56 protein-coding genes and 1 pseudogene are annotated in these 56556 nt (G+C 71.4%); 33 read left to right on the top strand and 24 right to left on the bottom strand.

Annotation, left to right across the window (positions count from 1 at the left end; translation table 11 throughout):
• Positions 1 to 41: 41 nt before the first annotated feature.
• Together ABZ532_RS24500 and ABZ532_RS24495 are read right to left on the bottom strand one after the other, a co-directional pair.
• Entirely contained in the window at positions 42 to 437 is a 396-nt protein-coding gene (locus ABZ532_RS24500) for a peptidase inhibitor family I36 protein (protein WP_361287590.1), read from the bottom strand.
• A gap of 186 nt (positions 438 to 623) precedes the next feature.
• Positions 624 to 2231, bottom strand: coding sequence for an MFS transporter (locus ABZ532_RS24495; protein WP_361287587.1), 1608 nt, complete (start codon positions 2229 to 2231; stop codon positions 624 to 626).
• A 214-nt stretch (positions 2232 to 2445) separates the two neighbouring features.
• Here ABZ532_RS24495 and ABZ532_RS24490 point away from each other — a divergent pair, with 214 nt between their 5' ends.
• The 6 genes from ABZ532_RS24490 (at position 2446) to ABZ532_RS24465 (ending at position 8423) form a co-directional block, all read left to right on the top strand.
• On the top strand, positions 2446 to 3147 hold the full coding sequence (locus tag ABZ532_RS24490) for a TetR family transcriptional regulator (protein WP_361287769.1): 702 nt from the start codon (positions 2446 to 2448) through the stop codon (positions 3145 to 3147).
• A 77-nt stretch (positions 3148 to 3224) separates the two neighbouring features.
• Positions 3225 to 4436: an alpha/beta hydrolase gene (locus tag ABZ532_RS24485; protein ID WP_361287584.1), complete on the top strand. Its 1212-nt coding sequence runs from the start codon at positions 3225 to 3227 to the stop codon at positions 4434 to 4436.
• Between the two features lie 71 nt (positions 4437 to 4507).
• Positions 4508 to 5386, top strand: coding sequence for a DUF4429 domain-containing protein (locus ABZ532_RS24480; protein ID WP_361287580.1), 879 nt, complete (start codon positions 4508 to 4510; stop codon positions 5384 to 5386).
• 100 nt (positions 5387 to 5486) lie between these two features.
• Complete coding sequence (locus ABZ532_RS24475) at positions 5487 to 6845, top strand: sensor histidine kinase (protein WP_361287577.1); 1359 nt, start codon at positions 5487 to 5489, stop codon at positions 6843 to 6845.
• A complete protein-coding gene (locus ABZ532_RS24470; protein WP_361287575.1) occupies positions 6842 to 7522 on the top strand; it encodes a response regulator transcription factor in 681 nt (226 codons plus the stop codon). The genes ABZ532_RS24475 and ABZ532_RS24470 overlap by 4 nt, the downstream gene beginning before the upstream one ends.
• A gap of 82 nt (positions 7523 to 7604) precedes the next feature.
• Complete coding sequence (locus tag ABZ532_RS24465) at positions 7605 to 8423, top strand: serine hydrolase domain-containing protein (protein ID WP_361287572.1); 819 nt, start codon at positions 7605 to 7607, stop codon at positions 8421 to 8423.
• A gap of 20 nt (positions 8424 to 8443) precedes the next feature.
• Here the strand turns inward: ABZ532_RS24465 and ABZ532_RS24460 are convergent, their stop codons facing one another.
• From ABZ532_RS24460 to ABZ532_RS24440, 5 genes are all read right to left on the bottom strand, one after another.
• Complete coding sequence (locus tag ABZ532_RS24460; protein WP_361287569.1) at positions 8444 to 9106, bottom strand: hypothetical protein; 663 nt, start codon at positions 9104 to 9106, stop codon at positions 8444 to 8446.
• A complete protein-coding gene (locus ABZ532_RS24455) occupies positions 9103 to 10572 on the bottom strand; it encodes a HAMP domain-containing sensor histidine kinase (protein WP_361287566.1) in 1470 nt (489 codons plus the stop codon). Before ABZ532_RS24455 ends, ABZ532_RS24460 begins: the two co-directional genes overlap by 4 nt.
• Positions 10569 to 11267: a response regulator transcription factor gene (locus ABZ532_RS24450; protein ID WP_361287564.1), complete on the bottom strand. Its 699-nt coding sequence runs from the start codon at positions 11265 to 11267 to the stop codon at positions 10569 to 10571. Before ABZ532_RS24450 ends, ABZ532_RS24455 begins: the two co-directional genes overlap by 4 nt.
• A 30-nt stretch (positions 11268 to 11297) precedes the next feature.
• Entirely contained in the window at positions 11298 to 12869 is a 1572-nt protein-coding gene (gene murJ, locus ABZ532_RS24445; RefSeq protein ID WP_361287766.1) for a murein biosynthesis integral membrane protein MurJ, read from the bottom strand.
• Positions 12870 to 13108: 239 nt separating this feature from the next.
• The gene (locus ABZ532_RS24440; protein ID WP_361287561.1) at positions 13109 to 14305 is read right to left on the bottom strand and encodes a peptidoglycan bridge formation glycyltransferase FemA/FemB family protein; all 1197 of its coding nucleotides are present in this window, start codon (positions 14303 to 14305) and stop codon (positions 13109 to 13111) included.
• A gap of 199 nt (positions 14306 to 14504) precedes the next feature.
• Between ABZ532_RS24440 and ABZ532_RS24435 the strand changes: the two genes are divergently transcribed.
• Positions 14505 to 15710, top strand: a complete 1206-nt coding sequence (locus ABZ532_RS24435; RefSeq protein WP_361287558.1) for an Ig-like domain-containing protein — start codon at positions 14505 to 14507, stop codon at positions 15708 to 15710.
• Positions 15711 to 15783: 73 nt separating this feature from the next.
• On the opposite strand, the gene ABZ532_RS24430 is transcribed toward ABZ532_RS24435, so the two are convergent.
• The gene (locus ABZ532_RS24430) at positions 15784 to 16440 is read right to left on the bottom strand and encodes a pirin family protein (RefSeq protein WP_361287555.1); all 657 of its coding nucleotides are present in this window, start codon (positions 16438 to 16440) and stop codon (positions 15784 to 15786) included.
• A gap of 149 nt (positions 16441 to 16589) precedes the next feature.
• Between ABZ532_RS24430 and ABZ532_RS24425 the strand changes: the two genes are divergently transcribed.
• From ABZ532_RS24425 to fabF, 5 genes are all read left to right on the top strand, one after another.
• Entirely contained in the window at positions 16590 to 17795 is a 1206-nt protein-coding gene (locus ABZ532_RS24425) for a helix-turn-helix domain-containing protein (protein WP_361287552.1), read from the top strand.
• An 89-nt stretch (positions 17796 to 17884) separates the two neighbouring features.
• Positions 17885 to 18883, top strand: a complete 999-nt coding sequence (locus tag ABZ532_RS24420) for an ACP S-malonyltransferase (RefSeq protein ID WP_361287549.1) — start codon at positions 17885 to 17887, stop codon at positions 18881 to 18883.
• Between the two features lie 19 nt (positions 18884 to 18902).
• A complete protein-coding gene (locus ABZ532_RS24415) occupies positions 18903 to 19904 on the top strand; it encodes a ketoacyl-ACP synthase III (RefSeq protein ID WP_361287546.1) in 1002 nt (333 codons plus the stop codon).
• Positions 19905 to 20015: 111 nt separating this feature from the next.
• Entirely contained in the window at positions 20016 to 20264 is a 249-nt protein-coding gene (locus ABZ532_RS24410; RefSeq protein ID WP_361287543.1) for an acyl carrier protein, read from the top strand.
• 88 nt (positions 20265 to 20352) lie between these two features.
• Positions 20353 to 21627, top strand: a complete 1275-nt coding sequence (gene fabF / locus ABZ532_RS24405; protein ID WP_361287540.1) for a beta-ketoacyl-ACP synthase II — start codon at positions 20353 to 20355, stop codon at positions 21625 to 21627.
• A 96-nt stretch (positions 21628 to 21723) separates the two neighbouring features.
• Here the strand turns inward: fabF and ABZ532_RS24400 are convergent, their stop codons facing one another.
• On the bottom strand, positions 21724 to 22218 hold the full coding sequence (locus tag ABZ532_RS24400; protein WP_361287537.1) for a DUF3145 domain-containing protein: 495 nt from the start codon (positions 22216 to 22218) through the stop codon (positions 21724 to 21726).
• 216 nt (positions 22219 to 22434) lie between these two features.
• Between ABZ532_RS24400 and ABZ532_RS24395 the strand changes: the two genes are divergently transcribed.
• Complete coding sequence (locus tag ABZ532_RS24395; protein WP_361287534.1) at positions 22435 to 23358, top strand: SGNH/GDSL hydrolase family protein; 924 nt, start codon at positions 22435 to 22437, stop codon at positions 23356 to 23358.
• Positions 23359 to 23532: 174 nt separating this feature from the next.
• Here the strand turns inward: ABZ532_RS24395 and ABZ532_RS24390 are convergent, their stop codons facing one another.
• Both ABZ532_RS24390 and ABZ532_RS24385 read right to left on the bottom strand, forming a co-directional pair.
• Positions 23533 to 24351, bottom strand: coding sequence for an EI24 domain-containing protein (locus ABZ532_RS24390; protein WP_361287531.1), 819 nt, complete (start codon positions 24349 to 24351; stop codon positions 23533 to 23535).
• A gap of 110 nt (positions 24352 to 24461) precedes the next feature.
• Positions 24462 to 25481, bottom strand: a complete 1020-nt coding sequence (locus ABZ532_RS24385; protein WP_361287528.1) for an NADP-dependent oxidoreductase — start codon at positions 25479 to 25481, stop codon at positions 24462 to 24464.
• A gap of 106 nt (positions 25482 to 25587) precedes the next feature.
• Between ABZ532_RS24385 and ABZ532_RS24380 the strand changes: the two genes are divergently transcribed.
• Positions 25588 to 26016, top strand: coding sequence for a MarR family transcriptional regulator (locus ABZ532_RS24380; protein ID WP_361287525.1), 429 nt, complete (start codon positions 25588 to 25590; stop codon positions 26014 to 26016).
• Between the two features lie 36 nt (positions 26017 to 26052).
• Here ABZ532_RS24380 and ABZ532_RS24375 read toward each other — a convergent pair whose 3' ends face one another.
• On the bottom strand, positions 26053 to 26874 hold the full coding sequence (locus tag ABZ532_RS24375; protein WP_361287522.1) for a hypothetical protein: 822 nt from the start codon (positions 26872 to 26874) through the stop codon (positions 26053 to 26055).
• Positions 26875 to 26993: 119 nt separating this feature from the next.
• Between ABZ532_RS24375 and ABZ532_RS24370 the strand changes: the two genes are divergently transcribed.
• Both ABZ532_RS24370 and ABZ532_RS24365 read left to right on the top strand, forming a co-directional pair.
• Positions 26994 to 27542, top strand: a complete 549-nt coding sequence (locus ABZ532_RS24370; RefSeq protein ID WP_361287519.1) for a hypothetical protein — start codon at positions 26994 to 26996, stop codon at positions 27540 to 27542.
• Positions 27543 to 27660: 118 nt separating this feature from the next.
• Positions 27661 to 28698 carry a rod shape-determining protein gene (locus ABZ532_RS24365; RefSeq protein ID WP_361287516.1) on the top strand — a complete coding sequence of 346 codons (1038 nt, stop codon included), beginning with the start codon at positions 27661 to 27663 and terminating at the stop codon, positions 28696 to 28698.
• An 83-nt stretch (positions 28699 to 28781) separates the two neighbouring features.
• Here the strand turns inward: ABZ532_RS24365 and ABZ532_RS24360 are convergent, their stop codons facing one another.
• A complete protein-coding gene (locus ABZ532_RS24360) occupies positions 28782 to 29210 on the bottom strand; it encodes an Lrp/AsnC family transcriptional regulator (RefSeq protein ID WP_361287513.1) in 429 nt (142 codons plus the stop codon).
• Between the two features lie 70 nt (positions 29211 to 29280).
• Here ABZ532_RS24360 and ABZ532_RS24355 point away from each other — a divergent pair, with 70 nt between their 5' ends.
• The 6 genes from ABZ532_RS24355 to ABZ532_RS24330 all read left to right on the top strand — a co-directional run bounded on the left by ABZ532_RS24355 (position 29281) and on the right by ABZ532_RS24330 (position 35123).
• Complete coding sequence (locus tag ABZ532_RS24355) at positions 29281 to 29934, top strand: LysE family transporter (protein WP_361287510.1); 654 nt, start codon at positions 29281 to 29283, stop codon at positions 29932 to 29934.
• Between the two features lie 143 nt (positions 29935 to 30077).
• Positions 30078 to 31523, top strand: coding sequence for an acyl-CoA synthetase (locus ABZ532_RS24350; protein WP_361287763.1), 1446 nt, complete (start codon positions 30078 to 30080; stop codon positions 31521 to 31523).
• Positions 31516 to 32919 carry a carboxyl transferase domain-containing protein gene (locus ABZ532_RS24345; protein ID WP_361287507.1) on the top strand — a complete coding sequence of 468 codons (1404 nt, stop codon included), beginning with the start codon at positions 31516 to 31518 and terminating at the stop codon, positions 32917 to 32919. The genes ABZ532_RS24350 and ABZ532_RS24345 overlap by 8 nt, the downstream gene beginning before the upstream one ends.
• Positions 32920 to 33141: 222 nt before the next feature.
• Entirely contained in the window at positions 33142 to 33423 is a 282-nt protein-coding gene (locus ABZ532_RS24340; RefSeq protein WP_361287504.1) for a DUF6400 family protein, read from the top strand.
• A complete protein-coding gene (locus tag ABZ532_RS24335; RefSeq protein ID WP_361287501.1) occupies positions 33407 to 33637 on the top strand; it encodes a hypothetical protein in 231 nt (76 codons plus the stop codon). Before ABZ532_RS24340 ends, ABZ532_RS24335 begins: the two co-directional genes overlap by 17 nt.
• Positions 33638 to 33827: 190 nt before the next feature.
• A complete protein-coding gene (locus ABZ532_RS24330) occupies positions 33828 to 35123 on the top strand; it encodes a S8 family serine peptidase (protein WP_361287498.1) in 1296 nt (431 codons plus the stop codon).
• 110 nt (positions 35124 to 35233) lie between these two features.
• Here the strand turns inward: ABZ532_RS24330 and ABZ532_RS24325 are convergent, their stop codons facing one another.
• The gene (locus tag ABZ532_RS24325) at positions 35234 to 35899 is read right to left on the bottom strand and encodes a hypothetical protein (protein ID WP_361287495.1); all 666 of its coding nucleotides are present in this window, start codon (positions 35897 to 35899) and stop codon (positions 35234 to 35236) included.
• A gap of 323 nt (positions 35900 to 36222) precedes the next feature.
• On the opposite strand from ABZ532_RS24325, the gene ABZ532_RS24320 reads away from it, so the two are divergent.
• Positions 36223 to 36375 carry a hypothetical protein gene (locus ABZ532_RS24320; protein ID WP_361287492.1) on the top strand — a complete coding sequence of 51 codons (153 nt, stop codon included), beginning with the start codon at positions 36223 to 36225 and terminating at the stop codon, positions 36373 to 36375.
• Positions 36372 to 36551, top strand: a complete 180-nt coding sequence (locus tag ABZ532_RS24315; protein ID WP_361287489.1) for a hypothetical protein — start codon at positions 36372 to 36374, stop codon at positions 36549 to 36551. Before ABZ532_RS24320 ends, ABZ532_RS24315 begins: the two co-directional genes overlap by 4 nt.
• 69 nt (positions 36552 to 36620) lie before the next feature.
• Here ABZ532_RS24315 and ABZ532_RS24310 read toward each other — a convergent pair whose 3' ends face one another.
• Positions 36621 to 37919, bottom strand: a complete 1299-nt coding sequence (locus ABZ532_RS24310; protein WP_361287486.1) for an MFS transporter — start codon at positions 37917 to 37919, stop codon at positions 36621 to 36623.
• A 152-nt stretch (positions 37920 to 38071) separates the two neighbouring features.
• Between ABZ532_RS24310 and ABZ532_RS24305 the strand changes: the two genes are divergently transcribed.
• The gene (locus ABZ532_RS24305; RefSeq protein WP_361287483.1) at positions 38072 to 38431 is read left to right on the top strand and encodes a UBP-type zinc finger domain-containing protein; all 360 of its coding nucleotides are present in this window, start codon (positions 38072 to 38074) and stop codon (positions 38429 to 38431) included.
• 15 nt (positions 38432 to 38446) lie between these two features.
• On the opposite strand, the gene ABZ532_RS24300 is transcribed toward ABZ532_RS24305, so the two are convergent.
• Complete coding sequence (locus tag ABZ532_RS24300; RefSeq protein WP_361287480.1) at positions 38447 to 39415, bottom strand: bile acid:sodium symporter; 969 nt, start codon at positions 39413 to 39415, stop codon at positions 38447 to 38449.
• Positions 39416 to 39601: 186 nt separating this feature from the next.
• Between ABZ532_RS24300 and ABZ532_RS24295 the strand changes: the two genes are divergently transcribed.
• Positions 39602 to 40354 (top strand): TSUP family transporter, encoded by a 753-nt coding sequence (locus tag ABZ532_RS24295; protein ID WP_361287476.1) that lies wholly within the window; start codon positions 39602 to 39604, stop codon positions 40352 to 40354.
• 58 nt (positions 40355 to 40412) lie between these two features.
• On the opposite strand, the gene ABZ532_RS24290 is transcribed toward ABZ532_RS24295, so the two are convergent.
• The 3 genes from ABZ532_RS24290 to ABZ532_RS24280 form a co-directional block, all read right to left on the bottom strand.
• Positions 40413 to 40925, bottom strand: coding sequence for a DUF4396 domain-containing protein (locus ABZ532_RS24290; protein WP_361287473.1), 513 nt, complete (start codon positions 40923 to 40925; stop codon positions 40413 to 40415).
• Between the two features lie 171 nt (positions 40926 to 41096).
• On the bottom strand, positions 41097 to 41750 hold the full coding sequence (locus tag ABZ532_RS24285; RefSeq protein WP_361287470.1) for a DUF305 domain-containing protein: 654 nt from the start codon (positions 41748 to 41750) through the stop codon (positions 41097 to 41099).
• Between the two features lie 101 nt (positions 41751 to 41851).
• Positions 41852 to 42262 (bottom strand): DUF6153 family protein, encoded by a 411-nt coding sequence (locus ABZ532_RS24280; RefSeq protein WP_361287467.1) that lies wholly within the window; start codon positions 42260 to 42262, stop codon positions 41852 to 41854.
• 163 nt (positions 42263 to 42425) lie between these two features.
• On the opposite strand from ABZ532_RS24280, the gene ABZ532_RS24275 reads away from it, so the two are divergent.
• The 4 genes from ABZ532_RS24275 to ABZ532_RS24260 all read left to right on the top strand — a co-directional run bounded on the left by ABZ532_RS24275 (position 42426) and on the right by ABZ532_RS24260 (position 46211).
• Positions 42426 to 42782: a hypothetical protein gene (locus ABZ532_RS24275; RefSeq protein WP_361287464.1), complete on the top strand. Its 357-nt coding sequence runs from the start codon at positions 42426 to 42428 to the stop codon at positions 42780 to 42782.
• Positions 42783 to 42932: 150 nt separating this feature from the next.
• Positions 42933 to 44171 carry a CHAT domain-containing protein gene (locus ABZ532_RS24270; RefSeq protein WP_361287461.1) on the top strand — a complete coding sequence of 413 codons (1239 nt, stop codon included), beginning with the start codon at positions 42933 to 42935 and terminating at the stop codon, positions 44169 to 44171.
• Between the two features lie 27 nt (positions 44172 to 44198).
• Complete coding sequence (locus tag ABZ532_RS24265) at positions 44199 to 44708, top strand: hypothetical protein (protein ID WP_361287458.1); 510 nt, start codon at positions 44199 to 44201, stop codon at positions 44706 to 44708.
• A 9-nt stretch (positions 44709 to 44717) separates the two neighbouring features.
• Positions 44718 to 46211 (top strand): hypothetical protein, encoded by a 1494-nt coding sequence (locus tag ABZ532_RS24260; protein ID WP_361287455.1) that lies wholly within the window; start codon positions 44718 to 44720, stop codon positions 46209 to 46211.
• Here ABZ532_RS24260 and ABZ532_RS24255 read toward each other — a convergent pair.
• The gene (locus ABZ532_RS24255; protein ID WP_361287452.1) at positions 46161 to 47831 is read right to left on the bottom strand and encodes a hypothetical protein; all 1671 of its coding nucleotides are present in this window, start codon (positions 47829 to 47831) and stop codon (positions 46161 to 46163) included. The two genes, ABZ532_RS24260 and ABZ532_RS24255, sit on opposite strands and share 51 nt — an antisense overlap.
• A gap of 136 nt (positions 47832 to 47967) precedes the next feature.
• Between ABZ532_RS24255 and ABZ532_RS24250 the strand changes: the two genes are divergently transcribed.
• The 3 genes from ABZ532_RS24250 to ABZ532_RS24240 all read left to right on the top strand — a co-directional run bounded on the left by ABZ532_RS24250 (position 47968) and on the right by ABZ532_RS24240 (position 52712).
• A complete protein-coding gene (locus tag ABZ532_RS24250) occupies positions 47968 to 49905 on the top strand; it encodes a hypothetical protein (RefSeq protein ID WP_361287449.1) in 1938 nt (645 codons plus the stop codon).
• Positions 49906 to 49990: 85 nt separating this feature from the next.
• Complete coding sequence (locus tag ABZ532_RS24245; protein ID WP_361287446.1) at positions 49991 to 50617, top strand: hypothetical protein; 627 nt, start codon at positions 49991 to 49993, stop codon at positions 50615 to 50617.
• Positions 50604 to 52712, top strand: coding sequence for a M48 family metalloprotease (locus ABZ532_RS24240; RefSeq protein WP_361287443.1), 2109 nt, complete (start codon positions 50604 to 50606; stop codon positions 52710 to 52712). The genes ABZ532_RS24245 and ABZ532_RS24240 overlap by 14 nt, the downstream gene beginning before the upstream one ends.
• A 28-nt stretch (positions 52713 to 52740) precedes the next feature.
• On the opposite strand, the gene ABZ532_RS24235 is transcribed toward ABZ532_RS24240, so the two are convergent.
• The 4 genes and pseudogenes from ABZ532_RS24235 to ABZ532_RS24220 all read right to left on the bottom strand — a co-directional run.
• The gene (locus ABZ532_RS24235) at positions 52741 to 53682 is read right to left on the bottom strand and encodes an ABC transporter permease (RefSeq protein WP_361287440.1); all 942 of its coding nucleotides are present in this window, start codon (positions 53680 to 53682) and stop codon (positions 52741 to 52743) included.
• On the bottom strand, positions 53669 to 54463 hold the full coding sequence (locus ABZ532_RS24230; RefSeq protein ID WP_361287437.1) for an ABC transporter ATP-binding protein: 795 nt from the start codon (positions 54461 to 54463) through the stop codon (positions 53669 to 53671). Before ABZ532_RS24230 ends, ABZ532_RS24235 begins: the two co-directional genes overlap by 14 nt.
• A gap of 80 nt (positions 54464 to 54543) precedes the next feature.
• Complete coding sequence (locus ABZ532_RS24225; protein ID WP_361287434.1) at positions 54544 to 55653, bottom strand: aliphatic sulfonate ABC transporter substrate-binding protein; 1110 nt, start codon at positions 55651 to 55653, stop codon at positions 54544 to 54546.
• Positions 55654 to 55770: 117 nt separating this feature from the next.
• Positions 55771 to 56556 (bottom strand): annotated as a pseudogene (locus tag ABZ532_RS24220) (hypothetical protein); the annotation flags it as partial.

The raw sequence follows: 56556 nt of genomic DNA, 5'->3' as shown, positions 1-56556 counted from the left end.
CCCGGCTGTCCGGGCGATCCCTGAGGACCGCCAAACACGGTCTAGGTTTCCCAGACCTTGAATGCCCGCACCCGATAGGGGGATTGCGGCACCCAGGTGCCACCGCCCGGATACGTCTCGAACTCGCCAGTCTCGGCGCATTCCGCCGACTGATAGGTGGTGACGGGCCGTCCGGTGCGGTTGGCGAGGGCCGCAGCGGTGCTGCCGGCGGGCAGGGGGACACAGGACTCGATGTCGAGTCCGGACAGCTCATGGACCTGTCGGACGCCGGTGAAGTCCGGTCTCTCCCAGAGACAGAGCTCGCCCGCCGCGCAGGGACCCAGAGCCGCTCCGGGCGGCACCTCGGCCGAGGCCGCGGGAGCGGCGGGAGCCACGGGCGCGAGCACGATGAGTGCGCTGAACAGGGCCAGGACGGCAGCGGGAAGAGTCGTACGCATAAGGATCAACCCCCGTGTGGGCACGTGCGTGCGATGACGCACCATGTCGTATACGCAGAGTGACCGTTCGCCACGGCGTGGCGGAAGACCCGCAGGACGAGTTCATCCGGATGGGTGACAGCCCCGCCGGACGTGTCCGGCGGGGCTGTCACAACTGACGCGGTTGACGCAGCGGGCGTCGGACCGTCAGATGTGGGCCGCTCCCGCGCCCGCCTCCGCGTTCGCCCCACGCTTGGTGAACAGGGAGACCGCGGCCGCCGCGACCGCCACGATCCCCGCGACGGTGAAGGCCAGCACCATTCCCGACATGAAGGTGTCGTGGGCGACCTCGGCGATCTTGGCCGCGACCGGGGGCGGGGTTCCGGCGCCGACCGGTGCGACGCCGACCTCCACCGACTCCTTCGCCTGGTCGAGGTGCTGGGGCGGAAGCTGCGGGAGCCCCGCGTCCGTCCAGTTGCCCGCCAGGTCGGCGTTGACCTTGGCCGACATGACCGCGCCCAGCACCGCCGTACCGAGGCTGCCGCCGACCTGCATGGCGGCCTGCTGCAGGCCACCGGCCACACCGGACAGCTCCAGCGGGGCGTTGCCCACGATGACCTCGGTGGCACCGACCATGACCGGTGCCAGACCGAACCCGAGGAGGGCGAACCACAGGGACATCTGGAGGGTGCCGGTGTCCGTGGTCAGCGTGGTCATCCCGAACATCGCGACCGCCGTGGACACCATGCCGCCGACCAGCGGGACACGCGGGCCGAAGCGGGTGATCAGCGCTCCCGCCAGGGGCGACGAGACGATCATCATTCCGGTGAGCGGCAGGAGGTGCAGACCGCTGTCGATGGCGCTCATCCCGTGCACGTTCGCCAGGTAGAACGTGACGAAGAAGAGGCCGCCCATGAAGGCGAAAGCCATCAGGACCATCAGCACCGTGCCTGCCGACACCGGCACGGAGCGGAACAGCCGCAGCGGGATGAGTGGTTCCGCGACCCTGGTCTCCCACCAGGCGAACAGCGCGAAGAGCGCCATGGACCCGGCCAGCCAGCCCAGGGTGCCCGGGGAGCCCCAGCCCCATTCACCGGCCTTGATCAGCGGCCAGACCAGGGCGAACATCGCGCCGGACAGCAGCAGGATGCCCGGGATGTCGAACGACCTGGGCGCGTTCTCCGCGCGGTGGTCCCTGAGGATGAACAGTCCGAGCAGCAGCGCGATCGCGCCGACCGGCACATTGATGAAGAACACCGACTGCCAGTTGACGTGCTCGACGAGCACACCGCCCAGGATCGGGCCGCCGGCCGTGGAGGCGCCGATGACCATGCCCCAGATACCGATGGCCATGTTGAGCTTCTCGGCGGGGAAGGTGGCGCGCAGCAGGCCGAGGGCGGCGGGCATCAGCAGGGCGCCGAATAGGCCCTGGAGCACCCGGAAGCCGATCACGGGCGCGATGGCGTCCGAGAGGCCGATGGCACCGGAGGCCAGCGCGAAGCCCGTGACACCGATCAGGAAGGTCTGGCGGTGGCCGAAGCGGTCACCGAGCTTGCCCGCCGTGATCAGTGTGACGGCGAGGGCCAGCAGATAGCCGTTGGTGATCCACTGCACGTCGGCGAGCGAGGCGCCGAGGTCCTTGAGGATGGCCGGGTTGGCGATGGCGACGATGGTGCCGTCCAGCGCGACCATCATCACGCCGATGGCCACGGCGAAGAGCGTCAGCCAGGGGTGCCCGCGCAGCCCCTTGGCCGGTGCCGTTTCGGCGGGACGTACGCCCTCGGGCACCTTGTCGACGGTGGTCTGACTAGTCATGGCGGCAGATTAGTGACAGCGACTGACAGTTGACAAAGGATTTCATGAGTCGGTAACTGTCATGTCGCTCACAGGTACGCTCAACCGGAAAAAAGCAGCACAAGGACGGCAAGGGGCAGGCCAGCAGGTGACGGAGACCGGACCGCGCGAGCCGCAGAACGAGGCGCGGGACGACTCGCGCGGGGAGCGTGACGACTCGCGCGACGGCGAGGAGCTGAGAAAGACCGGACTGCGCGAGCTCAAGAAGCAGCGCACCCGGAACGCCCTGCTGCGCGCCGCGCTCGAACTGTTCACGACCCAGGGGTTCGAGCAGACGACCGTCGACGAGATCGCTGACTCCGTCGAGGTGTCCCAGCGCACCTTCTTCCGCTACTTCGCGAACAAGGAGGAAGCGGCCTTCGCGGTCCAGGACGTGGTCGAGTCCCATTTCCTCCAGGCCCTGCGCGAACGGCCGCCCGGCGAGAGTCCGTTCGAGGCCATGCGGGCCGCCGTGCGCTCCGCCTGGGACACCGTGGGCGAGGCCATCGAGGAGGTCGTCCCGGTCGAACTCCACATGCGGACCTATCAGATGATCGAGTCCACCGCCTCTCTGCTGGCCGTGCACCTGCGCCGCTCCGCCGAGCTGGACGAGCAGGTCGCCCGGCTGATCGCGGACCGCGAGGGCCTCGACGTCGAGACCGACCCCCGGCCGCGTGTCGCCGTGGCCGCGTTCACCGGGGTGATGCGGGTCACCGGCAGGCTCTGGGGGCAGGGCGGGGACGCGAGCATGGACGCGATCCGGGATCTGACCGAGAGTTACCTGGATCACCTCGTACCGGCCTTGGCCACCGAGTGGCGCACGCAGGCGGGTACGGAACAGGGCACACCGAGCGCCGGTCGCGCACCGGAACGTACGCGCGGGAACCACGCACCGTAATCACACACCTGTCGGACGCGTGATCTCCCTCACGGTCTTCGTGGGCGTCGTGAGAGGCCCCCTAGGCTGTCCCCTCAGTGACTCCCCTCGACTCATCACCCCCGCTCAACGTCTGGCGCGCCCTGCTCGCTCTCGCCGTCGTGTTCGTGCTGCTCACCACCACCGGCTGGACCGCAGTGCGAGATCAGCGCGCTCCCGCCGAGGCCGGCGAAGCCGCACTCGCCGCCTGGACGAAGGACCGGATCGGGTCCCGCGCGCTGCCCGACCCCGGTGCCCCGTCCGGACGACTCGCCCGGTTCTTCGCCTCCATAGGCACACAGGACGCGGTGAGACTGGCCGACCGGCACCCCCTGATCGTGGGGAATCTCAACGGCGCCCCGCTCACGCTGCGCTACCGCGCCAACCGCCTCGCGCTCACCGAGGCGCTCCGCGTCGAGGAGTCCCGCACGCGCGACGCCCGGCTCTCCGCGGAGGGCCGGGGCGAAGCGGTGCGGCGGATGCACCGGTTCGCCTCACTGCTGCAACCCGGCCGCCAGATCCTGGCCTTCGACCCCTCGGGCAAGGGCCGTGCGGCCGAGGTCCTCGGTGACCTCGACCGCGCGCAGCGGGTCTCGGTGGTCGTACCCGGTGTCGACACCAATCTGCTGACCTTCGAGAAGAGCACGCGGAAGTACACGGCCCCGGTGGGCATGGCGCAGTCGCTGTACGAGGCCGAGCGGACCGCCTCCCCCACCACCCGGACCGCCGTCATCGCCTGGGCCGACTACACCGCACCGGCCGGCGTGGGCCTGGACGCCTCCACCGGCAGGCTGGCAGCGACCGGCGCCGACCGGCTGGTGGCGATGACCGAGTCACTGCCCGGGTCCGCCAGGGTGTCCCTGTTCTGCCACAGCTACGGCTCGGTGGTCTGCGGGGTCGCCGCCCGCGAACTGCCGCGGCGAGTCGGTGACCTTGCGGTCGCCGGCAGCCCCGGGATGCGGGCGGAGAGCGCGGCCCAGCTCGGGACCGGCGCCCGGGTGTGGTCGATGCGCGACAGCGACGACTGGATCCAGGACGTGCCGTATCTGGAGGTCGGCGGGCTGGGTCATGGCGCGGATCCGGTCACGCCCGAGTTCGGGGCGCGGGTGCTTTCGGCGGCGCGCGCGGTGGGGCACGCCGGGTACTTCGAGCCCGGCACCGAGAGCCTCGCCAACTTCGCCGAGATAGGCGTCGGTGCGTATGGCGCGGTGAGCTGCGCGGACGGGGTCGGTGCCTGCCGAGCCGGACTCCAGGGGCAGAACACGGCTTGAGCATGTCCTCAAGCGCGTCAAGGACCCATCGAGGGGCGACGCGCGGGCGCACGCCGCCTACGATGAGGCACATGGGTGATGTTCTGGCCGGAAGTCATGCCGCCTGGGAGTTCGAACCTGACTCCGTACTCATCCGCTTCGCACGGGGGAATCGCGGCACGCCGAAGCTGTTCCAGGTGCTGGGTGAACGGCGTATCCCTCTCGAAGCGCTGGAGTCGGTGACCCTCTCCCCCGGCAAACGCGGCACGGTGGTACTGCACGCGGTGCCCAGACCAGGGGCGGATCCGCTGATGGACGCCGCCGACGGCCAGCTTCCGGAGAACTGCGACCCCTACCGCCTGGTGCTGCCCGCCGATCGCGAACTGGTCGCCGAGTACTACGCGGACGAGCTCCGCGCAGCGCTGCCCGGCGAGGACGCGGGGCCTTCGGCCTCGTACCTGGTGCCGTCGGTCGAGGCACCGCTGCAGTTCAAGGCGTACGACGGCAAGGCCGCGTTCGATGGCGAGAAAGTGACGTTCCGCTGGTCCTGGACGGGCGCCTCGTCCGCCAAGTGGAAGGCCGGTGACCAGACCGTCGCGGTCTCCGAACTGACCGGTGTGGAATGGCGCTCCCCCGATGTCTTCGACGGGTATCTGCGGCTGCTGCGCCGCCCCGGCGACCCGGCCCTGGACGGCATCCCGCCCGGCGCCGTGCCCCCGCAGGCCGACAAGGACCCGGCCGCGGTGGTGTTCGGCCTCGGATACGGACCCGTCCACGAGTCCCTGCCCTTCGCCGCAGCCGTGCTCGAGGCGATACGCGACGCCTCTACGGCGTCGGCACCCGTGCCGTCCGCCCACGACCCGGCGGGGGTCGCGGAGCGGATACGGCACCTCGGGGAGCTGCACAGCGCGGGTCTGGTGACGGACGAGGAGTTCCGGGCGAAGAAGGCAGAACTGCTGGCGGAGTTGTAGGCGCCGCTGCGCGGTGCGGTGTCATACCCCGGTATGACACCGCACCCGGTTCCGCGGTATGACGACCCGGACGGACCGGCCACCTAGGCTTGACCGCGCCATGTCCCAGAGAACCCCCTCCCTTTACCGCTACGCCATAGAGGCGCTACGCGGCCTGGCACACCCCTCGGACCCGCCGACCGCGCCGCCCGCCGGCTCTCCGAAGCGGTGGTGGCGCAGGATCCCCCAGGTCTTCGCGTTCGCGCTCACCGCGATCCTGGTGCCCACGACGACGTTCAACTTCATCGACATGTACGGGGCCAATCGCGGGCTCGCCGAAGTGCTCGCCGTCGGCAGCGCGGGCCCGCTGATGATGATCGTGCGCCGGCCGCTCCAGGCCTGGTGGATCATCTTCCCCTTCGACATCGTCTGCGCCCTCAACCTCGCGGGCACCGCGGACAACACCATCTGGCCCTGGCCGCCGCCCGTCATCATCGGCTACCTCTTCCTGATGCTGGCCCTGGCCCTGCGCGAGCCGCGCCGCACCCTGGTCACGGTCTGGCTGCTGACCGGCGTGGTGGGATTCTTCCTGGGGCAGCTCGCGACACCGGTCCCGGCAGGACGCGGCGGCAGCGGCGATGTGCTGCTGTTCGTGCTGAGCGGTGTGGTGCTGTTCATCGGCGCGGCCATACGCGAGCGCCGTGACGCCCAGCGCAGGCTGGCGGAACAGGAGACCATCAGCGAGGCCGAGCGGTCCCGGCGCACCCTGCTCGAGGAACGCACCAGGATCGCGAGGGAGTTGCACGACGTGGTGGCCCACCACATGTCCGTGATCACCGTGCAGGCCGACTCGGCGCCGTACCGGATCGACGGACTGCCCGACATGGCCCGCGAGGAGTTCGCCACGATCGCCTCCAGCGCCAGGGAATCCCTCGCCGAGATGCGCCGGCTGCTGGCCGTGCTGCGCAGCGACGGCTCCGAGGGCGAGCGGGCACCGCAGCCCGGACTCGACCGGATCCAGCAGCTCGTCGAGGCGACGGTACGGGCGGGAGTGCCGGCCGAACTGTCGCTCCAGGCGGCACTGGTGGGACCGGCCAGGCCGGACGACATACCGCAGTCAGTGGACCTGTCGGCGTACCGCATCGTGCAGGAGGCACTCGCGAACGTCATTCGGCACGCCCCGGGTGCGGCGACCCGTGTGTCGGTGACGGCCGACGACACGCATCTGACCGTCCTCGTGGTCAACGGAGCGACGGCCGAGCCCGTGTCGGCCCTGGAGAGCACGGGGACGGGGCACGGTCTGGTCGGTATGCGGGAACGCGTACGGCTGACCGGCGGCACCCTGGACACGGGGCCGCTGCCGGACGGCGGCTTCCGGGTGGCCGCGCGCATGCCGCTGGCGCCGGTGGGACCGATGGGAACCGAGGTGTCCGGGACACCTGTGGCATCCGTGATACCGAGTACGAGGGACGCTCTGTGACGATCCGCGTGATCATCGTCGACGATCAGGCCATGGTGCGCGCGGGGTTCGCCGCGCTGCTGTCCGCGCAGACCGACATCGACGTCGTGGGCGAGGCACCGGACGGCCGGGTGGGCGTCCAGGTCGCACGCTCCACGCACCCGGACGTGGTGCTGATGGACGTGAGGATGCCGGAGCTCGACGGACTCGCGGCGGCGAGGCAGATCCTGTCGCCCCCGCCGGGCGTGGTCCATGTGCCGAAGGTGCTGATGCTCACCACGTTCGACGTGGACGACTATGTGTACGAGGCACTGCGCGCAGGCGCCTCGGGGTTCCTGCTCAAGGACGCGCCACCGGCCGACCTGATCTCGGCGGTGCGTGTGGTCGCGGCGGGCGAGGCACTGCTGGCGCCCTCGGTCACCCGTCGCCTGATCGCCGACTTCGCGGCACAGCGGCCCGCGCCGCGCGGGGATCGCGCGGCTCTCCGGCTCGGTGGGCTCACCCCGCGTGAGACGGAGGTGCTGGAGCTGATCGCACGGGGGCTGTCCAACCTGGAGATAGCGGGGCAGCTCATCGTCGCGGAGCAGACGGTGAAAACGCATGTGGGGCGGGTGCTGTCGAAGCTGGGGTTGCGGGACAGGGCGCAGGCGGTGATCTTCGCGTACGAGTCGGGGCTGGTGCGCCCTGGGGGCGCGTGAGCCGGGGTGACCGAGGGCGCCCCGCTGCCATGGGGGCCTCGCGACCACGGGGTGGGGCCGGGCGTACTTTAGGGTCGTAGGCATGGAAAGCCTCGCGTTGATCGGGAACTGGCCCGTACCGGCCGCCGCCGCCGCTGTCGTCCGTGCCGATGGCACCGTCGCCGGGACGTACGGTCGGACGGCACACCGGTTCCCGCTCGCCTCGGTCACCAAGCCGCTCACCGCGTACGCCGCGCTGGTCGCGTACGAGGAGGGGGCCGTGGAGCTGGATGAGCCGGCCGGGCCCGAGGGGGCCACCGTGCGCCATCTGCTCGCGCACACCAGCGGGCTGGCGTTCGACGAGCACCGGGTCGTGGCCGCGCCAGGGACGCGGAGGCTGTATTCGAATGCCGGATTCGAGGTGCTCGGCGACCACATCGCGAAGGCGACCGACATCCCGTTCGCCGAGTATCTGCGGCAGGCCGTGCTGGAACCGCTGGGCATGACGTCCACGACGCTGGACGGCTCGCCCGCGAAGGACGGCGTGTCCACGGTGGACGACCTGGTGCGGTTCGCGGCGGAGGTCCAGGCTCCGCGGCTGCTCGATCCGCGTACCGTGCTCGAGGCGATGTCCGTGGTGCACCCCGGTCTGTCCGGGGTGCTGCCGGGCTACGGGCACCAGAAGCCCAACGACTGGGGCCTCGGCTTCGAGATCCGGGACTCCAAGGCCCCGCACTGGACGGGTGCTTCGTCATCCCCGCGGGCCTTCGGGCACTTCGGCCAGTCCGGCACGTTCCTGTGGGTCGATCCGGATGCCCGCGCGGCCTGTGTTGCGCTGACCGACCGGGCTTTCGGCCCGTGGGCGGTCGAGGCGTGGCCGCCGTTCACCGACGCGGTACTCGCCGAGCTGCGCGGGCGCTAAGGCGTGTTTCGCAACACGCCCTAGGGCTGTTCGGTCCCGTTGCTCGCGGCGGGCGGCGCCTTCGCCTGGTCCGTTTCGCCGGCGGAGGGCGTCGGTGCGGTGCCGGCGTGCACGTCGATGCCGCAGGTGGCGGGCGCCATCGAGATGTCCTGGCCGGTCAGCCGGACCTTGACACCGCCCTCGGCGTCCTCCGCATACGCGATCGTGCAGATCAGCTGACGCACCGCGGTCTCGTCGAGTCCGCCCAGGGCGATCGGCAACCCGGCCGAGACGCCGCCCTGCTCGGGCGCGAGGCGCAGAAACCCGCCGGGCTTCACCCGGGGCAGACCGGTGCCAAGCCCGGCCGCCAGATCCTCCTTGCCCGGGCCGGCGAGCAGTGCCTGGACCGCCTTCCCCGTCGTCGCGGGTGACGCCTCTCCGTCCGGCGATGCGCTTCCCGGGGGGAATCCGGCCGTGGAGCCCGTTGATTCCGAGTAGGCGGTCCGTATCACGGGGCTCAGCTCCCCGTCCGGCGCACGGAAGAAGAGCAGCATGTCGTCGCCGTGGGTCACAAAGGTCTGGATGGTCGCCGGACCGCCCGCCTCGACGACGTCCGTCTCCTGGATGCCGCACCCGGCGAGCAGCACGGCGACCGGCAGCGCGGCCGCGGCGGCGTACCGGTATCGCAGGCGGGCACGCCTCATCCGCTGGCCTCCTCCTCCGCGCGGAGCGGTATCTCCACGGTGAAGACGGCCCCGCCACCCGCCTGGTTCCCGGCGCGCACCGTGCCTCCGTGCAGCCGTACGTTCTCCAACGTGATGGCCAGTCCGAGCCCGCTGCCCGCCGACCGCGTACGGGCCGCGTCCGCCTTGTAGAAGCGGTCGAAGATATGCGGCAGCACATCGGGACTGATACCGGAGCCGCTGTCCGTGACCTCGGTGACCAGCACCGGGGCACTGTCGGAACGCGTCTCGGTGCGCAGCCGTACGGTGACGGGCGTGCCGCCGTGCCGCAGGGCGTTGCCGACGAGGTTGGCGACGACGATGTCGAAGCGGCGCAGATCGAGCCGGGCGCGGACGCCGTCGGGCAGCTCGGTGCGGACACCCCGCTCGTCGGTCCAGTGCCGGTTCTCCAGGGTCTTGCGGATGGCCTCCGCCGCGTCGACCTCGTCGGTGTTCAGCTCGGCCGCGCGGGCGTCGAAGCGGGAGATCTCCATCAGGTCCTCGACCAGCACGGCCAGCTTTCCGGTCTCGGTGCTGATCAGCCGGACCGCCTTGGCGGTGTCGGGGTCCAGATCGTCCGCGTCCTCGTCGAGTACCTCGGTGACGGCGAGCATTCCGGCCAGCGGGGTGCGCAGTTCGTGCGAGACGTCGGATGCGAAGCGGCGGGCGCGTTCCTCGGCCAGCCGGAGTTCGTGCACGGAGCGTTCGAGTTCGCCCGCCGACTCGTTGAAGGTGTGGGCCAGTTCGGCGAGTTCGTCGCTGCCCCTGACCTGGATGCGGGTGTCCAGCCTGCCGCTGCCCATGCTCTGCGCGGCCTGGCGCAGCTCGCGCACCGGGCGCAGCACACTGCGCGCCGCGAGCAGCGCGGGCACCAGGGCGATGGCGAGTCCGGGCAGGGCACCGTCGCGGGCCGCCGTGACGAGCGCGTCGACGTTGACCTGCTCGTCGGTCATCCGCATGACGGCGTAGAGGGTGAGCCGGCTGGGGATCACCCCGCTCGGGCCGACCTTGAAGACGGTGGGCATGCCGATGGTGAGATACGGGACGCCGTCCTTGACGACCCGCTGGAACGCCCCGTTGGGGTTGGCCGCGGCCGCCCGCCGCAGCTCGGGTGTGATCACGGTGGACACGGGGCTGGTTCCGGACGACGCGCGGATAGAGCCGTATTCGGCGAACACCACCCAGGGGTGGGGTTTGCCCTTGCGTGCGATCTCCCGGAGGACGTCTTCGAACCCCTCGGCCTGGATGGGCAGACCGAGGCCCATCAGCTGGACCTGGTCGCGGAACGACGAGACGGCGGTGTCCTGGGCCGTCTCCAGCAGGGCGTTGCGGGCCTCGCGGTAGGTCAGCGCGGCCGTGGTGCCCGCGCTGACCGCGGCGACCAGCAGGAAGGCGAGTACGAGCCGGATGCGCAGCCCGAATGCAGCGGTCCGCGCGCGGCGGATCACAGTGGTCCGAAGCGGTAGCCGAAGCCCCGCAGGGTCTGGATGTAGCGGGGGGTCCCCGCCTCGTCCTCGATCTTGTTGCGCAGGCGCCGTACGCAGGCGTCCACCAGCCGGGCGTCGGCGTGGTAGCTGTGCTCCCAGACGTGTTCGAGGAGTTGCTGTCTGCTGAACACCTGCTCGGGCGCGGCGGACAGATGGAGCAGCAGTTTCAGTTCGGAGGGCGCCAGCGCGAGCTGCCGTCCCGACTTGGTCACGGTCAGTCCCGCCCGGTCGATGGTGAGCTCGCCGTGTGTGTCCACGGCCGGGCGGCCCTGGCCGCCCGGGCCCTGGCCGAGGTCCTCGATACGGCGCAGCACCGCGCGGATCCTGGCCTCGATCACCTCGGTGCGGGCGGGCTTGACGATGTAGTCGTCGGCACCGGCCTCAAGGCCCACGACCACGTCGAAGTCGTCTCCGCGTGCGGTGAGCATGATGATCGGCAACTGGCTGTTCTCACGTACCCGCCGGCACACCTGGACGCCGTTCATCCCGGGCAGCATCAGGTCCAGCAGCAGCAGGTCGGGCCGGAACTCCTCCAGCGCGGCGAGCCCGGCCTCGCCGGTGGCGGCGGACCGTACGTCGTGGCCTCGGCGGCGCAGACCGAGCTCGACCCCTTCGCGTACGGAAGGGTCGTCCTCGATGAGGAGCACGCGGGGCATCGGGGTCTCCCTCGGTGATGTGCGATGTGGTCAGCGCCGGGCCAGTCTGCGGCGCAGGCCGGTGAGCAGCGCGTCGAGTTCGGTGAGCCGCAGCGGGCGGGCGAGCAGGGCGAAGGTGAGCACGATGGCGCCCGCGCCCGCCGCCGCGGCGGCCAGTGCTCCGGCCGGTGCGCTGCCGGCCGCCGCCAGATACCCCAGCGCGGTCGCGGGCACGGCGGCGAGCAGCAGTCGTCCATGGGAGCCGACGGCGGTGGACCGCAGCGGCGCGGAGACGGCCAGTCGGCGGCTGAGCACCATCCCCGTCGCCAGCCAGCCCGCGCACAGCGCCAGCGAGTACGCCGCCGCCATTCCCGTGACCACCCAGCGCGCGGGCAGCAGGTACGCGGCGGCCAGCGAGAGTCCCGCGTTGAGGCCGGCGATCACGAGGTTGAGCAGGAAGGGCGTACGGGTGTCGGAGAGCGCGTAGAACGTACGGGACAGGACGTACTGGCCGGACATCGCGACAAGCCCGGGCGCGAACGCCATCAGGATCGCGGCCATGGCGGCCGTGTCGCTCTCGCTGGTCACGCCGTACCCGAAGACCAGGGCCATCACGGGCTGGGCGAGGGCGAACAGCATGCAGGCGGCCGGGACCACGGCGGCGCCGGACGTGCGCAGGGCGTAGGAGACGTCGCGCCGGACCGCCGCGGTGTCCGCGTCGGCCGCCGCCGCGCTCATCCGCGGCACCAGCGCGGTCACCAGTGAGACGGTGATGATCCCGTGCGGTACGACCCAGAGCGCGTAGGCGTTGTTGTACGCGCTGTAGCCCGGGCCGCCGTCGAGTCCGGCCGAGGTCGCCAGCCGGGTCGTGACCCAGTACGCCGCCTGGTTGGCGAGCACCAGCAGCACCAGCCACCCGGCAGAACGCAGCGGGCGGGTCAGCCCGCTGCCGCGCCAGTCGAAGCGCGGTCGCCAGCGGAAACGCGCGGCGCGCAGGGCGGGGACGAGGGCGAGCGCCTGCACGGCGATGCCCGCGGTCGTGCCCCAGCCGAGCAGCGCGGTCTCGGTAGGCGTGAGCGTGCCGCCGCCGCCCAGCGCGAGGGCAAGATAGAGGCCGAAGACGGTGATGACGACGACGTTGTTGAGGACCGGGGCCCACATCATCGCGCCGAACCGGCCGCGCGCGTTGAGCACCTGCCCGAGCAGCGTGAACAGCCCGAGGAAGAAGATCTGCGGCAGGCAGTAGCGCGCGAACGCGACCGCCATCGCGGCATGGTCGCCGGTGTAGCCGGTGTACGCGTCGATGATCGCGGGCGCGGCCCAGACGGCGGTGGCCGTGATGACGAGCAGGGCGACGGTGCAGACGGTGAGCAACCGGTCGGTGTAGGCGGCGCCGCCGTCCTTGTGCTCCTTGGCCGCCTTGACCAGCTCGGGGACGAAGACGGCGTTCAGCGCACCGCCCATGAGCAGCATGTAGACGATGGTGGGGAGGGCGTTGCCGACCGCATAGCTGTCGGCGACCGGCCCGATGGTGCCGATCGCCGCGGCCACGACCGCGGACCGGGCGAAGCCGGTGGCACGGGACACGATGGACCCGGCGGCCATGACGGCACCGCTGCGCAGGGCGGAGGGCTGCTTCGCCCCGCGGCCCGGCTCATCGGCCCCGTCGCTCGCACCGTCGCCGTGCGGAACCTGCCGGGGCAGCGTGACCACCGCCTCCGCGGGCGCGGCAGGACCGTCGCCAGGGCCACCCGCCGCAAGCGGCGGCCCGGCCTCGCCGCGGGCGGAGACACCCCCCACCCCCGTGCCGGGGGTGCCTCCGCCGTTTTCCGCACCCGGGCCCGTCCGAGGCGTCCAACGCCTCATCGGCGGGCCAGGTACGCCTGGAAGGCGCGGTACAGCGTGTGGTTGGCGGTTCCGCCCAACGGTTTCTCCCATTCCCCCAGCGTCTCGACCGCTTGTCCGCCGGTGCCGAGCTTCCACCGCATCAGTCCGTACGTACGTTCGTCAGGGTCGAGTGTGGAGGGTACCCCGCGCATGTCGTAGACGTCGGCGCCCAGCGCATGGGCATCGAGCAGCATCCGCCACTGCAAGGCGTTGGACGGCCGGACCTCGCGGCGGTGGTCGGCGGACGCCCCGGTCTGGTACCAGACGCGGCGGCTCACCGTGATCATGGTGTGGGCGGCCAGTATCTCCCCGCCGTGGCGGGCCAGATACAGCTTCATCCGCCCGGGCACCTCCGCGTTGAGCACCGCGTACTGGCGCTCGTAGTACGACAGCGAGCGGCCGAGCCGGAAGCCGTCGCGCTCCTCGGTGATCCGCAGCAGCCGGTAGAACTCGGGGAGCTCGGCCGCGCTGCCCACCACCACCTCCACGCCCTCCTTCTTGGCGCGGCGGACATTGCGCCGCCACTCCTGGTTGAGCCCGGCCCACAGGTCGTCGGTGGTGCGTCCGGCCAGCGGTACCTGGAAGACGTGGCGAGGCTGGGCGTCCCCGTCCTCTGCGCCACCGGCCCCGCCGCAGCGGCGCCAGCCCCGGGCGCGGAGCCGTTCGGCGACCGCGGTGCCCAGCGGGTCGACCTCGCTGGCGAGGACGTCGGAGAGGTGTCTGCCGGGTCCGGCGGCCGACTTGAGCCGGGCGGCGTCCCAGCGCCGGTACGCGGGGGAAGGGCCGATGCGTACGGCGAAGGCGCCGGTGGCGCGCAGATGGTCCAGCAGGAGGGTGAGCCAGCCGTCGATGTCCGGGTCCGCCCAGTCGGCGACGGGCCCTTCGGGAAGGTAGGCGAAGTACTTGCGGGTGCCGGGGAACTGCCGCAGCAGGACCAGTGCGACGCCGGTCAGCGCACCCGCTTCCGGGTCCGGTCCCCAGCCGAGGAACTGCGCGCGCCAGCCCTCCTTGACGTACGCCCAGGACGGGCACTGGAGGAAGCCCGCACCGAGGGCCGCACCAGCCGGGGTCGTGAGGAAGGCGCGGTATGTCTCGACGGTGATGGGCGCCAGGCGGACGGCACGGTTCCATGCCTTCTGGCCATGGCCGGGCGGCACGAGCAGCGCTGACACGGGTGAGCCTCTCTTCCTCCCCGTGCTTTCGCGGGGACGTCGAGATGCTCACAGCCGCCGATGACCGGCCCGCGCGGCGAATGTGACCGGACCATGACCGTTCCTCACCAGTCGTTGTCACATGGCCCTTCACGGCCCTCACCGGCGGTTTCCCGGTTCTACAGTCGCGGCACTGCCCTGTTCCGGCCCCTGTTCAGCCATGGAGATTCTGTTGCACCGCAACCGTCACCGCATACGAGTGCGGGCCGTCGCCGCCGCGGCCCTGCTGGCACCGCTCGCCGCCTGCTCATCCGGCACCGCTCCCGCCCCGGCCGACGCCAAGGCCGCTCACGGCGACGAGAGCCCCGTCACCCTCGACGTCAGCCCGAAGGGGAAGCAGGCCGCCGCCGGCCAGCCCGTCAAGGTCACCGCGGCCGGCGGCAAGCTCACCGCCGTCACCGTCACCGACGCCAAGGGCCACAAGCTCAGCGGCAAGCTCACCCTCGACGGCACGGCCTGGACCTCGGACCGCAAGGCGGCCCCCGGCACGGCCTACGAGGTCACGGCGGCGACCCGGACGAAGGGCGGCACGGCCGGCACGGCCCGGGCCGCCTTCGCCACGGCCCGGGCGGACAAGGTCAACAAGGTGGACTGGCGGCCTGGCTCGGGCGCCACGGTCGGTGTCGCGCAGCCGATCTCGCTCGTCTTCGACCACCCCGTCAAGAACCGGGCCGAGGTGGAGAAGCAGCTCAGGATCACCACCTCGGACAACACCGAGGGCTCCTGGGGCTGGATGCGCGACTGGTCCGGCAACGACAGGGTGGACTGGCGGCCCAAGGCGTACTGGAAGCCCGGTACCAAGGTCACCCTCAACGCCGAGCTGGACGGCACCGATTCGGGGGACGGCGGCGGCTGGTTCGTGCGCGACTACACGACCACCTTCACCATCGGCGCCCAGCAGATCGTCAAGGTCGACCTCGACAGCCACCAGCTCACGCTGCTGCGCGACGGCAAGGCCGTCCGGCGTATCCCCGTCTCCGGTGGCACACCGGGCGGCGACAAGCGCTCCTGGCGCGGCACCGCCGTGCTGATGGCCAAGGAGGGCACGATCAACATGAACTCCGAGACCGTGGGCCTCGGCGACGCCTACGACAAGATGGTCGACTACTCGATGCGGCTGACCTGGTCGGGGATGTACGCGCACGCGGCGCCGTGGAACGCCCAGTACTTCGGCAACGCCAACCACAGTTCGGGCTGCATCGGGATGAGCGACGAGAACGCGGCCTGGTTCTACGGACAGGTGCGCCCCGGGGACCCGTTCGAGATCAAGGGCGAGGAGACCAAGGGCACGGTCGCGCCGGAGAACGGCTTCGGGGCGTGGAACCTGTCGTGGGAGGAGTGGCAGAAGAAGAGCGCACTGCGCTGACGCGCACCCGCCCGGCTCTGCGCCGTACACCGTCGAGGGGAGGCAGCGGTGCGGGCAGGGGCAGCGCAGGCGGTCAGTGGTTCAGCTCCCACATCAGCACCTCGGCCGGGGAGGCCCCCGCGAGCTCGAGGCCCAGCCCTCCGGTGATCCGCGCGGCGTCGCCAGGCCCGAGCTCGTCCCCGGCCAGCCGCACCACACCCCGCACCACGTGCACGTACACCAGGGGCGACTCCGGGACCGCGGTGCGTTCGTCCCTGCCGAGGCGGCGCACGTGCAGCATCGCCCCGGACTGCGGGAGGGCGTAGGGGGTGGAGTCGGCGATCCCCCGGACGACCTCGTACGACGGCTCCCCGCCGGGCTCCACGGGTGACAGCCACATCTGCACGAAGACCAGCGGCGCGTCGGTGTCGTTGCGCTCGACATGGCGCACCCCGCCCCCCGAGCTCAGCCGCTGCACATCGCCGGGGTGTACGACGGTGGCGCTGCCGGTGCCGTCCCGGTGCGTCAGCTCGCCCTCCACCACCCAGGTCACGATCTCGGTGTGGCTGTGGGGGTGCTCGGCGAATCCGGCCCCCGGTGCCAGCCGTTCCTCGTTGCAGGCGATGATCGCCCCGAAGCGCAGATTGTCGGGCTCGTAGAAACGTCCGAACGAGAACGCGTGCAGCGACTCGATGCCGGTGGCCTCGTCTCCACCCCGGTAGCGCCCCGCGGCGCGCCGTACGGAAATCACACGCTCCACGGTAGACGGTGACACATGGGCGGGTCCTCTCCTCGGCTCCCGGAGCTGACCCCGCGGACTCGCGGAGCGGCCCCCGCCCGAACCCCCGGTCCGGACCCCGAGTCTCCGCATAGGCGTCCTGATAAGGCACTCTTGTCCCCGTGCCCCATCCCGAACCCGCCGAGCCGGCTCTGCCCGCGAACGCCGCCCATCCGCACTCCGCGACCCTGAAGCGACTGGAGCAGTCCTCGGGGCGGCTCGCCGCGAACGCCATCGCCCGCATGGACGAGATGCTGCCGTGGTACCGGGCGATGCCACCGGAGAACCGGTCGTGGATCGGCCTGGTGGCCCAGGCGGGTATCGCGGCGTTCACGGAGTGGTTCCGGCACCCCGAGACACCCCAGGCGATCTCGACCGACGTCTTCGGCACGGCGCCGCGTGAGCTGACCCGGGCGATCACGCTGCGGCAGACGGTGGAGATGGTGCGCACCACCATCGAGGTCATGGAAGTGGCGATCGAGGAGGTCGCGGCGCCGGGTGACGAGTCGATCCTGCGCGAGGCCCTGCTGGTCTACGCGCGGGAGATCGCCTTCGCCACCGCCCAGGTCTACGCGCAGGCGGCCGAGGCGCGCGGCGCCTGGGACGCCAGGCTCGAATCGCTGGTGGTCAACGCGGTGCTGTCCGGCGAGGCCGACGAGGGCGCCGTCAGCAGGGCCGCGGCGCTCGGCTGGAACTCGCCGGAGCATGTGTGCGTGGTGCTGGGCACCGCCCCCGACGGGGACAGCGAGCTCACCGTGGAGGCCATCCGCCGCGCGGCCCGGCACGCCAAGCTCCAGGTGCTGACCGGTGTGCTCGGTGACCGGCTGGTGGTCATCGCCGGTGGCAGCGACAACCCGCTGCATGTCGCCAAGGGCCTGATCGGCCCCTACGCGGCGGGGCCCGTGGTGGCCGGCCCGGTCGTACCGGATCTGCTGGCGGCGACACGCTCCGCGCAGGCCGCCGCAGCGGGGCTCAAGGCGTGTGCGGCATGGCAGGATGCCCCGCGTCCGGTTCTGGCGGACGATCTGCTGCCGGAACGCGCCATCGCGGGCGACCCTTCAGCGCGCGAGCAGTTGGTGGAGGAGATCTACAGACCACTGGAAGAAGCCGGCTCGGCGCTGCTGGAAACCCTCAGTGTCTATCTGGAGCAGGCCAGCAGCCTCGAAGGCGCCGCCCGGATGCTCTTCGTCCACCCCAACACCGTTCGCTACCGCCTCCGACGTGTGACCGACGTCACCGGTTGGTCACCCTCTGATGTCCGCTCCGCGTTCACTCTCCGGATCGCACTCATCCTCGGGCGTCTGGTAGACGGCGATCTCCAGTCCTAGTCTTTTGTCGAACACCGACAATTCCCCTGACGGTTCTTGGTCCCTGTCCCCACGGGCGGCTCGGACCATCCACAAGAGAGAGTGTGAGGGTGCTCGTACTCGTCGCTCCCGGCCAAGGCGCTCAGACGCCCGGCTTCCTGACTCCCTGGCTCGAACTCCCCGGCGCCGCGGACCGCATCGCGGTCTGGTCCGACGCCATCGGACTCGACCTTGCCCACTACGGCACAAAGGCCGACGCGGACGAGATCCGCGACACGGCCGTGGCTCAGCCGCTGCTCGTCGCGGCCGGTCTGCTCTCGGCTTCCGCGCTGCGTGAGGCGCTCGGCGACGCGCGCGAAGACTTCGCGCCCGGCGCCCTCGCCGGTCACAGCGTCGGCGAGATCACCGCTGCCGCGTTCGCCGGTGTCCTCGACGAGGCGGCGGCACTGCGTCTCGTACGGACCCGGGGCCTCGCGATGGCCGAGGCCGCCGCCGTCACCGAGACGGGCATGTCGGCGCTGCTCGGCGGTGACCCCGAGGTGAGCATCGCGCACCTGAAGAAGCTCGGACTGACTCCGGCGAACGTGAACGGCGCGGGCCAGATCGTGGCCGCCGGCACCAAGGAGCAGCTCGCCGCGCTGGACGCGGACAAGCCCGAGGGTGTCCGCAAGGTCGTGGCACTCAAGGTGGCCGGCGCGTTCCACACGCACCACATGGCGCCCGCGGTCGCAAAGCTGGAGGAGGCCGCCAAGGCGCTGGCCCCCATGGACCCGAAGGTGCCGTACGTCTCGAACAGGGACGGTGCCGTCGTCACGGCGGGCGACGAAGTCGTCGCCCGGCTCGTGGGGCAGGTCGCCAACCCGGTGCGCTGGGACCTGTGCATGGATACGTTCAAGCAGCTGGGTGCGACTGCGATCATCGAGGTGTGCCCCGGCGGCACCCTCGTCGGTCTGGCCAAGCGCGCCCTGCCCGGCGTGCGGACACTCGCGCTGAAGACCCCAGATGACCTCGAGGCGGCCCGCACGCTCATCGCGGAGTCCGCGGGCGCCACGGCCCCCGCCGCCGACGCCTCGCACGCCGCAGACGCGGCGGGCTCGCCCAGCGCCTGACGAAGGAGCCGTAAAGCGCATGTCGAAGATCAGGCCCAGCCAGGGCGCGCCGTACGCACGGATCATGGGTGTCGGCGGTTACCGCCCCACCCGCGTCGTGCCCAACGAGGTGATCCTGGAGACGATCGACTCGTCCGACGAGTGGATCCGTTCCCGCTCGGGCATCGCGACCCGGCACTGGGCGAACGACGAGGAGACCGTCGCCGCGATGTCGATCGAGGCGTCGGGCAAGGCCATCGCCGATGCCGGGCTGACCCCGGAGCAGATCGGCGCCGTGGTCGTCTCCACCGTCTCGCACTTCCACCAGACGCCTGCCATCGCCACCGAGATCGCCGACAAGCTCGGCACGAACAAGGCCGCGGCCTTCGACATCTCGGCGGGCTGTGCCGGCTTCGGCTACGGACTGGCCCTCGCCAAGGGCATGGTGGTGGAAGGTTCCGCCGAGTACGTGCTGGTGATCGGGGTCGAGCGGCTCAGCGATCTGACCGACCTGGAGGACCGCGCCACGGCCTTCCTGTTCGGCGACGGCGCGGGCGCGGTCGTGGTCGGGCCGGCGAAGGAACCGCGGATGGGCCCCACGGTCTGGGGCTCCGAAGGCGACAAGTCGGGCACGATCAAGCAGACCGTGTCGTGGGCGGAGTACCGCAACGGGACTCCCGAGCGCTTCCCGGCCATCACCCAGGAGGGCCAGGCGGTGTTCCGCTGGGCCGTGTTCGAGATGGCGAAGGTCGCCCAGCAGGCGCTGGACGCGGCCGGAATCAGCGCGGACGACCTGGATGTCTTCATCCCGCACCAGGCCAACATGCGGATCATCGACTCGATGGTGAAGACCCTGAAACTGCCGGAGCACGTCACGGTCGCCCGTGATGTGGAGACCACCGGCAACACCTCGGCCGCCTCGATTCCGCTCGCGATGGAGCGGCTTCTGGCGACCGGAGAGGCGAAGAGCGGCGACACCGCGCTCGTCATCGGCTTCGGGGCGGGGCTCGTCTACGCCGCGACGGTCGTTACCCTCCCCTAGGCAAGCATGCGGATCTTCCGGACTTCCGGTAGCACTCCGGTTGTCCGGGATTCCGGGCAAGCCAGTTCAACCCTCAGCCAGACACCGAGCTACACACCGAAGGAGCGCCACATGGCCGCCACTCAGGAAGAGATCGTCGAAGGTCTCGCGGAGATCGTCAACGAGATCGCGGGTATCCCGGCGGAGGACGTCCAGCTGGACAAGTCCTTCACCGACGACCTGGACGTCGACTCGCTGTCCATGGTCGAGGTCGTCGTCGCCGCCGAAGAGCGCTTCGACGTCAAGATCCCGGACGAGGACGTCAAGAACCTCAAGACGGTCGGCGACGCCGCCAGCTACATCCTGAAGCACCAGGCCTGATCAAAGGCCGATCAGGTACGCCACCCAGCGGTGGCGCCGCTGATTCACGCAACCGCCTCACCGCTTAGACCGTGGAGAAAGAATTCCTGTGAACTCGACCAATCGCACCGTGGTCGTCACCGGTATCGGCGCAACCACACCGCTGGGTGGCGACTCCGCATCGACCTGGGAAGGTCTGATCGCGGGACGCTCCGGCGTCCGCCCTCTGGAGGACGAACGCTTCGCCGACATGCCCGTCCGGATCGCCGCCCCGGTGGCCGTCGACCCGGCCGATGTGCTGCCGCGTCCGGTCGCCCGAAAGCTGGACCGTTCCGCCCAGTTCGCGCTGATCGCCGCCCGTGAGGCATGGGCCGACGCGGGTTACGCCGGCCCGGCCGGCGCGGAGTCCGCCGAGGGCGCGCAGGTGGCGCCCGAGCGGCTCGGCGCGGTCATCGCGTCCGGTATCGGTGGTGTCACCACGCTGCTCGACCAGTACGACGTGCTGAAGGAGAAGGGCGTACGCCGCGTCTCCCCGCACACCGTGCCGATGCTGATGCCCAACAGCCCCTCCGCGAACGTGGGTCTGGAGGTGAACGCCCAGGCGGGCGTGCACACCCCGGTCTCCGCCTGCGCGTCGGGCGCCGAGGCGATCGGCTACGCCGTCGAGATGATCCGCAGCGGCCGTGCCGATGTGGTGATCGCGGGCGGTACGGAGGCGGCTATCCACCCGCTGCCGGTCGCCGCGTTCGCCAACATGATGGCGATGTCCAAGAACAACGACGAGCCCGAGAAGGCGTCGCGTCCCTACGACAAGGACCGTGACGGCTTCGTGCTCGGCGAGGGCGCCGGTGTGGTGATCCTGGAGTCGGCGGAGCACGCCGCCGCCCGTGGCGCCCGCGTCTACTGCGAGGTGCTCGGCCAGGGACTGTCCGCGGACAGCCACCACATCGCCCAGCCGGAGCCGACGGGCCGCGGTATCGCCGCCGCGCTCCAGAACCTGCTCGACTCGACGGACCTCAAGCCGGGCGAGGTCGTCCACCTCAACGCCCATGCGACGTCCACTCCTCAGGGTGATGTCGCGGAGGTCAAGGCGCTGCGCAAGGTACTCGGCGACGACCTGGACCATGTCGCGGTGTCCGCGACCAAGTCGATGACCGGGCATCTGCTCGGTGGCGCGGGGGGCATCGAGACCGTCGCGACGGTCCTCGCCCTGCACCACCGTCTCGCCCCGCCGACCATCAACGTCGACGACCTCGACCCCGAGGTCGACGCGGACATCGTGCGCGGTGAGCCGCGGGCGCTGCCCGACGGCACGATCGCGGCGATCAACAACTCGTTCGGCTTCGGCGGTCACAACGTGGTGCTGGCGTTCCGTACGGTCTGACGCACCGGGAACGCACCGGGACAACGCGAAGGGCCCGTCTCCCCGGGGAGACGGGCCCTTCGCGCGTGCCTGGCGCGGTGCGGGACGATCCGGGGGTCAGACCACCTGGTGCAGCCAGCGGACCGGCGCGCCCTCGCCCGCGTACCGGAAGGGCTCCAGCTCGTCGTCCCAGGGCTTGCCCAGCAGCCTGGAGATCTCGGCCTCCAGCTCCGTCTCGCCCTGCGCGGAGCGGGCCATGGCGGCGCGCAGCCGGTCCTCGGGGATCAGGATGTCTCCGTGGATACCGGTGACGGCGTGGAAGATGCCCAGCTCGGGAGTGGCGCTGTAGCGCTCACCCTCGGCGGCGGGGGTCGGCTCCGCGGTGACCTCGAAGCGGAGCAGCTGCCAGCCGCGCAGCGCGGACGCGAGCTTGGAGGCCGTGCCCGCTTCTCCCTGCCAGGAGAACTCCGCTCTCCAGGTGCCCGGCGACGCGGGCTGCCGGACCCAGTCGAGTTGGACCCGCACACCCAGTACGCCCGCCACCGCCCATTCGACGTGCGGGCACAGCGCGCGTGGTGCGGAGTGAACGTACAGAACGCCGCGTGTCGTCACCGGGACCTCCAGTGTGGGACGGGGTTCGCCTTTCCCCAGGGGCCTCAGTAAACATCATCCGCTATGAAACTCCGTGAACCCGCCCATAACGGACAGCATGTGACGTGATGTAATTTACCGGAGCCGGTGGACCCGGCCGCCTCTGGTTCGACGGGGCAAAGCTACCGTGCGCCGGGGGAAATGGGGTGTCCCAGGGGCACCGACGGGGAGGGAAGGATGCACGGAATACAGCGGAATGGGCGAAAGAGGGTTCGCCCGTTTGCCGCTGTCGCCGCGTTGACGGCGGCGGCACTCCTCGGCCAGACCGCGGTCACAGCCTGTGACGGTCCGTCCGCCGTGCAGCACGGCGCCCGTCCCAAGGCACCCCGGCCGTCCCCCTCCCCCACCCCGGTCTGGGACCGCAGCCCCGCCTCGATCGCGGCCGTCGGCGACTCGATCACCCGGGGTTTCGACGTCTGCGCCCTGCTCGCGGACTGCCCGGAGGCGTCCTGGGCGACCGGCACCGACGCCGGGGTGCGCAGCCTGGCGCAGCGCCTGCTGGGTCCGGCCGCGGGTGACCGGAGCTGGAACCACGCCGGCAGCGGGGCCCGGATGGCGGACCTCCCGGCCCAGATGACCGCGGCCGCCGCGCGCCGCCCCGAACTGGTCACGGTGATGGCGGGCGCCAACGACGCATGCCGCGACTCACCCGATCTGATGACCCCGGTCAAGGAGTTCACCGCATCGTTCGAATCGGCGATGCGCGCGCTGCGCCGCACCGCGCCCAAGGCGCAGGTGTATGTGTCGAGCATCCCCGACCTGAAGCGCCTGTGGTCGACCGGCCGGGTCAACCCGCTCGGCCTGCAGGTCTGGAAGCTGGGCATCTGCGCCTCGATGCTCGGCGACGCCGAGGACCTGAGCGAGGCCGCCGGGCAGCGCAGGGACCGGGTGTACGAGCGGGTGGTGGCGTACAACGAGGCGCTCAAGGACGTGTGCGCGAAGGATCGGCGCTGCCGTTACGACGGAGGAGCGGTCTTCGACTACCGCTTCACCGGGGAGCAGTTGAGCCCCTGGGACTCGTTCCATCCCGGCAAGGACGGCCAGCGGCGGCTCGCGGAGATCGCCTACCGGCAGGTGACGGCGGCCGAACCGCCCGCGTAGGCCGAATCGGTCGCGCGCGTCGCGTATCCGGAACCCCGGGGCGGCTGTCAGGTACCGCCCCGGGGTGGTGCGGGTGCCTCACACCTCCGGGGGAGATCACCCAGGATTCCGCGTGCACGCCGCAGACCCCGAAGGCGCGCCGTGGCGGCGCGCCGCGCTCCCCCCGAACACGGCTCAGGGGCGAGCCTGGTCCTTGCTGAAGCCGTACCGGCCCTGCGGGGCCAGCTGCGGCTCGGGCTGTGGCTGCGGCTCTTCGGGAGCCGCCGTCAGATCGCGTACCAGCAGCGTCGCGCCCGCCACCGCGCCCGGCATCAGGAAGACCGCGACGAAGGGGACCACGAAGGCCAGGGCGAGCGGGACTCCGAAGCCGAGGGTGAGCATGCGGCGGCCACGGAGCAGGGTGAGGCGCTCCCTCAGGTCGACGCCGCGTCGCTGGAGGGCCACGGCGGTGAGCTCCTCGGCGAGGAAGAAGCCGGAGACACAGAAGCCGAGCACGGGGACGACGGTCTGGCCGATCACCGGGATGAAGCCGAGTGCGAAGAGCAGCACGCCATAGAGCGCCACCCTCAGCAGCACCTTCAGGCTGTCCCTCGCGGAGATCCACAACTCGTGCCAGAAGCCGCGCCCGGACTCGGGGACCTCGCCGCCCTCGGCACGGTCGACCTGCTCGGAGAGCGACTCGTAGAAGGGCTGTCCGACCAGCAGAGTCACGGCCGTGAAGGTGATCACGGCCAGGAACAGGCCGAAGACGAAGACCAGCGCGGTCAGGAAACCCCGGAACGCCCCGAGCAACGCGGAGGACCAGTCGTCCGCGAACGGGGTGGCCCAGTCCACCATGTCGTCGGAGCCGTACCAGAGTCCGACGAGTGCACCGGCGTACAGCACCATGGTGATCAGCCCGGGCAGCAGCCCGAGGCCGAACCACCGGCCGTGCCTGCCGACCCACTGCTGACCCTTCACCATGTAGCCGAAGCCCGCCCCGAAATCACGCATGTCGCACACCCTATCGGGCGGGCGGAACCGTCCTGCGGGGATGCGTCGGCGCCGCCTTGGACGCGGTGCGGGCCGCACCCCGGTGGGGTGCGGCCCGGTGCTCCGGTGGATCAGCGGGACAGGGAGACGACCATCTTCCCGGTGTTCTCGCCGCGCAGCATGCCGAGGAAGGCGTCGAAGCCGTGCTCGATGCCCTCGACCACGGTCTCGTTGTACTTGAGCTCGCCGGAGCGCAGCCAGCCGCCCACCTCCTGGACGAACTGGGGCTGGAGCGCCGCATGGTCGGAGACCAGCATGCCCTGGAGCCGCAGCCGCTTGCCGATCACCATGGCGAGGTTGCGCGGGGCCGGAGTGGGCTCGGTGGCGTTGTACTGGGCGATCATTCCGCAGATGGTGGCGCGGCCGTGCAGGTTGAACGAGGAGAGCGCGGCCTCGAGGTGCTCACCGCCGACGTTGTCGAAGTAGACGTCGATACCGTCCGGCGCGGCGGCCGCGAGCTGCTCGGCGACGGGGCCGTTCTTGTAGTTGAACGCGGCATCGAAGCCGTACTCCTCCACCAGCAGCTTGACCTTCTCGTCGGAGCCGGCCGAGCCGATGACGCGCGAGGCGCCCTTCAGCTTCGCCATCTGGCCGACCAGACTGCCGACGGCTCCCGCGGCGCCGGACACGAACACCGCGTCGCCCTCCTTGAAGGAGGCGACCTCGAAGAGGCCCGCGTAGGCGGTCATCCCGGGCATACCGAGCACGCCCAGGTAGGCGGAGAGCGGGGCGACGGAGGGGTCCACCCTGGCGGCCTGCTGGGCGGGCACTTCCGCGTACTCGCGCCAGCCCAGGCCGTGCAGGACGTGGTCACCGACGGCGAAGCCCTCGGCGCCGGACGCGACGACCTCGCCGACGGCGCCGCCTTCCATGGGCCGGTCGAGCTGGTACGGCGGGGCGTAGGACTTCACATCGTTCATCCGGCCGCGCATATAGGGGTCGACCGAGAAGTGGAGATTGCGCACGAGGATCCGTCCCTCGCCCGGCTCCGCCACCGGGACCTCGCGGAGGGCGACGTCCTCGGGCTTGGGCCAGCCGTGGGGACGGGCGACGAGGTGCCATTCACGGCTGGACGCGGGAAGTGCGGACATGGCTGCGATGCCTCCTACTGGATGTTTCAGTACATGAATTTCAGTACCTGAAACAACCATGCGCCTAGATATTTCATGTTGTCAAGTATCCGGGTATGCTGCTGCCATGGCCATCACACCAACGGACCCACTGACCCTGGAGGTCGTCGACCTCATCGGCACGGTCGTGACCCGTTACCACGACGAGTACGAGGAGGCCGCGGCCCGGCACAACCTCACCGGCGCCCAGGCCCGGGTGCTGGGGCTGCTCTCCGTCGAGGCCACCCCCATGCGCCGGATCGCGCGTCAGCTGAAGTGCGAGCCGTCGAACGTGACGGGGATCATCGACCGGCTGGAGGCCCGGGGGCTCGTCGAGCGGCGGCCGGATCCGGCCGACCGCAGGGTGAAGATCGCCGCGGCCACGACCCTGGGCCAGGAGACCGCGCGGGAGCTTCGGGAATCCCTGCACTTCGCGCGGGAGCCGCTCGCGGAGCTTTCGGCGCAGGAGCGCACGGTGCTGCGGGACCTGCTCAGGCGGATGCTGGGCGAGGTATGACCACGAGGGCGCCGGCCCTCAGGTGAACCGGGATCCTCAGGTGCACCAGAAGAGGAACCAGGTGCATGTCTCGCTGGGCGAGGGCGTCGGAGTGGGGGTGGGCGCCGGAGGCGGGCCGACGCGCTTCGTGGGCTTCGCCGAACCCGCACCGCCCGGGTCGGAGGGCTTGCCGCCGGACTCCGGCGACTCCGAAGCAGAATCGTCACTGCTGTGATCCGGCGCGGGCAAGGACGAGCCGGACCGCACCGCCTTCGACGAGGACCCCACGGCCACGGGGCGGCCCGTGGGGCCCCCGCCTCCCGTGGCGCTGGGGCGAGGCGCCGCCGATTCCGTCTCGGGCGCCTCGCTGACCCCGCTCGGGCTCTCCGCGGGCAGGTCACTGACGGCCGGGTCGGGGATCTCCTCGACCTGGGGCGGCGCTTCCTCCTCGCGGACCTCCACGGAGGCACCGTCGCCGCCCCAGACGGTCTCCTTCGCCAGCTCGGTCAGACTCAGCACGCCCGCGGCGAGGGCCAGGCCGACCGCGCCGACCACGACCTTCCGGCCACGCTTGCGGCGTCTGCGGACACCCGCCGACCTGCGCGTCTTCCGGCTCTCGGTGGGCGCGCGGCGGTGTCCTGACGGCGTCCGGGGCTCGTCGTACGCACCGCCGAGCTCGACCACGACCTCGTCGGACGGCGCGGCGGAAGGCCTGTTCACCGGGGCGGGGCCGGCCTCGGCCACCGGCACCCGGGCTGCGGGCATGGCGGCGGGGACGACGGCGGGGTTGTGATACCTCAGCCCCTCCGCGGGTGTACCGCATCCGGCGCACGCCAGAGCCCCATTGAGGTGCCGACGGCACTGGTAGCAGTAGTCCATGGCGCCCGCAGCGTACGCAGCGGACGGGCGGCAGAGATAGCCGACGCTGTGAGGATCCTGTGTGGAATCCGCGGTTCCACGGCGCGGCCGCGCCGTGGACTCGGGGCACGATGAGGCACATGAACAGCTTCGGGCCCCACGAGTTCCAGCTCGTCCTGCTCCGCCGGATGGCCGACCACCAGCCGGAGCTGGTCGAGGACGCACGGCACCGGCTGGGCGCGTCGGTCGCGGACATGCGTGAGGCGAACCGCCGCTGGCAGGCGATACTCCGCTCACCCCGGGCGCGCGGGACTCTGTCCCGCTACCGCTCCGTGCTCGGCGAGCCCGAGTCCACAGCCCGCCGCCGCATCGGCGACCTGGAGTGCGATGCCCTCCTGTGGCCCGTGCCGCTGTGGCCCGACCTGCGGTTCGAGGTACTGGCGGCACCCGGCGGGGCCGTATGGAACGAGTGGCTCGTCCGCGCGCCGGGGGCGCCGGGTCCCGAGCTGCGCACGGGGGACGATCTGCGCCCCTGGTCCTGCACGGTGGACGAGGTGGCCAAGGCCTTCGCCCCCGTACGGCCCATGGAGGGCACGGCGCCGACCCGTTGGGGGCTGGCGTTCACACTGCCCGGGGGCACGCCGTGCGTCGCCGAGTTCACCTGGGGGCTGTTGCAGCGCCTGATGTGACGCGTGCTCCGATACTGACGTGTCGTCACGGGCTTCCCCCCGAGCGGCTCATCACAACGCGCGCCCAGCGCCTGGCGGTCGCACGATGCGAAGAGAAACCGATCCCGGGAGGACCGCCGTGACCGTCAGCCTCGACCAGCTGCGCCGCTGCCACGTGGCCGTCGACATCGGCGCCGCGCGGACCCGTGTCTTCGTCAAGGGCGCCGGGCTCGTCGTCGACGAGCCGAGTGTCGTCGCCGTGAACATGCGCAGCGGCGCGCTCATCGCCGTCGGCGAGTTCGCGCAGCAGATGACCGGGCGCACCCCCGACTACATCCGGGTCATGCGCCCCGTGTCCGGCGGCACCGTCGTGGACATCGAGATGGCCCAGCGCATGCTGCGGCATCTGCTCGGCGAGAAGCTGCGCCGCCAGCTGCGCCGCAAGCCCCGGCTGCGGGCCGCCGCCTGCACCCCGCACCAGGCCGATCCGCTCGCCCAGCGCGCCACCGTGGAGACCCTGGTCGGGCTGGGCGCCCGGCGTGTCGAGCTGGTCGACACCCTGATCGCGGCGGCCGTCGGCTGCGGGCTCCCGGTGGAGCAGCCCACGGCCACCATGATCATGGCGTGCGGCGCCGCCACCACCCAGATCGCCGTGCTCTCCCTGGGCTCGATCGTCACTGCCGTGCGGATCCCGGTCGGCGGGGACGCGGTCGACCACGCGGTGATCCAGCATCTGCGCCACCAGCATGCGCTGATGCTGCCCAGCCAGTCCGTACGCCCGCTGCAGCTCGCGCTCAGCGAGAACGGCCTCACCGTCCGGGGGCCCGCGTCCACCGAGATCCACGGGCGGGATGTGGCCACCGGGCTCGCACGGTCGGTGAAGGTGGACACCGCGGCCGTACGCGACGCCATTCACACCCCGCTCACCGCCGTGCTCGACGGCATCGGGAAGATCCTGCGCGACTGCCCGCCCGATCTGGTCGCCGACCTCGCCGACCGGGGGATCATGATGGTCGGCGGCAGCGCGCTGCTTCCGGGCCTGGACCAGATGCTGCGCGACGAGACCGGTATGCCGGTGCACATCGCCGAGCAGCCTGATGTGTGCGCGGTGGTGGGGCTCGGGGCGATGCTGGAAGGGCGGGTCAAGTCGATGGTGCTCAACCCGCTGACCGCGTAGGCGCTTCGCCGGGAATCCGGCGTGCCACCCGGGAGTCCCCCGCTGTCCCCGTGCGTGCCCGCGGGGTGCGCCGCAGGGGAGCGCTACCTGGCCGCGCGCAGGGCGATGCGGGTGCTCGACTGGGCCACCCCCGCCTCCCGCTTGAGCCGGCGCAGCAAGGTGTCCAACGCCGCCGGGTCCGCGACGCGGGCGCGGACGAGATAGTCGTGGGCTCCGGTGACATGGACGACCTCGGTGATCCCCGGCAGGCGCAGCACCGCGTCCTCGAACTCCTCGTTCGTGGTGTCCAGACGCAGGGTGATGTCGATGAAGACCACGAGCCCCTCGCGACTTCCCGCCGCGGCCGGGTCCACGAGGGTCGTGAACCCCCGGATGACCCCCTCGCGGCGCATCCTGCGCACCCGGTCGGCCGCGGCGTTGGCGCTCAGCCCGACCCGCACTCCCAGATCGCGGTACGAGATCCGCGCATCCTCTCGCAGCACACCGAGGATTTCACTGTCCAGGCGATCCATACCGCGATTGTCGCAGCCCTCACCGTAATCCGGCCGCGTGAGCCCCGGCCCGCGTCCGATGGTGTGCGCCATGAGCGAGATGTGGACGACCGCGGTGGCCGGAGCTGCCGCAGGCCTCGGCGTGGCGATGCCCGTCGGCGCGATGGGTGTGCTGCTGGTGCAGGAGAGCCTGCGGGACCGCCGTAACGCCGTCGCGGCCGCGGCGGCCGTCGCGGTCGTCGACCTCGTGTACGCGGCGCTCGCGACGGCCGTCGGCCCGCTGGTCGCCGCCGCGCTGACCGGGGTGGAGGCGTGGGTCCGGGTGGTGTCGGCCACGGTGTTGATGGTCATCGCGGTACGGGGGCTGTGTGCGTCACGGCACACCGCCGGTGACGACTCCTCCGCCGTGGTGGAGAAGGGCGCGGCGGCAACGGGCGTTGCGGCGACGGGAGGGTCGGGGCGGACCTTCGTCCGGTTCGCCGCACTGACCCTGGTCAACCCGACCACCGCGCTCTATTTCGCGGCGCTCACCACCGCCCAGGGCGCCGAGCTGAGCAGCGGAGCCGCCGGGACGGTGTTCGTCACCGGGGCCTTCGTCGCCTCGCTGGCGTGGCAGCAGCTGCTGGTCGCGGTGAGCGGGATCGCGGGGGCACGGATCGGGGCGCGGGCCCGGGCCTGGACCTTCCGGGTGGGGTTCGGTCTGGTGGCGGTGTACGCGGTGCGGCTGGCGCTGCCGCTCCCCTGACCTGACCCTCGGTCCACCCCTCTTCCACCCCGAATTCGTTACGCACGAGTAGGCAGGGCGTGGGGACAATGATGGGGGTGCCCCAGAATTGAGGAGGACGACTCGTGAGTGCTGCGTTGCCGGCGGTCCCAGCGGTTCCGGCCCTGCCGGTGTTTCCGGTGCTGGCAGCCGCGCCGGACCGTCCCGCCCTGCGGTTCGGCGACCGGTCGCTGACATACGGCGGACTCGCCACGGCGGCGGGGGCGCTGGCGGGCCGGATCGCGGGCGCGGGCCGGATCGCGGTGTGGGCCACGCCGACGCTCGAGACGGCGGTCGGGGTGGTGGCCGCGCTGCTCGCGGGAGTTCCCGCCGTACCGCTGAATCCGAAGACCGGTGAACGGGAGCTGTCCCATGTCGTCGGGGACAGCGCGCCCTCAGTGGTGCTCGCTGCGCCGGACGACGAGCTCCCTTCGGTGCTGGCCGGGTTGAAGCGGCTGGACATCACGGTGACGGGGACCGGGGCGGATGCGGAGCTTCCGGCCGAGCCGGACGATCCCGAAGCCCCCGCGCTGATCGTCTACACCTCGGGGACCACCGGCGCCCCGAAGGGTGCCGTGCTGCCCCGGCGGGCGATCACGGCGACGCTGGACGCGCTGGCCGAAGCCTGGGCGTGGACCGGCGACGACGTACTCGTCCACGGCCTCCCGCTGTTCCATGTGCACGGGCTGATCCTCGGGGTCCTGGGCCCGCTGCGCCGGGGCGGCGAGGTGCGGCACCTCGGGAGGTTCTCGGCGGAGGGCGTGGCGCGGGAGCTGGGCGCGGGCGGGACGATGCTGTTCGGAGTGCCGACGATGTACCACCGGCTGGCCGAAGCACTGACCGGCGACCCGGAGTTGGCGAAGGCCCTCGCGGGCGCGCGGCTGCTGGTCTCCGGTTCTGCCGCACTTCCCGTGTACGACCACGAGCGGATCGCGGCGGGTACCGGACGGCGCGTCATCGAGCGCTACGGGATGACCGAGACGCTGATGAACACGAGCGTCCCGGTCGACGGCGAGGCCCGGCCCGGATCGGTCGGCGTACCGCTGCGGGCCGTGGGGCTGCGGCTGGTGGAGGAGGACGGTTCCGAGATCACGTCGTACGACGGCGAGACGGTGGGCGAGATCCAGGTGAAGGGCCCGAGCCTGTTCACCGGGTACCTCAACCGGCCGGACGCGACGGCGGCGGCGTTCGACGGGGACTGGTTCCGCACCGGTGACATGGCCGTACGGGACGCGGACGGCCATGTGCGGATCGTGGGCCGCAAGGCGACCGACCTGATCAAGAGCGGTGGCTACAAGATCGGTGCCGGGGAGATCGAGAACGCGCTGCTGGACCACCCCGGCGTACGGGAGGTGGCGGTGACCGGCGAGCCGGACGCGGATCTGGGTGAGCGGGTGGTCGCGTGGGTGGTGGCGGCTGATCCGCAGCATCCGCCGTCGGCCGAGGCGCTGGCGGACCATGTCGCCGCGCAGCTCGCCCCGCACAAGCGGCCCCGTACGGTCCACTACGTGGAAAGCCTGCCCCGCAACGACATGGGCAAGATCATGAAGCGGGCGCTGACCCATGGCTGACCGGCTGACCGCGCGGGAGGCGATCGCGCTGGTCAGCGAGGCCTTCGAGGAGACGCCGCAGACGGGCCCGCCCGCGGACACCGCTGTGGGGGTGGGGACCGCGCATCCCGACGGGCCGATCGGCTGGGACGGTTACGGAGCCTCGCGGGTCCGGGCGGCGGCCCGCAGCGGCGAGGAGGAGTCGGTCGTCTGGGGCGTCGGGCGGATCGGTGGGTGCCGGGCCGTGATCGTCTCCTTCGAGTTCCGTTTCATGGGCGGCTCGCTGGGTGAGCGGACGGGGGACCGGCTGGAGGCCGCGTACGCCCATGCCCGTGCCGTACGCCTGCCCCTCGTGTCGCTGATCGCCACGGGTGGCAGCCGGATGCAGGAGGGCATGATCGCCCTCAGCCAGCTCCAGCGTGTGGCGCGCGCCGCCGCACAGACCCGTGAGGCGGGGCTTGCCCAGATCGCGGTGCTGCGGGATCCCACGACGGGCGGCGGCTGGGCCACCCTCGGCGCCGGCGCGGATGTGGTCCTGGCCCTTCCCGGGGCCCAGATCGGCTTCGCCGGGTCACGGGTCAGGCCGCAGAACGCCGACCCGTCCGCGTACACGGCCGCGGGCCAGCTCGCCGCCGGGCAGATCGACGCGATCGTCCGGCAGGAGGAGCTGCACGAGACGCTGGCGTCATGGCTGACGCTGCTGACGGGCGGGACCGCGTCAGCCCCGTCACCCTCGTCACCGCCGTCAGCTCCGCCACCGCCGCTCGCCCTCGGCAGCCATGACCCGGCACCCACCGGCTGGGGCGCCGTGCAGCTGGCACGTTCCGCCCGCCGCCCGCGCGCCCAGGCGTATCTCGACGCGTACTTCGGCCTGCGGCTCGACGTCCAGGGCGACCGGCGGGGCGGCACGGACCCCGGAATGCTGTGCGGCTTCGGGCTGCGGGAGGGCCGGACGGTGGCATACGCGGCGCAGGCGGGCACCGCGACCCGGCCGGCCGGGTACCGGACCGCCGCGCGGCTGGTACGGCTCGCGGACCGGCTGGGGATCCCCGTGCTGACGCTGGTGGACACCCCGGGCGCCGCCAACGACGCCGAGGCCGAGCGCGAGGGTGCGGGCGCGGCGATCGCCGAGGCCTTCGCGGCGATGGCGGAGGCCCGGGTCCCGGTGACGACGCTGGTGATCGGCGAGGGCGGCTCGGGCGGTGCGCTGGCGCTGGCCGCTCCGGACAACACCTGGGCCACGCCCGACAGTTACTTCTCCGTGATCGCGCCGGAACTCGCCGCAGCGATCCTCAAGCGCGGGCCGGGCGATGCGCCCGGCACCGCGGACCAGCTGCGGCTGCGTCCTCAGGACCTGGTCGATCTGGGGGTGGTGCGCGGGATCGTGGACCCTGCGGCCACGGCGAAGCAGCCATGAATTCCATCACAGCGACACCAAGGGCCACTAATCGGGCATAACGCATTAAATCCCATAAACCGACGATCGGAATGCCCGATTTCATCCCAACTGGGGTAGTTTCTCGGCACGGGAGAAGCCGACTTCTTCTGCGGATGCCCACTTAGGCCACCCTTCCCCCGGCACCCCGCCCTCTGGTACACGTGGCAGTCCCCCGACCCAGCACCGCTCGGAAGTCATGCCATGGACCAGGACCACGCCGCCGACCGCACCCCTGATCACATATCCTTCTCGATCGACCTGACCTTCGAAGAGGCCAGGCGGCGGGCCGAGGTCGTGGCCGCACTCGGCCCCGACTGGGACCCGGTGGCGGCACTCCGGGACGAGGAAGCGGCGTACTCCCTGCTCTACTCCGGACTCGACGCCGAGCAGCAGCGCACCTACGACGCGCTCGTGGCGGCCGGCGTACTGCCCGAAAGGCCCGGACGTCCCGGAGGGGAGCCCGGCCGTGCGGCTTCCCATTGACCCGCAGGCGGACATCGCCCGGCGCGCCTGGGTGCCCTGCCCGCGCTGCGACGACTCCCGTGACTGCGCACCGTGCGCCGAGCAGCGCAACTGCCGCGACCACTGGCGCTATCTGATCTCCAACAAGGGCACCGTCGTCCATCTCCAGTGCCCCGGCTGTACGCACATGTGGTCGCTCGACACGCGCCGCGGCGGTGGCACGCACAAGCGGTGAAGCGGCAGTGCTGTGACACGGCCACATGGAGGACATCGCTTCGGCGAAATCCGCACTCGCCGGATGTCGGGATGGTTCGCTGCGGCAACAACTGCTAGGCCTAGGGCGCTCAAGCGAATCGGACAATCGGGGATCAATCCCCGACTCGCCGCCGATTCGCTCCCACAGACTCGCCTTCGAAAGGTCCGGGATGCCCAAGCTCATCGGCGCCGCCCTCCTAGCCCTGGCCCTGGCGGCCGCTTCACCGACCTCCGCGACGGCCACCGCGTCCACATCGGCGGACACGTCCACGACAGCGGCGTTCACGACGGCCACACAGTCCGACCAGATCCCCGGCCGGTACATCGTGACCCTCAAGGACGCCGCCACCCAGGCGGACGCCACGGCCACGGTGAACGCGGCCGTCACCCAGGCGTACACCATGGGGGCCAGGGTGCGGCACGTGTACCGGCACGCCCTGCACGGCTACGCCGCCTCCATGAGCGCGAGCGCGGCGGCCGCGATCGCCGGCGATCCGCTGGTCCAGTCCGTCCAGCCCGAGCGGAGGGTACGCGCCCTCGCCCAGACGGTCCCCACCGGCGTGGACCGGGTGGAGGCCGACCTCAGCCCGACGGCCGCCATCGACGGCAAGGACACCCGGGTCAACGTCGATGTCGCGGTGATCGACACCGGTGTCGACGCGAACCACCCCGACCTGAACGTCTACAAGGCGGGCGCCAAGAACTGCTGGTTCCCCCAGCTTCCCGTCCTCGACATGCACGGCCACGGCACCCATGTCGCGGGCATCGTCGGCGCCCTGGACAACAACACCGGGGTCGTCGGCGTGGCACCAGGTGCCCGGATCTGGCCGGTCCAGGTGCTCAACCCGCTCGGCATGGGCACCGACGCGGATGTCATCTGCGGCATCGACTACGTGACACAGCACGCCGACCAGATCGACGTCGTCAACATGAGCCTCGGCGGGGGCGGCAGCGACGACGGCAAGTGCGGCACGGCCAACAACGACGCGATGCACAAGGCCATCTGCGCCTCCGTCGCCGCCGGCGTGACCTATGTGGTCGCGGCGGCCAACGACCACGCCGACGCCAAGAACACCACCCCCGCCGCGTACGACGAAGTGATCACCGTCAGCGCCCTGGCCGACTTCGACGGCAAGTCCGGAGGGCTCGGCAAGGCCAGCTGCCGCACCGACCGGGACGACACCTTCGCGGACTTCTCCAACTACGGCGCGGACATCGATCTGATCGCGCCGGGTGTGTGCATCCGCTCCACCTTCAGGAACGGCGGCTACTCGGTCCTGTCCGGCACCTCGATGGCCGCGCCGCACGTCGCGGGTGGAGCCGCCCTCTACAAGGCGACCCATCCCGGCGCGTCACCCGCCGCCGTCAAGGCGGCGCTGATCGCGGCCGGTGGCACGGACTGGCTCTGGCCGTCCGAGGACGGCGACGGCACCAAGGAGCCGCTGCTGAGGCTGCGCGGCTTCTGATTCCGGCCTCTGACCAGCAGTCACCGTGACAGATGGGCGACCCCGTGAGCAGGGCTTCAAAGGCCCGCCCACGGGGTCGCCGCGTCACAGCTGCTTACGGCTTACGGGGGCTACGACACGGTGGCGCAGACGGCCCAGGCCGTGTAGGTGATGGTGGTGCCCAGTTCGTTCTCCGCAACGACTCTCCACGCGTTGTCAGCAGAGGGCCACGACGCCATCAGGATGAGGTCGTCGCCGAAGCCGTTGCTCTGGGGTCCGCCGCCGGTCACCACCTGACCGGCATTCGGGCAGGTCACCGTGATGTCGCACTGGGTGTCGTCGGCGCAGCTCTGGGCGTTGGACACCCTCGCGAACGTGATGTCAGTAGCACCGGTGGCACCGGTCGGGCCCGTGTCGCCCGTCGGGCCCGTCGGACCCGTGTCGCCCGTCGGGCCCGTCGGACCCGTGTCACCGGTCGGGCCCGTGTCGCCCTGGAGCCCCGTCTCACCGGTGGCTCCTGTCGGCCCGGTGGGACCGGTCGGACCCGTGGGTCCGGTCGCGCCCCTGCATTTGTCCCAGCCGCCCAGGACGCTCTCGAGAGCCTTGCCCTCGGGGTAGCCGTCACACCGGTCCGAGCCCGGCCCCGGCCCCACGGACAACCGGCCCGCCGTCGGGTGAACATGAGGGGCTGCCAGCGCGGGAGTCGCCAGAGTCAGCAGAGCCGTCGAGGCCATGAGGCTCCCGGTCAGCACCTTGGTGTAGCCGGGGAGGCGACCACGTCGCGGTCCAGCACGCATGAGTGACCTACTTCCATCGTCGATTTTCCTGGGAAACGGCGAACCACAACTTGAGCCGCCAAGGCAATATTTGGCGAATGCCCCGCTGTGCGCAGGGTGGGAGCAGCCAAACGGGGTCCTGCTCCCCCGACCCGGGTTGAGGCCGGCTCCCGCGTCCTCCCACATGCCCACGCCGCGACCTGCGGCCGTTCGAGCGGCTCAGGCAGCATTTCGACACCCTGAAGAAAGCACCGACAAGGAAAAGGGGAATGCCCAGACAAGCAGAATGATTCCTAGCGAGGACACAAATAAAACAAACGAAGTTTTCACGCAAATTCAGCCCTATGGAGAACGACGTCGTCCGGATCGTCGAGACCAGCACGGACACCGTGCTGGTGCCGACCATCGCCGTGGGCGACGCTCCCATCGGGGTCGTCATGATCCCGAACGGCACCAAGGCGTATGTGGCCAACAGCGCGACGGCACCGCCTCCGTGATCGACACCACGACGGACACAGCCGACGCCACCCAGCTGACGATCGGCGGCACGCCTTCAGGTGGTTCGGCCTCCCCCCACACCACCGTCACCTGGAACCCCACCCTCGACATCGCCGTTCCCGCGGCGGCCGTCGCCGGCACCTGCACCGGAGTCATCACCCGCTCCGTCGCCTGACGCGCGGCCATCAGCAGACACAGGTCGCCGCCGCGAACCCCGCGGCGGCGGCCTCGCGCTGTCCACCGGTCACGGGGTCGGCTGCCGGGCGTCGTAGCGTACGAACCCCCGGCTGCGCAGGCCGAGCAGACCGATCGCCAGCACGCAGGCGAGCCCGCCCCCCGTGATGGCTGCGGCCGGGGAGGTGAGGTCGGCGACGGAGCCGGCGAGGAAGTCCCCGAGCCGGGGACCACCGGCGACGACCACGATGAACACACCCTGGAGCCGTCCGCGCAGCTCATCCGGCACGGCGGCCTGGAGCATGGTGCTCCGGTACACCATGGACACGGTGTCGGCGTAGCCCGCGAGCGCAAGGAAGAGCAGCCCGAGCCACAGGTTGCGGGTCAGCCCGAAGGCGGCGATCGCCGCACCCCAGCACGCGACGGCCAGCAGGATCGCCACCCCGTGCCGTCTGATCCGCCCCTGCCAGCCGGAGAGCACCCCGCCCAGCAGCGCCCCGACGGCCGGGGCCGCGACGAGCAGTCCGGTGGTGCGGGCGTCACCGCCGTACCAGAGAAGGGCGATCGCGGGGAACAGTGCACGCGGCTGCGCCAGGATCATCGCGCAGAAGTCCGAGAAGAACGTCATCCGGACATTGGGCCGGGTGGCCAGGAAGCGCAGTCCGTCGAGCACGGACGCCCGCTTCGCCCGGTCACCCCCGTGACCGGTGCCGCGGTCGGGCAGCATCGCGGGCAGCCGCCACATCGCGTACAGCGCCGCCCAGAAGGTGGCCGCGTCCACGAGGTACGCGGCCTGGTAGCCCCCGTATCCCACGATCAGCCCGCCGAGCATCGGCCCGAGGAGCATCCCGGAGGTCATGGTCATGGAGTTGAGGGCGTTGGCGGCCGGCAGGTGCTCGGGCGGCAGCAGGCGCGGAATCATCGCGCTGCGGGCGGGCGCGTTGAGCGCGGCGCAGACGGATTGCAGCGCGACCACCGCGTAGAGGAACCAGACCCGGTGGAAGCCCGCGAACGCGGCGGTGGCCAGCGCCGCCGACAGCACGGCCAGGCCGGCCGCACTGGCGAGACCCAGCTTGCGCCGGTCGAGGGTGTCGGCGACGGCACCGCCGTACAGACCGAAGACGATCAGCGGGACGAGCGAGAAGAGCCCGACGAGGCCGACCGAGAAGGTCGAGCGGGTGATCTCGTACACCTGGAGCGAGATCGCCAGGGTGGTCATGCCCTGCCCGATCCAGGAGACCGTGTTGCCGAACCACAGCCGCCTGTAGTCCGCAGATACGCGCAGGGGCGTCAGATCCGCGAGGATACGGCGGCGGCCGGGGGACGATTCGGGTGTGGGGGCGGGGCGGGGGGCGCCGGTTGTGGTCATGCGGCGGCGGGTATGGGCGGCATGGACCGCAGTATAGGGGCCCCGATTACTTAGACCCTTACAGATATGAGCCGAACCAGCCCCCCGGCCGTACGATGGGCAAGGTGTGATCCGCGAGCCTCGTCCCCGTGCTCGTCAGGGAGGCAACTGCCATGGCACACGACCCCGGCCGGATCCCGGGCATCGACCCATCCGCGGCTCCCAGCGGCACCGGCTGTGCCGAGTGCACGGCCGGTGGAGGCTGGTGGTTCCATCTGCGCCGGTGTGCCGAGTGCGGACACATCGGCTGCTGCGACTCGTCCCCCGAGCAGCATGCGACGAGGCACGCACGCGACACGGGGCACCCGTTCCTGACCAGTTTCGAGCCGGGCGAGGACTGGTTCTGGAACGTCGAGACGGAGCAGTACTACGAGGGCCCTCCGCTGCCACCGCCCACCGCCCACCCGGACTCCCAGCCCGTCCCGGGCCCGGAAGGCAGGGTCCCCGCGGACTGGCAGCGGCAACTCAACTGAGGCCCCGCACCCGGTTCACCGGACCAGGCGCGGCACGAGCCGTACGTATCCCACCAGCCCGATGACCTCGACGAGGGTCTGGGCGACGATGACCACCGCGGCGACGGCCAACTGGTCCGGCAGGGCGAGAGCGAGCGGCAGGACCACCAGGGAGTTGCGGGTCGCGCCGCTGAAGACGACCGCCCGGGAGGCGGGGGTGTCCAGCCGGAAGAGGGCGGCCACGGCCCGCCCGGCGAAGACCATGACCGCCAGGAACAGTACGTAGAAGGGCACCACGGCTGCGATGTCGGCCAGGCTCCCTTCGAGCTCGGGCGTCTGCGAGGCGACGACGACCAGGAGGGTCCCCGCCATCAGCGGCACCATCGTCGCGGTCGCCGCTTCGGACACCTTCCGCCCCGCGGGCCGCCCGGCCGCCCACAGCTGGGTGACCCAGGCAAGCGCCAGCGGGATGACGATCAGGAACAGGAAAGCCTCAAGGAACGGGCCGACTTCGACGATGCCGGCCAGCTCCGAGCCCATGAAGAGGTAGAGGTACAGCGGCAGCAGCACCATCTGGACCAACAGCAGCAGGGGCGTCGCGGCGAGCAGCCGGCGGCTGCTGCCGCCCGCGAGCCCGGTGAAGACGATCACGTAGTCCACGCACGGACACAGCAGAACCAGCAGCACGCCCAGGCGGAGGGCCCGGTCGGCCGGGAGGAACGCGAACATCGCGGCGACCACGAGCGGCACGACGAGGAAGTTCACGACCAGGGCGGCCGACAGGAACCTGCCGTCGCGCAGTGAGCGGACCAGTTCAGCGGCCGGCACCTGGAGGAACGTCACATACAGCAGTGCGCCGAGAACGGGACTGATGGCGCGCTCCAGCCCCGGTCCGAGCCCCGGTGCCGTCCAGCCGAGCAGGGCACCGGTCGCGATGGCGCCCAGATAGACCGCGACCTGGTGCCGCTCCATCCGCCCGACCAGACCATGCGGGTCCTGTGACACGGCGGTGGCTCCTTGCTGTGATCGGCTGCGCTGTCCCCGTTCATTCTGGCAATCGACGGACGGGGCCCCTCGCGTCGAACGAATATCGCACTCTCGTAGGGTCGTTCTCGCCCTGGCCCGAGGCCGCCGGGTGAACCAGAGCAGCTCCGACGAGAGAACGGGACGCCCCCCTTGGACGCCATAGGTGTGACCAGCCTGCTGACCGCCGCGACGGCCGCCGGATGGATCGACGCCGTGGTCGGAGGCGGCGGGCTCGTCCTGATACCCGCCCTGATGATGGCCTTTCCGCAGCTGCCCCCGGCGCTGGCGCTCGGGACCAACAAGCTCACCGCCATCACCGGAACGACGGTCGCCGCGGTGACCTACGCCCGGCGCACGAAACTGGACCGCTCCATCGCCTTCCCGGCAGCGGCCCTCGCCGTCCCGGCCGCCGGTTTCGGTGCCCTCTCGGCGTCCAGCCTTCCCGCCGACTGGTTCCGCCCCCTCATCATGGCCCTGCTCATCGCGGTGGCGGCCTTCGTCACCCTGCGGCCGGGCTTCGGCGCCGTGCAGGAGACCGAACTCGTCAGCAGGCGCCGCAAGTTCGCCGTCATCGCGGCCGCGGGCTGCGGAATCGGCTTCTACGACGGTGTGTTCGGGCCCGGCACCGGCACCTTCCTCATCATGATGTTCACCAGCCTGCTGTCCCTGGAGTTCCTCCAGAGTTCGGCCCTGGCCAAGGTGGTGAACGTGGGCACCAACACCGGCGCCCTCACGGTGTTCGCCGTCCAGGGCCAGGTGCTGTGGATGCTCGGTGCGGGAATGGCCGTGTGCAACATCGTCGGCGCGGCGCTTGGCGCGCGGATGGCGCTGCGCCGCGGTTCCGGATTCGTGCGTACCGTGCTGCTCGTGGTGGTGACGGGCATGGTCGTGAAGCTCTGCTTCGACCAGTTCGGCTGAGCCGCGGCGGCCCAGCGGCTCCGCGGTCAGTGATGGGCGGCTCGGTGATGCGCGCGGCTCAGTGGTGGGCAAGGGCGTGGCCCTTGCCGCGACCGATCATCCACTTGTTCACCGGGGTGGTGACCACGAACGCGACGGCGAAGCCGCCCAGCAGCGAGGACCAGAACAGGCCCTCGGTGAGGTGGGCGTCCATCGCGCCGGGGACGAGGGCGATGATGCCGTTGTCGACCAGTTCCATCACGGCGATCGAGACGGTGTCGGCGGCCAGGGCGACCTTGATGGCGGCCTTGAAGTCCAGACCGGCACGGCGCACCGCGAACAGGGTGAACGAGTAGCCGAAGACGAACGCCAGGACGATCGCCAGGATCATCGTGGGCACGTTGCCCCACATCAGGGCCGTGCCGATGACCATGCCGAGGATCTCGCCGATGGCGCAGCCGGTGAGGCAGTGCAGCGTCGCCTTCGCCGCGGTGCCCCAGGAGGCGGGGCCGCGGCCGTGCGCGCCCTGAGGCGCGTGCCCGTGGTGTGCGCCTTCCGCCGTCGCTGCGCCGGTGTGAGCGGTGTGGTCCATGACGCGTCTCCCTCTCCGATTCCAGTGTGACCCGGCTGAGCGGCCCTCCGCCTGCCCGCAACCATATACCCCCCAGGGTATTCCCCTCGGGTGCGGAAAGGTGCGGGGCGAGGCGCTGTCAGCACCCCGCCCCAGGCAGCAACAGCCGGGTACGGCTCGGATGCGAAGCGGTCAGCTCAGGCCGAGCAGCCTGTTCATCCGGGTGATCTCGGCCGTCTGAGAGGTGACGATGCCGCCGGCCATCTTCCTGGCGGGACCGTACGTGCCCTCGGCCTGCTCGGTCCTGGCCATCGTCACCGCGCCCTCATGGTGCTCGACCATCAGCCTCATGAAGGCGGTGTCGAACGCCGCGCCGGAGGACTTCCCGAGCTCGGCCATCTCCTCGTCCGTCATCATCCCGCCGGATCCGCCCCCGGAGTGCCGGGAACTCTGCGCGTGCGGGGAGTGGTCCATGGCGCCACCGGCGGGCACCTGCTCGCCCCAGGCGGTCAGCCACCCGGACAGCGTCTCGATCTCCGGGTCCTGGGCCTTCCTGATCTCCTCGGCGAGTTCCTTCACCTCGGTCGACTCGGCCCGGGTGGCAGCGAGCCCGGCCATCTCCACGGCCTGGCGGTGGTGCGGGATCATGCCCTGGGCGAAGGCGACGTCAGCGTCTCCGTGCGAACCCGGGGCGGCGGTGGCGGATGCGGCCGACGGCGCCGGGGAGTGACCGGCGTGTCCGGCCGACCCCTGGCCGTTGGATCCGCAGGCCGCGAGTACGAGGGCGGCGGCGCCGGCTGCCGTCGCGGCGACGGCGCGGCGGATGAGGCAGCGGTGTGTGCTCATGGTGGTGCAACTCCTTGAGAACCTTCAGAAGGCGGGAAAGAGAACGCACGGAGGCACGCCACATCCGGCCCCGGACCGGGGCCGGTGACGCGCGGGGCGCTCTAGATCCGCAGGAGTTGTAGTTCCGCGAGGTCGGGCGGAGCCCGGCCGGTCGCCGTCACGCCACCGCAGCGGCCGTGCCGCAGGGCCGCCGGCACGGTGCCCCCGCAGGCTGGGGACAGGGCCGGTGGTGCGTACGAGGCGCTCGTGCCACCAGCGGCGCAGGTCGCGTCGGCATGGTCCGCGTGCCCGTCCGCCGCACCGCCCCGGACGGCGCGCCCGCAGTGATCGACGCCGTGACCGGCGACGGCACCGTGCCGGGCGTGCATGCCCGAATGCGCGGTGGGGGTGGCGGTGGTCGACGGCCCCGGGGCCAGACCGTGCATCGCCAGCAATCCGGCCAGCACGGCCAGGACCAGCAGCAGCCCGCGCACCGCCGGACGGCGGCTCGACTGCGGCAGGCTGCTGGTCACGGCGGCATCGTAGCCCAGGTACCTGTGCCCCCACTGGCGACCGGGTCGCCCGCGTCCCACTCCCGTCACCGGTACGGCGGCCGAGCGATCATGTGTTGCCCGGATGCAGAGAATATGACGAAATGTCACTGTCCAGTGCGGCCCATGAGGGCCACCAGGCTTCGTGGGAGGACTCAGTGGCACCCTGCCGGCCGGCCTGACGGCCGCCAGCCTCTCCGGCGCCGGCTGGACCTGCGTCCTCGACAGCCTCACCTGCACCCGCACCGATGTCCTCGACTCCGGCGCGAGCTACCCACCGCTCACCCTCACGGTCGACATCGCATCGAACGCGCCGAAGCAGGTCACCAACACCGCCGCCATCACCGGCGGAGGCACCACCGCCACCAGCAGCATCGGCACCGCTACCACCACCGTCAAGCACGCGGCTACCAGGCCCACCCCCAAGCCGAAGCCCCCGCACCACGACCGCCCCGACCACGGGCGGCCCGGCCACGGCCGACACCAGCCCGGGCCGAGGTAACCGGCACCATGGCTCCCCGGGCCCCGGCCCGAGGAGCACCTGCCCCGCAGCCCGCCCCGCCACCGGGACGAATCCCGTGAAGCGCCCGCGTACCGGGCCCGGAGTCGCCATGATGGTGGGCGCGCGGGCTACGCAAGGGGGGCGAGGCAGGTGGAACACACGCCCGGGAGGATGCTCCTGGCGGAGTACTTCCTGACGGACAGCCAGGCCGTCATCATGATCGCCGGTCCGGAGGACACCGAGCCCGAGCTGGTCACCGTGCCGCACACGCTGGCGCGGGTCCGGGCCCTGGTGGAGAAGCTCAGCGGGATGTTCGAGTCGGCGCCGCGGCGGGCCGAGGCGCTGGAGGAGGCTTCGGAGCTGCTGGACGATCCGCTGCTCGCGGATCTGGTGGAGCCGGTCGCCGACCGGCTGGGGCCGGGTGACCGGGTGTGGCTGGTGCCGCATGACGCACTGCACCGCGTGCCGCTGCACGCCGTGGGCCCCGGGCTCGGGGGGCATTCCGTCGCCTACGCGCCGAGTGCGTCGGTGCTGCGGCACTGCCGGAACAACCGGGGTGGCGGCGGGCGGCGTCAGGCGCTGGTGGTCTCGGACCCGGCGGGTGGGCCCGCGCTGACGGTCGGGGCCGCGCAGGCGGAGCTGCTGACCGGGCTGTTCAAGACCGAGACCCTCAGCGGCGAGGACGCCGTCGGTGACGCGCTGGCCCGCCACGTCGGTGCCGCCGACATCCTGCACATCAGCGCGCACGGCGTGTTCGACGCGGCGGCTCCGATGCGTTCGGGTGTGATGCTCGCCGACGGTCTGTTCACCGCCGAGCGCTTCCTCAAGCTCGAACTGTCCGGGACACTGGTGGTGCTGGCCGCCTGCCGGACGGGGGTCGCCGCTGTGCGGCCGGGCGACGAGTTGCTCGGGCTCGTGCGCTCGGTGCTCCACGCGGGCGCACCTGCCGTGCTGGTCAGCCTGTGGACGGTCGACGAGCTGGCGACCACGGTGCTGTTCCGCCAGTTCTACGACCGTCTCGCTTCGGGCGAGCCCGCCATCGACGCACTCCGCTCGGCGCAGGAACGGCTCCGAGCGACGACCGCGGGCGATGTGCTGGCCTATCTCGCCTCGGTCCAGGCGATGGCGACCAGGAGCCATGCGGCGGCCCGGCTGCTGGTGGCCGAGGCCCGGATCCGGCTGATGGCCGGCGACTTCACCGGGGCGGCGGCCGCCTGTGACACGGCCCTCAGGACGCCCGCCGGGCCGCCCGCGGTGCGCAGGAGCGCTCAGGGGATCAGGCAGCGGGCGTTGCTGCACCACGGGCAGGCGTCGCCGGACTTCGACCGCATGGTCTACGCCCACCCGTACTACTGGGCCGCTTTCGTGCTCATCGGCGACTGGTACTAGGAGGAACGCAGACGTGAGGTACGAGACGTGAGGACCGCTGCGGAACTCATGACGACCACCGGCTACCGCACGGCGAGCATCCGGCAGGCCCCGGCCGACGCACCCGACACGGTCGTCGTGCTCGACGAGGTGGGGGACCCTCGCTGGGTGGTGGGCCCGTCCGGCCGCGGGCCGGCGGTCGAGATCGGCGCGGACGCGCCGGTCAGCGGGCTCTCCGCGCTGCCCGGCGTACTCGAACTGGTCAACGACGGCCTTCCGGCCCTGCTCGTGGTGGACGGGGGGCGGCTGATCGGCCTGCTGGACGCCGCGAGGATCAGGGCCGAGCTCCTGCGGGCACTGGAGGCGGACGGCGACGCCATCGGCACGGTCCTGGACGGCGACTGGGAGCTCTGCGGGGCCTTCGCGGCGCCCGTCGGACTCATCCGGGTCAGATGCCAGGTGTGCGGAACCATCGCCGAGGTGGAGGAGTACCCGATATCCGGGACGCCCTGTCCCGGCGACCAGGGCCATCTGCTCGGCGACACCCTGACGGGGTGACGGGGCCGTATGGGCGGGCTCTTCGACGGCGCGGTCGCGATGCTCGACCGGCGTCAGCTCACCTCGGTATGGCTGCCGTTGACGGCGTTCCTCGCCGCGCTGGCCGCGGTCGCGGCCGCGGGCGCCGGCTGGTCGAGGACCCTGGCGTGGTGGAACGGACTCACCGGGGAGAATCGGCTGCTCGTCGTGCTCGGTCTTGTGCTGCTCACTGTGCTCGTGGGCCAGCTCCTCGCCGTCGCTCGCCCCGTCCTGACGCGCTGCTACGCGGGCCACTGGCCGGACCTCCGCCCGCTGCGTCCGCTGCGCACCGCGCTGCTCGTCCGTCATCTCGCGGCACAGCGTGCCCGGCGGGCGGACGACCCGGGGGTGTTCCTCACCTATCCGCGTACCGCGCAGCGGACCCTGCCGACCCGGCTCGGCAATGTGCTGCGCGCCGCCGAGGAGCACGGCGACCGGTACGGGCTGGACGCGGTGACCGTATGGCCGCGGCTCTACACCGTGCTGCCGGACCCGTTCCTCGTGTCGTTCGCCCAGGCCGCGACGGCCATGCAGGCGGGCGTGATGGTCAGCTTCCTGGGTGCGGTGTTCGCCGTCGCGGGCGGGACGCTGGCCGTCCTGGTGCTGCCGGGCGCCGGGGCCGCGTGCTGTGTCTGGGGCGGCGCCGCGGTCGCGGTCCTCGGCTACCGGGGGGCGGTGCGGGCCGCCCGGCCGTATGCCCAGCTCATCCGTGCCGCCTTCGACGTGCACCGTCTTCTGCTGATCGAGGCGATGCGGTTGCGGCTGCCGACCGGTCCGGGCGAGGAACGCGCCCAGTGGGAGCAGCTCACCAAGCTCTGGTACCGGGGCGCCCCCGACTACGACCGGGTTCAGGCGCTGCGCTATCCGGCGTCCGATGCGCCCTCCCCGGAACCGGTCCCCGCCACCCCCGTCCCGGTGCCTGCCGCCCCCGTTCCGGTCCCCGCCGGCCCTGCGGCCGTGACCCCCGCGCGGGTCACGGCACCTCCACCGCCTACGGGACGGTCGATACCGGTCCGGTCGCTGCTGGCCTGCCTGGTCGTCCTGGCCGGAGTGGCCGCGGCGGGTGCCGGCCAGGCGCTGGGGACGGACGACCACGTCCGCGCGACACGTGATCTTCCGGCGTTCCATGTGCTGGTCCCGGACGACCTGCGGGGCGGTGACACGAACCGGCTCAGGGGGCGCTACACCGTGAAGCCCATGGCGAAGGGCGCGACCCTGCACCCGTCCGTGCTCGGGCCCCGGCTCAGCACGGCGCTGGCCGGACGGGTGGCTCTGACGGTGCCGGTGCCGGGCGACGCCGCTGCCGGCGTGCGGCGAGGGCAGACGGTGAGCCTGCGGACCGCGAAGGGCACCTTCAGCGTGCTCGTGCTGGACAGCTCTCCCGACCGGAAGTCCCTTGCCGTCGCCGTGCCCTCCACCGAACTCGACGCGTTGTCACGAGGCCTCGACGCGGGGCCGGTCCGCCTGGTGCTGCCACTCGGCTGACAGGGCCCGCAGGCCATCGCGTACCCGCTCGTCCAGCAAGTCCCAGCCGGGATCGGGCAGATCGGACCGGACGCGCGCCCGCTCCCGCGTCGCGTCCGCAGCCCGCCCGAGCCCGGACTCCAGCACGTACCCGGCCGCGGCACGGCACAGGGACTCCTCGGCGGGCAGGCCGAGCGCCTTGTAGCGGAGGGCGGCCTCGCGCCATCCGCGCAGGGCGTCACCCCATTCCCCGGCGAAGGTCACCACAAGCGCCTTCGTCAGGACGAGTTCGGCCTCGACCACCGACCGGGCCGCCGCCAGCGGCTCCCGCGCGGCGACGGGCACACGCGGGGCGACCTCCTCGTCCACCAGCGCCAGTGCCTCGGTGGCCAGCGCGGTCCAGCGCAGCGCGGCGAGACCGGTCAGCGGCTTCCTCAGCACGGGATCCCTGTTCACCTTCAGGTTCACGACCGTGCTCTGACCGGGTACGAAACCGCCGCGCGCCGCGTACACGGCCATCCCGAGATACCGCCGTACGAGCCGGAAGTCGGCCGTACCGGGCGTCCTCAGGAACCCGTCGTACAGCCATGGGCCGAGGAAGTTGTTCAGCCGGTACTCGGTCGCCTGCTGGATCATGAACGCTGCGAAACGGTCCACCATCCGCCCCGGTGCCGGCCGGTCCACGAGGCACACGACAACCGCCTCCGCCATCAGCAGCGGCGCCAGGGCTTCCGCCGTGCCCTGCGAGGGATGGAACACCACAACCGCCCAGAAGGGGAACAGCCAGTGGGCGGTCAGCGCCCGCAACCGCCCCGGCCAGACCGCGCGGACCGCGAGCACGGCGGCGCAGATCAGCAGCCCGCCCGGCCAGCCGGTGAGGAAGCCGGTCGCGGACCACCGCGAGGCGAACCAGCCGCCCACGGGCCCAGCCGCCACCAGGACCGCCACCGCGTTGCCCGACGTCATGAGGAACCGGTGGCTACGGATGCCCCAGCGATGCTCGTGCCGTACGGCCCTGTCCAGCATGGTCAGCTGAGTGGTGAGCGCCGCCGCGCACGCCGCCATGGCCAGTCCGTGCAGGCCGTCACTGCCCTGGGTGCCCACCACGACCATCGGCGCGGCCGCCGTGAGCAGCATCGCGCAGCTCCAGAAGCGGTCGATGGGCAACGGCGGCCGGGTGAACGGGCCGTACCGTGAGATGCGTACGAGAGCCGCCTGCGGGGACCGCCATCGCTCCGGCACACAGTGCGCCAGGCGTATCCCGTAGCCGGCCAGTACGGGCAGGGCGACCCAGGCCAGCGGCCCCGGGCCGGAGCCCAGCAGCACCCCCGCGAGGGCGACACCGCACACGACCTCCGGCCAGCCCGCGAGACCGGCGGCCATACCGAGCGCGGCCAGCACCGGCCCTGGCAGATCGCGGCCCTGCCAGACGAGTACGGCTCCCGCGAGTACGTGCAGCAGGGCAGCGGCCGTCAGCCGCGGGTGACGGCCCGTGGGGACCTCGGCGATCTCCTCGAAGGCCGCATTCACGCTCCCGCGCCTGCGCCTGCGTACGCGCCACTCGATCTTCCAGCAGGCGTATCCGAGCACAACGATCACGAGGCAGAGCTGGCCCGTCGACAGGGACACTGGTATCAGCACCCCGCACAGTGTGACGTCCCGCGCACACGGGCAAGCGGCATTCGGAGAAGTTCGCCGAAGTCGAGGAAGTACACCGAAGGTCATGGAAAACCGGATATCCCGGTTTTGGCCCGACGTGTTCCCCCACGATGGCCGCATGGGTCTGTTACGCCTGCCGCTCGTGGTCTACCCCTGGTTCACCTGGCTCGTCGTCCTGGAGGCGATCACGGCGGCCCGGCACGGCTCCGCCGTCCCCGGCGCGCTGCTGATCGGACCGGCGGTGCTGATCGGGCTCATGATCCAGCTCGACGTCTGGTCGGCGCGGGTGCTGAGCCCCCTGGAACGGGCCCGCATGCTCTGCTGGCTGGACGGCCGGAGTGTGGTGTTCGCTCATCTCACCGTACTGGTCGCCGGGGCGTACCTCCCGACGATCGTGGAGTTCTGGCACCGGCACTCCTGGCTGGGGCGGTACGAGATCGTGCTGGCCCTGCTCCTGGCCGCGTACGCCTACCTGCCGGGCTATGCGGCCGTGTCCCGGGTCCCGCTGCTCGGGACACTCTGTGCCGTCCTCGACACGCTCTTCCTCCGCAAGGGTCTGATGGTGTTCCTCCTCGGCGTCGCCTCGGGAGACCCCGGCATCGCATGGTTCGCGGCCTGGCTGGTGGCCTTTCAGCTCCTGGTCCAGCTCCACCAGCTCTTCGTCAGCACGGTCCAGCCGCTGTGGGTGTTCCGCAGGGCCGACGCGCACCGCTACTTCGCCGGCACCCCCGCCCACCGGCGCAGGGTCGCGGACCTGTGGCTCGAGGAGGACGTGCGCGGGGAGGCGTTCCCGCATCTGTATCTCGTGCACTCGCTCTGCGACGAGGCCGTGGCCGTGGCCCAGGACAAGGACCCGCACCCCGGTATGGCCCGCTACCTGAAGGGCGACAAACGCGCCGGCCAGGCCGCCAGGTCCTGGCTGAACGCGGCGTCGGAGCTGCTCGCGCAGGCACGGCGGGCGCTTCCCGACCAACCCGAGCCGGCCCAGCGGCGGGCCCTGGATCTGGCCGAAGCCCACATCATCCGCTTCCGTGTCCATCTGGACGTGAGCCGCGGCCGTCAGGATCGGGCGCTCAAAGAACAGCGCAAGGTACGCGAATTGTGGTCCCGGCACGGTCTGCACAACCTCAGCGCGAACAACCTGTGCGTCGAGCTCACCGGCGCCCGCGCCGAGGGAACCAAGCCGGTGGTGCCCGAACGGGCCCTCGCGGAGCTGGAGCAGCATCTCGAACGACCGGGGCTGGTGCCGTACGTCCGCTGCTCACTGCTGCTGCTGGCCGCCGAGTACGCCATGCTGACCGGCGACAGCGAGCGGGCGCAGTCGATGCGCGCACTGCGGCACCAACTGGTCATCCACCGCTCGGACTTCCACGTGCTCAACCGCGAGCAGCGCGCCGCCGGGATGCCCGCCTTCAAACCCGTCCGGTACCGGCTGACCCTCGCCTCACTCGAAGCCCTGGACGCCCGCACCCGGGGAACCGCCCTGGTGCCGGACGATGCCGCCCGTCCCCCGCGGATCCTCCTGTCCGAACTGCCGGGCGGTCAGGCGGGCGCGCAGGCGGCGGCCGGGCTGCGGATGTGGCTGGACGGCCGGCCCGCCGGGGCCGCCGAGCTGCTGAGCGAGGCGGTGGAGCTGCTCCAGCGCGACGGCTTCCACTCCGACGCCTTCAACGTGCTCGTCCAACTCGGCACCGCTCAGCGCTCGATCGACCCCGGAGCCGCGTACGCCACCCTCACCCGGGCCCTGCGGCTCCAGCAGCGCCTGCGACTGGGCCTGAACAGCAGTGGTCTGCGCCTCGCGACCGGTGCCACCACGGAACAACTCACCCGCACCCTGACGGACCTCCTCCTGCGTACGCTGCCGGGCCCCGCGCAACCCGGTCTGACCGTCTTCGAGCTGGCCGAGCTGTCACGCTCCCGGGTCCTGCTCGACCAGCTCGGGAAACTCAGTCGGGCGGGCACGCAGCCCACCGCCCAGCCCATCACGTACCCGGCCCTCAGGGATCTCCTGACCGAGGCCAGTACACACACATCAGCGATGAATCCATCGATCTAAGTACCACTTTCGATCATTTTCGATCCATCCGCTACAGAAGGTCATTCGCTCTCTACGCTGTGGAAGCTGACGACATGGGGGGAACATGTTTCTGTCGCGCAAGACGAAGAATCCGCGGCCCGTGGTGCCGCTTCCCGACTCCGAAGCCGACGGCTGGGTCATCCTCGAAAGTGCGGGGCGCGGGGTCTTCGCGGTGATGTGCCGCGATGCGCACATGGACAGCATGGACGACGCGGACAGCACGGACTACGAGGAGCTGTTCGAGGAGTTCCGCGACGACCCGCAGTCCGTACTGCGGCCCGCGGTCAGCACTCCCGTGGCCTCCGGCATCATCGTGTCCGCCGCGCTGCTGTACGTCCTTCCCCTGACGGCCTGGCTGTTGAAGGTGGCCGCCGAACGCGCCGCGGGCCAGGCCGTGGACGCCCTCGGCAACGCCACCCGCGCAAAACTCGGACACCTCCTCAGGCGCCGCCGCGACGACGGAGCACCCGAGGACGCCCCGGACACCGCAGCCGGGCCGGGCACGGACGCCGTGCCGGACGCCGGCGCAGGGCCGGACGCCCTGGACGCGGACGAGGAGCGGGCAGTCCTCACCGCGCTGACGGCCTACGCCGAGAGCCTCGGCGCCGATGCCGCCGAGGCCCGCGAAGTGTCCGAGGCGATCATCAGGTTCCTGCGCGGCCGCGGAGGCGGGTCCAGTGACGGTCGGTGAGACCCGGGAGGCGGCCACCCCGGTGGGGGAGGCGGGGAGCACCGAGGCGCCCGCACCCCGGACCGGCCCGCTGTCACCCACCGGCGCCCGCTATGTCCTGCTGATCGTCACCCTGGTACTCGCCGGCGCCTTCGCGGGCCAGGTGGTCCACGGCCTGGTGCTCGGACAGTCCTGGGGCGCGGCCGCGCAGCAGTGCATCACGGATTCCGGGCGGCTCTTCCCCGACTCCGTCCGGGAACAGACGGAGTACCAGCTGCGCTGCATGGGTCCGCTGCAACGCCGGCAGGCCCTGGTCTCCCTGGCGGGGTCGGCGGCGGTGCTGCTGCTCGGGGCGGCGGGTCTGTGGTTGCTCCCGCGCCGTCTGATGCGCAGGGTCGCACGCAAGACCGCGTCCGCGCGCTGGCAGTCGCTCGCGCGCGGGGTCGCCGCCGAGACCGGCGTCAGGCACGCACCGCGAGTGGTGTGGGGCACGGGCAGTGTGCGGCAGGCGTTCACGCTCGGTCACGGAAGGCGCTCCCGGATCATCCTGCCGCGGGGAATGCTCCTGCTGCGCGGCGAGGGGGCGGAGGCGATCATCCGGCATGAGATCGGGCACATCACCGCGGGCGACGTCACCTTGGTGTGGCTCACCCGAGGTGTGTGGTGGGCGCTCGTCCCCGTGCTCCTGACGGCGCCGCTGGTGGCCGCGGTGCAGGGCTGGCGATGGGCGGACACGAGCCCCTTGGGGATGCTCGCCGAGCCCTTCTGGGCGGAGTACGGCACAAGGGCCCTGGTCCTGGTGGTGATCGCGGTACTCGTCGCCCAGATGATCATGCGGTCGCGTGAACACGAGGCGGATCTGGCCGCCGCGGGCGGCCGGTCGCTCGCCCCCTGGGAGGCTCTGCTCGACGAGGCGGGGCCGTCCGTCCGCGGACCGCTCGGTGCGGCGCGTGCCGACCATCCGACCCACCGGCGCCGTCTGGCCGTGCTCCGCGACCCGCGCGCGTGGCTGCGCCCGACCGTCCTGGACACCCTTGTCGTCGGCCTGCTCGCCGCCGTGCTCCTGGACTCCGTGGACGGCCTCGCGACCCTCGTCCTGTTCGGAACGACCTGGAACGCGGCACCCGTCGGGGCCATGACCGCCGGTCTGCTCCTGGCCGTCGGCTGGGGCGTCGCGGTGTGGCGCGACGCCCTCGCCCGGCAGGGCGGCACCACAGCCCCGCCACTGCTCCACCTCGTGCTGGGCCTGAGTGCGGGGGCCGGGCTGATGGTGCGCCTCCAGGGGACGGGTACCTCGGCGGACGGCCCCATGCGCGGATGGCCGCTGCTCATCGTCCTCCCCGCGGCCGTCGTGGGGGCAGCGGCACTGAGTGCCGCGTTCGCGCGACTCTGGAGCGGCACAAGGGTGCGGGGCCAGTTGACCGTGGTCGTCGTCAACACACTGCTGTTCGGCGGGGCGTTGTGGACCGCGATGGACTTCTGCACCTACCTGCAGGGGTTCTCCGTGCCGAACGCGGCCCTGTTCGCCGGTCCCTACTCACCTTCAGGCGCCTACAGGGCCGTCGCGGTGGCGGTGATCGCCGTGGCGACCGTGTGGTCCGTGATTCGCAGCACCCGTCGGTACGGGCCCCACTGGCTCCCCGCGCTGGCGGTCGCCACAGCCACTGTCGCCGCCACGGCCACCCGTCTGATGTCCCAGTCGTCCGCGACGGCGGCCGGTGATCCGACCGTCGCCTGGCGACTCGACGCCTTGACCGCAGTGTGTGCCGGAGCCGTCTGCGCCCTCAGCCTCCTCGTGCTCCGCGGCTCCGAAGGCCTCGGCCATGCCCTCTACGCCGCGCCCGTGGCCACCCTCCTCACGGCGACGGCGCTGTGGGCGGCCCACTTCGGTTCCTGGGGCCACCCCTTCGAGGTCTGGGCCACCCTGCACATCGAGTCCTCCCTGTCCGGCCTCACCGTCGCCCTTCTCGTCCTGGCCGTGCCCGGGGGCCTTGTCCCTTCGTGGGCCTCACGTCACCGCGCCGTACCCGTCGTCGCCGTGAGCCTCACGGCGATCACGGCTGCCGCCGCCGTGCTGGTGCTCCAGCACTCCGGGGACGCGTTGCTGGTCCGGTAGCGTCCCCGCTCGGTTCTCGTGCGTTCCGTCAGCTCCGGGCGAGGAGACCGCGGCTGCGCAGCACCCAGCGTTCCAGCGGGCTGAAGACCAGCAGGTCGATGGTGACGCCGACGATCAGGATGAGGGTGATGGCGAGGAACACCCCGGGCATGTCGATGTTGTTGCGGCCGTTCTCCAGCAACTGGCCGAGTCCCAAGCCCAGTTCGGGAGAGGAGGCGATGATCTCGGCGGCCATCAGGGAGCGCCAGGAGAAGGCCCAGCCCTGCTTCAGTCCAGCCAGGTAGCCCGGCAGCGCGGCGGGCATCACGATGTGCCAGGTGCCCTTCAGTCCGGTGGCGCCGAGGGTCCGTCCGGCCCGCAGGAACAGCGGCGGCACCTGGTCCACGCCCGACACCAGGCCGTTGGCGATGGACGGCACGGCACCGAGCAGGATCACCGCGTACATCATCGAGTCGTTGAGGCCGAGCCACAGCACGGCGGGCGGCACCCAGGCCACCGAGGGCAGAGTCTGCAGTCCGGAAAGAACCGGGCGGACCGCGGCACGGATGAACCTCACCCGGGCGACGACCAGACCGAGCGGTGTGCCGATGGCCAGAGCGAGCAGGAAGCCGAGCAGACCGCGCGACACACTGGTCCAGATGACATCCAGCAGGGTGCCCTGAAACCACATCTCGCGGAGGCCGGCCCAAACGGCCGACGGCGATGGCAACCTGTCCGCGGTGGTCAGCTGCGAGGAGACGAGAAGCTGCCAGCCGGCCAGCACCAGCGTGATCGCCAGGGCCGGCGGCAGCACCTTGCCCACCAGCACCTGGCGTACGGGGGTGCGATGGGCCTGGACGGTGTCGAGCGCGTCCAGACCCGCTTCGAGACCGGCAAGGTCGTCGGTGTCCGCTGCCACCTTCCCTGTCGGCCCAGTTGTTTCGGCTGCCTCGGCTGCCTCGGTTCGCTCAACTGTCTCAGTGCTGGCCATGGCGGCGGATCTCCCCACGGAGTTGTTCGGTGATCTCGACGGAGAGCTCGGCGACGGCGGAGTCCTCGATGCGGCGGGGTTGGGGGATGTCGACGGTCCATTGGTGGGCGACGCGGCCGGGGCGTGAGGAGAGCAGTACGACGCGTTGGGCGAGGCGTACGGCTTCGCGCACGTTGTGGGTGACGAAGAGGACGGAGACGTTGGTCTCGCGCCAGATGCGGGTGAGTTCTTCGTGGAGTACGTCGCGGGTGATCGCGTCGAGTGCGGCGAAGGGTTCGTCCATGAGCAGGAGGTCGCTGTCCTGGGCGAGTGCGCGGGCCAGTGCGACGCGCTGGCGCATGCCGCCGGAGAGTTCGTGGACGCGTTTGCGGTGGGCGCCGGCGAGGCGGACGAGTCCGAGCAGCCGTTCGGCTTCGTCGCGGCGTTCGGTTTTGGGTACCCCGCGCAGTCGCAGGGCGAGTTCGATGTTCTTGCCGGCGGTGAGCCAGGGGAAGAGGGCGTGTTCCTGGAACATCAGGGCGGGTCGGCCGCCGGGGGTCTCGATGGTTCCTGTGGTGGGGCGGTCGAGGCCGGCGACGAGGTTGAGCAGGGTGGACTTTCCGCACCCGGAGGCTCCCAGGAGGGTGACGAACTCGCCGGGTGCGACGTCGAGGCTGATGTCGTCCAGGACGAGCTGTGGTCCGGCCGGTCCTGTGAAGGACTTCGAGACGTGCGCGATACGGGCGGCGTGCGGCACCACCGTGGTGGTGTCGTCGGCGGCCTTGGCGAGCGTGGTGGCCATGGTCGTCACCTCCTGGGAGCGGAGTGGTTCGGTCGTACGGGACGGGAACGGGTGCGGGACGGGAGTCGGCAGGGGCGCCGTCACCTGGCGCCGAGTCCGGCGTCGGACGCCTCGGGCCGGCCTTCGGCCTTCAGCACCTTGTTCAGCAGCGTCAGGTCGTAGATGCCACCCAGATCGGGCTTGTCCAGCAGACCGGTGCCAACGGCGTACGCGGCCTGGGTCTTCAAGGTCGAGGCCAGCGGGTCGTCGGTGGTCTGGATGGACTTCCAGGCCGGGTCGATGACTTCGGGCTTCAGCTCCTTCCCGCTGAGCTCCTTCAGCGCGGCGTTGGCCGATGCCTTGGCCTGGTCCGGGTTGGCCTTGATCCAGGTGTTGGTCCTCACCGTGCCGCGCAGCACGGCCTCGACCACGTCCGGGTGCTCCTTGAGGAAGCTCCGCGACACGATGATGTTGGTGATCACGAACTTCCTGTCCGGCCACAGCGAGGTCTCGTCCAGCAGCACCTTGCCGCCCTCGGAGACCAGCTTGGACGCGGTCGGCTCCGGCACCCAGGCACCGTCGATGGAGCCGGACTTGTAGGCATCGGGCGTCACCTTGTTGTCCGTGCGGACCACCGACACATCGCCCTTGCCGCTCTCCGCGTCGACCTTCCAGCCCTTCTCGGAGACCCAGTTGAGGAACGCGACGTCCTGGGTGTTCCCCTTCTGGGGAGTGGCGATCCTCTTGCCCTTGACGTCGTCCAGGGTCTTGATCGTGTCCGGGTTGACCACCAGCTTCACCCCGCCCGACGCGGAACCGGAGATGATCCGCAGGTTGCCGCCCCGGGACTTGGCGTAGCCGTTGACCGACGGCGACGGGCCGATGAAGCCGATGTCGAGGGAGCCGCCGTTCAGGGCCTCGATCTCGGAGGGACCGGCGTTGAAGGTCTGCGGCTTGATCGCGGTACCGCCCAGCTCCTTCTGGATCAGGCCTTCCTGGATGCCGACCAGGGCGGTGGCATGCGTCAGGTTGGGGAAGTAGCCGATGCGGACCGTGTCCGCGGAGAGCTTCCTGCCCTCGGCGGCGGTCCTTTCCGTGGTGTCGTCCTTGGCCTGGGAGCCGTAGCCGCAGGCGGTGAGGGCCACGGCCAGCAGCGGAAGGGCGGCAGCGGCGGCGACACCGCGGCGCAGGGTGAAGCGGGGTGCGGACAAGATGGTTCCTCTCGTCAGCCCGGACGGCGGCTACGGCTTCCGGCTGTGCGGCGCGCGGTGCGCGGTGCGCGGTCGCAGTGGGGACGGTGGCGGTGGGGGACGGTGGCGGTGGGGCGGTCAGAAGTCCCAGCCGTCGTCGTCCGTGGTGGGCGTTGTTCGGGTGGTGGCGAAGGATTCGCCTGCCATTCCGGCCGCGAGTGTGGTGCCGTCGGCCGGGTCGATCAGCAGGAAGGAGCCGGTGCGGCGGGAGTCGGCGTAGGAGTCGAGGGCGAGGGGTTCGGCGGTGCGGACCCGTACCCGGCCGATGTCGTTGGCCACCAGCTGCCCGGGTGCCGGGTGCTGGGAGAGGTCGTCGAGTGTCAGTTTCGACGGGATGTCCTTGACGATGGCCTTGACCGTGCGGGTGGTGTGCTTGAGCAGCACCCGCTGACCGACCGTGAGCGGCTGGTCTGCGACATGGCAGACGGTCGCTTCCACGTCCTGGGTGGTGGCGGGGGCGTCACCGGTCGGTACGACGATGTCGCCGCGTGAGATGTCGATGTCGTCCTCCAGCAGGAGGGTCACCGACTGCGGGGTCCAGGCGACATCCACCGGGGTACCGAGCAGGCTGATCCCGGCGATCTTCGAGGTCTGGCCCGAGGGGAGCACGGTCACGCTCTCGCCGACCCGGAAGGTCCCGGCCGCGATCTGGCCCGCATAGCCCCGGTAGTCGGGATGCTCGGCGGTCTGCGGCCGGATCACGTACTGCACCGGGAAACGGCCGCGGCCGGGAGCCCCCGACTCCGAAGCCAGGAGGAGGGACGGATCGTGGCTGACCGGCACGGTCTCCAGGTGCTCGAGCACGGTGGGGCCGCCGTACCAGTCCATGTTCGCCGAGGCGTCCACGACGTTGTCACCGGTGAG

It is taken from the genome of Streptomyces sp. NPDC019396 (assembly GCF_040632375.1).
Classification (GTDB): domain Bacteria; phylum Actinomycetota; class Actinomycetes; order Streptomycetales; family Streptomycetaceae; genus Streptomyces.
The sequence above is the reverse complement of the archived record's forward strand: the minus strand, read 5'-3'. Positions and strand labels throughout refer to the sequence as shown.

Bases quoted from the DNA above. Each gene is read 5' to 3' on its own strand.
- ABZ532_RS24500 (WP_361287590.1), bottom strand. From the start codon at position 437: ATGCGTACGACTCTTCCCGCTGCCGTCCTGGCCCTGTTCAGCGCACTC.
- ABZ532_RS24495 (WP_361287587.1), bottom strand. From the start codon at position 2,231: ATGACTAGTCAGACCACCGTCGACAAGGTGCCCGAGGGCGTACGTCCC.
- ABZ532_RS24480 (WP_361287580.1), top strand. From the start codon at position 4,508: ATGGGTGATGTTCTGGCCGGAAGTCATGCCGCCTGGGAGTTCGAACCT.
- ABZ532_RS24475 (WP_361287577.1), top strand. From the start codon at position 5,487: ATGTCCCAGAGAACCCCCTCCCTTTACCGCTACGCCATAGAGGCGCTA.
- ABZ532_RS24465 (WP_361287572.1), top strand. From the start codon at position 7,605: ATGGAAAGCCTCGCGTTGATCGGGAACTGGCCCGTACCGGCCGCCGCC.
- ABZ532_RS24460 (WP_361287569.1), bottom strand. From the start codon at position 9,106: ATGAGGCGTGCCCGCCTGCGATACCGGTACGCCGCCGCGGCCGCGCTG.
- ABZ532_RS24450 (WP_361287564.1), bottom strand. From the start codon at position 11,267: ATGCCCCGCGTGCTCCTCATCGAGGACGACCCTTCCGTACGCGAAGGG.
- ABZ532_RS24435 (WP_361287558.1), top strand. From the start codon at position 14,505: ATGGAGATTCTGTTGCACCGCAACCGTCACCGCATACGAGTGCGGGCC.
- ABZ532_RS24415 (WP_361287546.1), top strand. From the start codon at position 18,903: ATGTCGAAGATCAGGCCCAGCCAGGGCGCGCCGTACGCACGGATCATG.
- ABZ532_RS24410 (WP_361287543.1), top strand. From the start codon at position 20,016: ATGGCCGCCACTCAGGAAGAGATCGTCGAAGGTCTCGCGGAGATCGTC.
- ABZ532_RS24395 (WP_361287534.1), top strand. From the start codon at position 22,435: ATGCACGGAATACAGCGGAATGGGCGAAAGAGGGTTCGCCCGTTTGCC.
- ABZ532_RS24390 (WP_361287531.1), bottom strand. From the start codon at position 24,351: ATGCGTGATTTCGGGGCGGGCTTCGGCTACATGGTGAAGGGTCAGCAG.
- ABZ532_RS24385 (WP_361287528.1), bottom strand. From the start codon at position 25,481: ATGTCCGCACTTCCCGCGTCCAGCCGTGAATGGCACCTCGTCGCCCGT.
- ABZ532_RS24380 (WP_361287525.1), top strand. From the start codon at position 25,588: ATGGCCATCACACCAACGGACCCACTGACCCTGGAGGTCGTCGACCTC.
- ABZ532_RS24375 (WP_361287522.1), bottom strand. From the start codon at position 26,874: ATGGACTACTGCTACCAGTGCCGTCGGCACCTCAATGGGGCTCTGGCG.
- ABZ532_RS24370 (WP_361287519.1), top strand. From the start codon at position 26,994: ATGAACAGCTTCGGGCCCCACGAGTTCCAGCTCGTCCTGCTCCGCCGG.
- ABZ532_RS24360 (WP_361287513.1), bottom strand. From the start codon at position 29,210: ATGGATCGCCTGGACAGTGAAATCCTCGGTGTGCTGCGAGAGGATGCG.
- ABZ532_RS24355 (WP_361287510.1), top strand. From the start codon at position 29,281: ATGAGCGAGATGTGGACGACCGCGGTGGCCGGAGCTGCCGCAGGCCTC.
- ABZ532_RS24345 (WP_361287507.1), top strand. From the start codon at position 31,516: ATGGCTGACCGGCTGACCGCGCGGGAGGCGATCGCGCTGGTCAGCGAG.
- ABZ532_RS24340 (WP_361287504.1), top strand. From the start codon at position 33,142: ATGGACCAGGACCACGCCGCCGACCGCACCCCTGATCACATATCCTTC.
- ABZ532_RS24330 (WP_361287498.1), top strand. From the start codon at position 33,828: ATGCCCAAGCTCATCGGCGCCGCCCTCCTAGCCCTGGCCCTGGCGGCC.
- ABZ532_RS24325 (WP_361287495.1), bottom strand. From the start codon at position 35,899: ATGCGTGCTGGACCGCGACGTGGTCGCCTCCCCGGCTACACCAAGGTG.
- ABZ532_RS24320 (WP_361287492.1), top strand. From the start codon at position 36,223: ATGGAGAACGACGTCGTCCGGATCGTCGAGACCAGCACGGACACCGTG.
- ABZ532_RS24310 (WP_361287486.1), bottom strand. From the start codon at position 37,919: ATGACCACAACCGGCGCCCCCCGCCCCGCCCCCACACCCGAATCGTCC.
- ABZ532_RS24305 (WP_361287483.1), top strand. From the start codon at position 38,072: ATGGCACACGACCCCGGCCGGATCCCGGGCATCGACCCATCCGCGGCT.
- ABZ532_RS24290 (WP_361287473.1), bottom strand. From the start codon at position 40,925: ATGGACCACACCGCTCACACCGGCGCAGCGACGGCGGAAGGCGCACAC.
- ABZ532_RS24285 (WP_361287470.1), bottom strand. From the start codon at position 41,750: ATGAGCACACACCGCTGCCTCATCCGCCGCGCCGTCGCCGCGACGGCA.
- ABZ532_RS24260 (WP_361287455.1), top strand. From the start codon at position 44,718: ATGGGCGGGCTCTTCGACGGCGCGGTCGCGATGCTCGACCGGCGTCAG.
- ABZ532_RS24250 (WP_361287449.1), top strand. From the start codon at position 47,968: ATGGGTCTGTTACGCCTGCCGCTCGTGGTCTACCCCTGGTTCACCTGG.
- ABZ532_RS24245 (WP_361287446.1), top strand. From the start codon at position 49,991: ATGTTTCTGTCGCGCAAGACGAAGAATCCGCGGCCCGTGGTGCCGCTT.
- ABZ532_RS24235 (WP_361287440.1), bottom strand. From the start codon at position 53,682: ATGGCCAGCACTGAGACAGTTGAGCGAACCGAGGCAGCCGAGGCAGCC.
- ABZ532_RS24230 (WP_361287437.1), bottom strand. From the start codon at position 54,463: ATGGCCACCACGCTCGCCAAGGCCGCCGACGACACCACCACGGTGGTG.